The 57,671-nt window shown below is 66.6% G+C and carries 50 protein-coding genes and 5 pseudogenes (1 of these 55 cut by a window edge); 18 read left to right on the top strand and 37 right to left on the bottom strand.

Annotation, left to right across the window (positions count from 1 at the left end; translation table 11 throughout):
- A protein-coding gene (gene ricR, locus MPSD_RS02705; protein ID WP_086085137.1) for a copper-sensing transcriptional repressor RicR crosses the window boundary here: on the bottom strand, positions 1-90 show its 5' portion. The gene continues 201 nt to the left of window position 1, outside the view; the window shows 90 of its 291 coding nt (coding positions 1-90); the start codon lies at positions 88-90; the stop codon falls past the left edge of the window.
- Between the two features lie 139 nt (positions 91-229).
- Between ricR and ilvD the strand changes: the two genes are divergently transcribed.
- The 3 genes from ilvD to mymT all read left to right on the top strand — a co-directional run bounded on the left by ilvD (position 230) and on the right by mymT (position 5,767).
- Positions 230-1,924 (top strand): dihydroxy-acid dehydratase, encoded by a 1,695-nt coding sequence (gene ilvD / locus MPSD_RS02700; RefSeq protein ID WP_086085138.1) that lies wholly within the window; start codon positions 230-232, stop codon positions 1,922-1,924.
- A 225-nt stretch (positions 1,925-2,149) separates the two neighbouring features.
- On the top strand, positions 2,150-5,491 hold the full coding sequence (locus tag MPSD_RS30395) for a PE family protein (protein ID WP_119571696.1): 3,342 nt from the start codon (positions 2,150-2,152) through the stop codon (positions 5,489-5,491).
- 114 nt (positions 5,492-5,605) lie between these two features.
- Positions 5,606-5,767 carry a copper-binding metallothionein MymT gene (gene mymT / locus MPSD_RS02685; RefSeq protein WP_231389811.1) on the top strand — a complete coding sequence of 54 codons (162 nt, stop codon included), beginning with the start codon at positions 5,606-5,608 and terminating at the stop codon, positions 5,765-5,767.
- 45 nt (positions 5,768-5,812) lie between these two features.
- Here mymT and MPSD_RS02680 read toward each other — a convergent pair whose 3' ends face one another.
- From MPSD_RS02680 to MPSD_RS02665, 4 genes are read right to left on the bottom strand one after another with little or no spacing between them, the layout of a single operon-like run.
- Complete coding sequence (locus MPSD_RS02680) at positions 5,813-7,888, bottom strand: beta-glucosidase (RefSeq protein ID WP_020785074.1); 2,076 nt, start codon at positions 7,886-7,888, stop codon at positions 5,813-5,815.
- A 56-nt stretch (positions 7,889-7,944) separates the two neighbouring features.
- The gene (locus tag MPSD_RS02675) at positions 7,945-8,469 is read right to left on the bottom strand and encodes a TIGR04338 family metallohydrolase (protein WP_012392407.1); all 525 of its coding nucleotides are present in this window, start codon (positions 8,467-8,469) and stop codon (positions 7,945-7,947) included.
- Complete coding sequence (locus MPSD_RS02670) at positions 8,466-9,215, bottom strand: DUF2786 domain-containing protein (RefSeq protein WP_012392406.1); 750 nt, start codon at positions 9,213-9,215, stop codon at positions 8,466-8,468. The genes MPSD_RS02675 and MPSD_RS02670 overlap by 4 nt, the downstream gene beginning before the upstream one ends.
- Before the next feature lie 46 nt (positions 9,216-9,261).
- The gene (locus tag MPSD_RS02665; protein ID WP_012392405.1) at positions 9,262-10,101 is read right to left on the bottom strand and encodes an alpha/beta hydrolase; all 840 of its coding nucleotides are present in this window, start codon (positions 10,099-10,101) and stop codon (positions 9,262-9,264) included.
- 61 nt (positions 10,102-10,162) lie between these two features.
- Between MPSD_RS02665 and MPSD_RS02660 the strand changes: the two genes are divergently transcribed.
- The 5 genes from MPSD_RS02660 to MPSD_RS02640 all read left to right on the top strand — a co-directional run bounded on the left by MPSD_RS02660 (position 10,163) and on the right by MPSD_RS02640 (position 16,164).
- A complete protein-coding gene (locus MPSD_RS02660) occupies positions 10,163-11,077 on the top strand; it encodes a sigma-70 family RNA polymerase sigma factor (RefSeq protein ID WP_020785076.1) in 915 nt (304 codons plus the stop codon).
- Positions 11,078-11,197: 120 nt separating this feature from the next.
- Positions 11,198-12,625: an alpha/beta hydrolase domain-containing protein gene (locus tag MPSD_RS02655; protein WP_086085139.1), complete on the top strand. Its 1,428-nt coding sequence runs from the start codon at positions 11,198-11,200 to the stop codon at positions 12,623-12,625.
- Between the two features lie 199 nt (positions 12,626-12,824).
- The gene (locus MPSD_RS02650; RefSeq protein ID WP_036426983.1) at positions 12,825-13,550 is read left to right on the top strand and encodes a pirin family protein; all 726 of its coding nucleotides are present in this window, start codon (positions 12,825-12,827) and stop codon (positions 13,548-13,550) included.
- 49 nt (positions 13,551-13,599) lie between these two features.
- Positions 13,600-14,973 (top strand): YhgE/Pip domain-containing protein, encoded by a 1,374-nt coding sequence (locus MPSD_RS02645; protein ID WP_036425905.1) that lies wholly within the window; start codon positions 13,600-13,602, stop codon positions 14,971-14,973.
- A gap of 63 nt (positions 14,974-15,036) precedes the next feature.
- Positions 15,037-16,164: a phosphodiester glycosidase family protein gene (locus tag MPSD_RS02640; RefSeq protein ID WP_015354187.1), complete on the top strand. Its 1,128-nt coding sequence runs from the start codon at positions 15,037-15,039 to the stop codon at positions 16,162-16,164.
- 67 nt (positions 16,165-16,231) lie between these two features.
- Here MPSD_RS02640 and MPSD_RS02635 read toward each other — a convergent pair whose 3' ends face one another.
- The 15 genes and pseudogenes from MPSD_RS02635 to fadD5 all read right to left on the bottom strand — a co-directional run bounded on the left by MPSD_RS02635 (position 16,232) and on the right by fadD5 (position 32,503).
- Positions 16,232-17,026, bottom strand: coding sequence for a hypothetical protein (locus MPSD_RS02635; RefSeq protein ID WP_020785082.1), 795 nt, complete (start codon positions 17,024-17,026; stop codon positions 16,232-16,234).
- The gene (locus MPSD_RS02630) at positions 16,993-17,550 is read right to left on the bottom strand and encodes a hypothetical protein (RefSeq protein WP_020785083.1); all 558 of its coding nucleotides are present in this window, start codon (positions 17,548-17,550) and stop codon (positions 16,993-16,995) included. The genes MPSD_RS02635 and MPSD_RS02630 overlap by 34 nt, the downstream gene beginning before the upstream one ends.
- Positions 17,547-18,536, bottom strand: coding sequence for an RDD family protein (locus MPSD_RS02625; protein ID WP_012392398.1), 990 nt, complete (start codon positions 18,534-18,536; stop codon positions 17,547-17,549). Before MPSD_RS02625 ends, MPSD_RS02630 begins: the two co-directional genes overlap by 4 nt.
- Positions 18,533-19,336, bottom strand: coding sequence for an Mce protein (locus tag MPSD_RS02620; protein ID WP_086085140.1), 804 nt, complete (start codon positions 19,334-19,336; stop codon positions 18,533-18,535). Before MPSD_RS02620 ends, MPSD_RS02625 begins: the two co-directional genes overlap by 4 nt.
- A complete protein-coding gene (locus tag MPSD_RS02615) occupies positions 19,306-20,859 on the bottom strand; it encodes an MCE family protein (protein ID WP_086085141.1) in 1,554 nt (517 codons plus the stop codon). Before MPSD_RS02615 ends, MPSD_RS02620 begins: the two co-directional genes overlap by 31 nt.
- The gene (locus MPSD_RS02610; RefSeq protein ID WP_086085144.1) at positions 20,853-22,004 is read right to left on the bottom strand and encodes a virulence factor Mce family protein; all 1,152 of its coding nucleotides are present in this window, start codon (positions 22,002-22,004) and stop codon (positions 20,853-20,855) included. Before MPSD_RS02610 ends, MPSD_RS02615 begins: the two co-directional genes overlap by 7 nt.
- A gap of 71 nt (positions 22,005-22,075) precedes the next feature.
- The gene (locus tag MPSD_RS02605) at positions 22,076-23,683 is read right to left on the bottom strand and encodes a virulence factor Mce family protein (protein WP_020785087.1); all 1,608 of its coding nucleotides are present in this window, start codon (positions 23,681-23,683) and stop codon (positions 22,076-22,078) included.
- Positions 23,680-25,245: a virulence factor Mce family protein gene (locus MPSD_RS02600; RefSeq protein WP_036426986.1), complete on the bottom strand. Its 1,566-nt coding sequence runs from the start codon at positions 25,243-25,245 to the stop codon at positions 23,680-23,682. The genes MPSD_RS02605 and MPSD_RS02600 overlap by 4 nt, the downstream gene beginning before the upstream one ends.
- Positions 25,242-26,282 (bottom strand): virulence factor Mce family protein, encoded by a 1,041-nt coding sequence (locus MPSD_RS02595; RefSeq protein ID WP_015354180.1) that lies wholly within the window; start codon positions 26,280-26,282, stop codon positions 25,242-25,244. Before MPSD_RS02595 ends, MPSD_RS02600 begins: the two co-directional genes overlap by 4 nt.
- Positions 26,279-27,583, bottom strand: a complete 1,305-nt coding sequence (locus tag MPSD_RS02590; RefSeq protein WP_086085142.1) for an MCE family protein — start codon at positions 27,581-27,583, stop codon at positions 26,279-26,281. The genes MPSD_RS02595 and MPSD_RS02590 overlap by 4 nt, the downstream gene beginning before the upstream one ends.
- Positions 27,584-27,587: 4 nt before the next feature.
- Positions 27,588-28,457 (bottom strand): MlaE family ABC transporter permease, encoded by an 870-nt coding sequence (locus MPSD_RS02585; RefSeq protein WP_086085143.1) that lies wholly within the window; start codon positions 28,455-28,457, stop codon positions 27,588-27,590.
- Between the two features lies 1 nt (position 28,458).
- On the bottom strand, positions 28,459-29,235 hold the full coding sequence (locus MPSD_RS02580) for an MlaE family ABC transporter permease (protein ID WP_015354177.1): 777 nt from the start codon (positions 29,233-29,235) through the stop codon (positions 28,459-28,461).
- Between the two features lie 242 nt (positions 29,236-29,477).
- A pseudogene (locus tag MPSD_RS30635) lies at positions 29,478-29,594 on the bottom strand (hypothetical protein); the annotation flags it as partial.
- 19 nt (positions 29,595-29,613) lie between these two features.
- On the bottom strand, positions 29,614-30,807 hold the full coding sequence (locus tag MPSD_RS02575; protein WP_420811858.1) for an ISAs1-like element IS2404/ISMul1 family transposase: 1,194 nt from the start codon (positions 30,805-30,807) through the stop codon (positions 29,614-29,616).
- Between the two features lie 61 nt (positions 30,808-30,868).
- Positions 30,869-32,503, bottom strand: coding sequence for a fatty-acid--CoA ligase FadD5 (gene fadD5, locus MPSD_RS02565; protein WP_232022730.1), 1,635 nt, complete (start codon positions 32,501-32,503; stop codon positions 30,869-30,871).
- Between the two features lie 159 nt (positions 32,504-32,662).
- Here fadD5 and MPSD_RS02560 point away from each other — a divergent pair, with 159 nt between their 5' ends.
- Positions 32,663-33,355, top strand: coding sequence for a GntR family transcriptional regulator (locus MPSD_RS02560; RefSeq protein ID WP_020785090.1), 693 nt, complete (start codon positions 32,663-32,665; stop codon positions 33,353-33,355).
- A gap of 24 nt (positions 33,356-33,379) precedes the next feature.
- Here MPSD_RS02560 and MPSD_RS02555 read toward each other — a convergent pair whose 3' ends face one another.
- Both MPSD_RS02555 and MPSD_RS02550 read right to left on the bottom strand, forming a co-directional pair.
- Positions 33,380-33,820 carry an SRPBCC family protein gene (locus MPSD_RS02555; protein WP_015354174.1) on the bottom strand — a complete coding sequence of 147 codons (441 nt, stop codon included), beginning with the start codon at positions 33,818-33,820 and terminating at the stop codon, positions 33,380-33,382.
- Between the two features lie 72 nt (positions 33,821-33,892).
- Positions 33,893-34,366, bottom strand: a complete 474-nt coding sequence (locus MPSD_RS02550; protein WP_086085822.1) for an acyl-CoA thioesterase — start codon at positions 34,364-34,366, stop codon at positions 33,893-33,895.
- 38 nt (positions 34,367-34,404) lie between these two features.
- Between MPSD_RS02550 and MPSD_RS02545 the strand changes: the two genes are divergently transcribed.
- Positions 34,405-35,511: an alcohol dehydrogenase catalytic domain-containing protein gene (locus tag MPSD_RS02545; RefSeq protein WP_036426988.1), complete on the top strand. Its 1,107-nt coding sequence runs from the start codon at positions 34,405-34,407 to the stop codon at positions 35,509-35,511.
- A 4-nt stretch (positions 35,512-35,515) separates the two neighbouring features.
- On the opposite strand, the gene MPSD_RS02540 is transcribed toward MPSD_RS02545, so the two are convergent.
- The 9 genes and pseudogenes from MPSD_RS02540 to MPSD_RS02500 all read right to left on the bottom strand — a co-directional run.
- A complete protein-coding gene (locus MPSD_RS02540) occupies positions 35,516-36,445 on the bottom strand; it encodes an alpha/beta hydrolase (protein WP_086085821.1) in 930 nt (309 codons plus the stop codon).
- A complete protein-coding gene (locus tag MPSD_RS02535; protein ID WP_020785093.1) occupies positions 36,442-37,947 on the bottom strand; it encodes a flavin-containing monooxygenase in 1,506 nt (501 codons plus the stop codon). The genes MPSD_RS02540 and MPSD_RS02535 overlap by 4 nt, the downstream gene beginning before the upstream one ends.
- Positions 37,944-38,678 (bottom strand): SDR family NAD(P)-dependent oxidoreductase, encoded by a 735-nt coding sequence (locus MPSD_RS02530; RefSeq protein WP_020785094.1) that lies wholly within the window; start codon positions 38,676-38,678, stop codon positions 37,944-37,946. Before MPSD_RS02530 ends, MPSD_RS02535 begins: the two co-directional genes overlap by 4 nt.
- A 53-nt stretch (positions 38,679-38,731) precedes the next feature.
- Complete coding sequence (locus MPSD_RS02525; RefSeq protein WP_086085820.1) at positions 38,732-39,436, bottom strand: HpcH/HpaI aldolase family protein; 705 nt, start codon at positions 39,434-39,436, stop codon at positions 38,732-38,734.
- Positions 39,433-40,401, bottom strand: coding sequence for a zinc-binding dehydrogenase (locus MPSD_RS02520; protein WP_020785096.1), 969 nt, complete (start codon positions 40,399-40,401; stop codon positions 39,433-39,435). The genes MPSD_RS02525 and MPSD_RS02520 overlap by 4 nt, the downstream gene beginning before the upstream one ends.
- Position 40,402: 1 nt before the next feature.
- A complete protein-coding gene (locus MPSD_RS02515; protein WP_086085819.1) occupies positions 40,403-41,611 on the bottom strand; it encodes a cytochrome P450 in 1,209 nt (402 codons plus the stop codon).
- A complete protein-coding gene (locus tag MPSD_RS02510) occupies positions 41,608-42,312 on the bottom strand; it encodes a hypothetical protein (RefSeq protein ID WP_012392377.1) in 705 nt (234 codons plus the stop codon). Before MPSD_RS02510 ends, MPSD_RS02515 begins: the two co-directional genes overlap by 4 nt.
- Before the next feature lie 37 nt (positions 42,313-42,349).
- Positions 42,350-42,898 carry a hypothetical protein gene (locus MPSD_RS02505; RefSeq protein WP_015354165.1) on the bottom strand — a complete coding sequence of 183 codons (549 nt, stop codon included), beginning with the start codon at positions 42,896-42,898 and terminating at the stop codon, positions 42,350-42,352.
- Between the two features lie 142 nt (positions 42,899-43,040).
- Positions 43,041-43,601 (bottom strand): annotated as a pseudogene (locus MPSD_RS02500) (CoA transferase); the annotation flags it as partial.
- 133 nt (positions 43,602-43,734) lie between these two features.
- Between MPSD_RS02500 and MPSD_RS02490 the strand changes: the two are divergent.
- A complete protein-coding gene (locus MPSD_RS02490; RefSeq protein WP_420811857.1) occupies positions 43,735-44,937 on the top strand; it encodes an ISAs1-like element IS2404/ISMul1 family transposase in 1,203 nt (400 codons plus the stop codon).
- A gap of 19 nt (positions 44,938-44,956) precedes the next feature.
- Here MPSD_RS02490 and MPSD_RS02485 read toward each other — a convergent pair.
- Positions 44,957-45,586: pseudogene (locus MPSD_RS02485) on the bottom strand (CoA transferase); the annotation flags it as partial.
- A gap of 116 nt (positions 45,587-45,702) precedes the next feature.
- Here MPSD_RS02485 and MPSD_RS02480 point away from each other — a divergent pair.
- Both MPSD_RS02480 and MPSD_RS02475 read left to right on the top strand, forming a co-directional pair.
- On the top strand, positions 45,703-46,857 hold the full coding sequence (locus MPSD_RS02480) for a phosphotransferase (RefSeq protein ID WP_086085802.1): 1,155 nt from the start codon (positions 45,703-45,705) through the stop codon (positions 46,855-46,857).
- The gene (locus tag MPSD_RS02475) at positions 46,854-47,531 is read left to right on the top strand and encodes a DUF427 domain-containing protein (RefSeq protein ID WP_020785102.1); all 678 of its coding nucleotides are present in this window, start codon (positions 46,854-46,856) and stop codon (positions 47,529-47,531) included. The genes MPSD_RS02480 and MPSD_RS02475 overlap by 4 nt, the downstream gene beginning before the upstream one ends.
- A 22-nt stretch (positions 47,532-47,553) precedes the next feature.
- On the opposite strand, the pseudogene MPSD_RS02470 reads toward MPSD_RS02475, so the two are convergent.
- Positions 47,554-48,461 (bottom strand): annotated as a pseudogene (locus MPSD_RS02470) (LLM class F420-dependent oxidoreductase).
- Positions 48,462-48,475: 14 nt separating this feature from the next.
- Positions 48,476-49,357 carry an acyl-CoA thioesterase gene (locus MPSD_RS02465; protein WP_020785105.1) on the bottom strand — a complete coding sequence of 294 codons (882 nt, stop codon included), beginning with the start codon at positions 49,355-49,357 and terminating at the stop codon, positions 48,476-48,478.
- Between the two features lie 121 nt (positions 49,358-49,478).
- Here MPSD_RS02465 and MPSD_RS02460 point away from each other — a divergent pair, with 121 nt between their 5' ends.
- From MPSD_RS02460 to MPSD_RS02450, 3 genes are read left to right on the top strand one after another with little or no spacing between them, the layout of a single operon-like run.
- The gene (locus MPSD_RS02460) at positions 49,479-50,315 is read left to right on the top strand and encodes an SMP-30/gluconolactonase/LRE family protein (RefSeq protein ID WP_051153749.1); all 837 of its coding nucleotides are present in this window, start codon (positions 49,479-49,481) and stop codon (positions 50,313-50,315) included.
- Between the two features lie 39 nt (positions 50,316-50,354).
- A complete protein-coding gene (locus MPSD_RS02455) occupies positions 50,355-51,170 on the top strand; it encodes a thioesterase family protein (protein WP_012392369.1) in 816 nt (271 codons plus the stop codon).
- 58 nt (positions 51,171-51,228) lie between these two features.
- Complete coding sequence (locus MPSD_RS02450; protein WP_012392368.1) at positions 51,229-51,774, top strand: TetR/AcrR family transcriptional regulator; 546 nt, start codon at positions 51,229-51,231, stop codon at positions 51,772-51,774.
- A 6-nt stretch (positions 51,775-51,780) separates the two neighbouring features.
- On the opposite strand, the gene MPSD_RS02445 is transcribed toward MPSD_RS02450, so the two are convergent.
- Genes MPSD_RS02445 through MPSD_RS02435 form a run of 3 tightly spaced genes read right to left on the bottom strand, consistent with a single transcriptional unit; the run spans position 51,781 to position 54,984 of the window.
- Positions 51,781-53,121 (bottom strand): FAD-binding oxidoreductase, encoded by a 1,341-nt coding sequence (locus MPSD_RS02445; RefSeq protein ID WP_020785107.1) that lies wholly within the window; start codon positions 53,119-53,121, stop codon positions 51,781-51,783.
- A 20-nt stretch (positions 53,122-53,141) separates the two neighbouring features.
- Positions 53,142-53,882, bottom strand: coding sequence for a glucose 1-dehydrogenase (locus MPSD_RS02440; protein ID WP_020785108.1), 741 nt, complete (start codon positions 53,880-53,882; stop codon positions 53,142-53,144).
- A gap of 19 nt (positions 53,883-53,901) precedes the next feature.
- Positions 53,902-54,984 carry an NAD(P)H-dependent amine dehydrogenase family protein gene (locus MPSD_RS02435; RefSeq protein ID WP_015354158.1) on the bottom strand — a complete coding sequence of 361 codons (1,083 nt, stop codon included), beginning with the start codon at positions 54,982-54,984 and terminating at the stop codon, positions 53,902-53,904.
- A gap of 105 nt (positions 54,985-55,089) precedes the next feature.
- Between MPSD_RS02435 and MPSD_RS02430 the strand changes: the two genes are divergently transcribed.
- Together MPSD_RS02430 and MPSD_RS02425 are read left to right on the top strand one after the other, a co-directional pair.
- Positions 55,090-55,998, top strand: a complete 909-nt coding sequence (locus MPSD_RS02430) for an alpha/beta hydrolase (RefSeq protein ID WP_086085801.1) — start codon at positions 55,090-55,092, stop codon at positions 55,996-55,998.
- Between the two features lie 127 nt (positions 55,999-56,125).
- Positions 56,126-57,643: pseudogene (locus tag MPSD_RS02425) on the top strand (PE family protein).
- Positions 57,644-57,671: the final 28 nt, after the last annotated feature.

Raw genomic sequence — 57,671 nt, 5'->3', positions numbered from 1 at the left:
GCGGGCGATGCCGCGCACCTGACCCTCGATCCGGCGCAGCCGCTTGGCATAATTTTCCTTCTGCTGCGAATACCCGTGTGCGGTTGTCATAACTCTCCATACGCTCGGAACGCTCCCCCGACGGAAGTCTCTGATCACACTTGCCGGAGGGACTCAGTTGCATGATATACCCCGTTGGGGTATGAGGTCCCGATTTTGGCGACGATGACCCTGCGAGCATACTTGGGCAATGCCAGAAGCCGATATCAAGCCCCGTAGCCGCGACGTCACTGACGGACTGGAAAAAGCCGCTGCCCGTGGCATGTTGCGGGCGGTAGGCATGGTCGACGAAGACTTCGCCAAGGCGCAGATCGGGGTTGCCTCGTCCTGGAACGAGATTACGCCGTGCAACCTCTCGCTGGACCGGCTGGCCAAGTCGGTGAAAGAGGGGGTGTTCGCCGCGGGCGGCTACCCGCTTAAGTTCGGCACGATTTCGGTCTCCGACGGCATTTCGATGGGTCACGAGGGCATGCACTTCTCCCTGGTGTCGCGCGAAGTGATCGCCGACAGCGTGGAAACCGTGATGCAGGCCGAGCGCCTCGACGGCTCGGTGCTGCTGGCCGGATGCGACAAATCCCTGCCCGGAATGCTGATGGCCGCCGCCCGTTTGGATTTGGCGTCGGTGTTTCTCTACGCGGGCTCGATCCTTCCGGGGGTCGCCAAGCTCTCCGACGGCAGCGAACGCGAGGTCACCATCATCGACGCGTTCGAAGCGGTCGGCGCGTGCTCGCGAGGGTTGATGAGCCGAGCCGACGTCGACGCCATCGAGCGCGCGATCTGCCCCGGCGAGGGTGCCTGTGGCGGGATGTACACGGCCAACACGATGGCCAGTGCCGCTGAAGCACTTGGCATGTCGCTGCCGGGCAGCGCGGCGCCCCCGGCCACCGACCGCCGCCGCGACGGGTTCGCCCGGCAAAGCGGTCAAGCCGTCATCGAATTGCTGCGCCAGGGCATTACCGCTCGCGACATCATGACCCGGGAGGCGTTCGAGAACGCCATCGCGGTGGTGATGGCATTCGGCGGCTCGACCAATGCGGTGCTGCACCTGCTGGCGATCGCCCATGAGGCCAACGTCGAGCTCACGCTCGACGACTTCAGCCGGATCGGCTCGAAGGTGCCGCACCTAGCCGATGTCAAGCCGTTCGGCCGCCATGTGATGTCCCACGTCGACCACATCGGCGGCGTGCCGGTGGTCATGAAGACTTTGCTGGATGCCGGCCTGCTGCACGGGGATTGCCTGACCGTGACCGGCCGGACCGTGGCCGAGAACCTGGAGGCCATTGCTCCGCCGGACCCGGACGGCAAGGTGCTACGCGCGCTGAACAACCCGATCCATGCGACCGGGGGCATCACCATCCTGCGTGGATCCCTGGCCCCCGAAGGTGCCGTGGTCAAGACGGCCGGCTTGGACACCGATGTATTCGAAGGAACGGCACGGGTTTTCGACGGCGAGCGGGCCGCGCTGGATGCCCTCGAGGACGGCACCATCACCCACGGTGACGTGGTGGTGATCCGTTACGAGGGACCCAAGGGCGGCCCCGGGATGCGGGAGATGCTCGCCATCACCGGCGCGATCAAGGGCGCCGGGCTCGGCAAAGACGTGCTGCTGTTGACCGACGGTCGATTCTCCGGCGGCACAACGGGCTTCTGTGTGGGACACATCGCACCCGAGGCGGTGGATGCCGGACCGATCGCGTTCGTGCGCGACGGCGACCGGATCCGGCTCGACGTTGCCGGCCGGACGCTCGACGTTCTGACCGACCCGGCAGAGTTCGCGGCCCGTCAACAGAATTTCACTCCTCCGACGCCGCGTTACAAGACCGGCGTACTGGCCAAGTACGTCAAGCTGGTCGGCTCCGCCGCGATCGGCGCGGTCTGCGGCTAACCCGATAAGCCCGGATGGCTTGTGGTTGAGCGGTTCTGGAACCACCAGCCGCCCGGGCCGGTGCCCGCCACCCGGGCCGTACCCACGGCTGCGCCACCGGCGCCCTGGGATGCCGCGCGTTTCCACGACAACCGCGACAGGCGCCACACCTTGGCGATACCATCGTGGAATCCATCGCCCAGCACCTGCTGGGCGATGGATTCGTGAGGTACAGCGAGGTGCGCGATGACGTTTGTACTGGTCTCCCCGGAAGCCATGGCGTCGGCCGCGGCCGACATAGAGCGCATCGGGGCGCTACTGACCCAGGGAAACGCCGCTGCCGCCAGCCCGACCATCAACGTGGCCAGCGCCGCGGCCGATGAGGTGTCCACAGCGATCGCGGCACTGTTTTCCCAGCACGCCAAGACCTATCAGCTGCTGGCCGCCGAGCTGGCCGCCATTCATGACCGGTTCACAAAAACCGTTCTGGCTAGCGCGAATTCATATGCCTCTGCCGAGGCGACCAATGCTGCCGACGCCCTGCTCGGGGTGATCAATACGCCCACTCAGGCACTGCTGGGCCGGCCGCTGATCGGCAACGGCGCCAACGGCACCACGGTCAACGGGGTCGGGACGCCGGGCGGAGACGGCGGCATCTTGTACGGCAACGGCGGCAACGGCGGAACCAGCACCAACGCTGCAACGGCCGGCGGCGCCGGCGGATCCGCCGGCCTCATCGGCAATGGCGGCATCGGCGGCCAAGGCGGTGCCGGCGGGATCGACGGCGCCGGCGGGTCCGCGGCATTTTTCGGCAATGGCGGTGCGGGCGGGCACGGTGGCGCCGGCGGGGCCGGTGGAATCGGGGGCAACGGCGGGTTCTTCGGCAACGGCGGGGCCGGTGGCAACGGCAGCACCGGTGGGGTCGGTCTGGCCGGCGGGGACGGCGGTGCCGGCGGGGCCGGCGGGCGGGCCGGATTGCTTGGCTACGGCGGCGCCGGCGGGGCCGGCGGGCTCGGCGGTAGCGGCGGCGCGGCGCTGCCCAATCAACAGAGCGGGAACGGCGGCGGCGGTGGCCACGGCGGGGCCGGCGGAGCCGCCGGATGGTTCGGGCACGCGGGTGTCGGTGGCGACGGCGGCACCGGAGGTGCGGGAGGTAATGGACAGGCCGGCCAGCTCAGCAACGACGTCGGCGGCGATGGCGGCCGTGGCGGTGCCGGCGGAGCCGCCGGGGCGCGCGGCGACGCCGGTCTGTTGGGTCTCAATGGCGCCGGCGGCCACGGAGGCGGCGGCGGGATGGGCGGCACCGGCGGTACCGGGGCGGCCGCTGCCGCCGGGATCAACGCGGCCGCCGGCGGCACCGGAGGTGACGGCGGCGCCGCGGGCGCGGGCGGAGCCGCCGGGGTCGGCGGGTTCGGCGGATCGGCCGGTAGCTACGGCAACGGCGGCGGGGGCGGAAACGGCGGCACGGGTGGGGCCGGGGCCAACGCGGTGGCCGGAACCGGCGACAACGGCAGCGACGGCGCCGCTGGTGGCCAGGGTGGCTCCGGCGGCAACAGCGGCGCCGGTGGGACGAACGGCAGCGGCGGCAACGGCGGCCTCGGAGGCGCCGGTGGCGACGGGGGCAGCGGCACCACCGACACCGGCGGCGGTGCGGGCAACGGGGGCAGCAGCGGCAAGGGCGGTACCGGAGGGGTCAGCGGCGTCGCCGGTAGCGGAGGCGCGGGCGGCACCGGAGGCGCCGGAGGCACGGGAGGGGCGGGCGGCACCGGAGGCAACGGCGCAGCGGGCAAGAGCGATACCGGAGACATCGGCGGCAGCGGGGGCTACGGCGGCGACGGCGGAAACGGCGGCAACAGTCTTCCCGGGGGCACCAACGGCGCGGGCGGCACCGGAGGCACCGGAGGCGAGGGCGGAGGGGCGGCACCGGCACCCCCGATACCGGCAGCGGGGGCGGTGATGGCGGAGACGGCGGCTACGGCGGTAGTGGCGGCTTGCCCGGGCATGGTGATGGCGCCGACGGTGTGGCCGGCACCGGCGGCAAGGGCGAAGCGGGCGGAGCGGCCGGCACCGGCGCGAACGCCACCGCCGGAACCGACCGCTACGGCGGTTATGGCGGCGACGGCGGTGGCGGCGGGGGCGGCGGCTACGGGGGCAACAGCATCCGGGGGACCGGCGGGGTTGGCGGCGAGGGCGGCACCGGCGGCAACTCCGCTGCCGGCGGCACGTCCGGCGACGGCACCCAGGTGGCCTGGGGCCGGGGCGGCGATGGCGGCGACGGTGGACAGGGCGGCTACGGCGGCGCCGGCTCGTTCGAGCAACCCGGCGGCACTGGCGGCGCCGGCGGCACCGGTGGTACCGGCGGCAATAGTGGCACCGGCGGCACCAGCGGCAACGGCGGCTCCGGCGGCCCGGGCGACTACAACGAAAACGGCTATGCCGGGGGCAGCGGGGGGACCGGCGGCACCGGCGGTGACCCGGGGACCGGCGGGACGGCGGCCGTCGGCGGCGACGGCGGCACCGGTGGCATCGGCGGAGGCGGCGGCTACGGGGGCACCGGCTTTGATGCGGCGGGCGCCATGGGCGGGATCGGTGGAACCGGCGGCACCGGTGGCAACCCGGGCCCCGGCGGTATCGGCGGCAACGGTGGCGATGGCGGCACCGGCGGCCCCGGCGGGTACGGCGACACCGGCTTCGGAACGGCGGGATACGCCGGCGGCACCGGAGGCACCGGCGGGACAGGCGGTGCCCCCGGGCCCGGCGGTAGTGCCGCCGGCAATGGTGGCGCCGGCGGCATCGGCGGCACCGGCGGCAGCGGGGCCACCTCAGCGGGGTTTGCCGGCGGAGATGGCGGCAAGGGCGGTACCGGTGGCACTGGCGGTTCGGCCGGTGCCGGTGCCGCTAATGGCAGCGGCGGCACCGGCGGCCAAGGCGGATACGCCGGCAAGGGCGGTTACGGCGGCATCACCAACGGCACCTACGAGGGCATGCCCGGCGGCGTCGGCGGAACCGGCGGCGCCGGCGGCGAGGGTGGATTGCCCGGCACCGGCGCGGGCACCGCCGGCAGCATCGGAAGTGCCGGTAACGGGGGCGAAGGCGGGTTCGGTGGCACCGGCGGCAACAGCTACTACGCCGGAAACGCCGGCCCGGGTGACCAGGGCGGAGCCGGCGCCAACGGCGCTCCCGGCCTGGCCCGGCGGCACCGGCGGCGCCGGCGGGTTCGGCGGCACCGGGGGAATCGCGAACGGCACCGGAAACGGCGGAACCGGAGGTAAGGGCGGAACCGGCGGCTACGGCGGGACAGGCGGCACCGCAACCACGGCCGGCCAGACTGGCGGCGACGGGGGCGACGGCGGCAAGGGCGGGGGCGGCGGCACCGGCGGCAAAGCAAACGGCGGCGACGGCGACGACGGCGGAGGCGGGGGCGACGGCGGCGCAGGCGGGGCCGGCGGCAACGGCGACGGCGCTGTGGGCGGCATCGGCGGCGGCGGTGGCACCGGCGGCACCGGAGGCACCGGCACCCCGCCCGGCGGAGCCAACGGCGGACCGGGCAAGACCGGCGCGGACGGCCTCGGCGGCCACACCAGCTGAGCCCGACGACCCGATCGGCTACCCCAAAATCACCCATCATCCTTTACCAGATACCCGTATAGGGTATAAAATCTTGCGGAGGTAAACCGGAGGGACTTCAGTCCCATGACTTGGATGAGGGAGATACCGATGGCAACTCACGAGGCCGGGACCATGTTGACCTGCGGCCACGAAGGCTGCGGCTGTCGCGTTCGGATCGAGGTACCGTGCCACTGCTCGGGCTCCGGCGAGCCCTACCGCTGCACCTGCGGTGACGCCTTGGTTCCCGTCCAGTAGGCATGAGGGGCCGGCCGGATCCCGGGAACTCGTCGATTCCGGCGATCAGCGTCCGAATGTCCGGCCGGCCAGCTCCGCCTCGGCGGCCGCGCTCAACGCGGCCGCCGAGGCGCCCACCGCGACCGTGTAGGTGCCCGCTTCGATGCGCCAGCACCCGGCGGCGCCGTCGTAGCAGGCCAGCAGTCGTGGATCGGCAACGATCTCCACGGCACACGACTGGCCCGGTTCGAGTTCGACTCGCTCAAACCCCAATAGCCGCAACCGCGGCTCACCGGTGACCGCGGTCAGGTACACCTGCGGGACATCCGCCCCGCTTCGATCGCCGGTATTGGCGACCCCGAACGTGACCGTCACCGTGTCGCCGCCGCTGACCGCCAGGTCCCGGTAGCCGAAACTGGTGTAGGTCAGCCCATGCCCGAACGCGAAGTTCGGAACCTCTCCGGTGGTAGCGAACCAGCGGTAGCCGATATCGGCGCCCTCGCGGTAGTGGATGCGCATCGGCGCTCCCACCGGCGCCCCGTAGCCGGGGAGCTCCGGGCGCGGTGTCTGGCCGAGGCCGACCGGAAACGTGATCGGCAGCCGCCCGCACGGATTCACCCGGCCGGCCAGGACTTCCGCGATGACCCGGGCACCCGCCTGGCCCGGATACCAGGCCTGCACAATCGCGTTCACCGGGTCTTGCCACGGCATGGCCACCGGGTTGCCGGTCTCGAGCACGACCACCGTGTTCGGGTTTGCCGCCGCCACCGCACTGATCACCGCGTCCTGCCCCCACGGCAGCGTCAAGTCGGCGCTGTCGAAGCCTTCGCCCTCGGCCCGGATTGCGAATACCACCGCGACGTCGGCCCGCCGGGCCACCGCCACCGCCTCCGCTGGGTTGATCCCCGGATCGAATTCGAGCTCAGCGTTGCCAAACTGGGTACGCAACTCATCGAGCGGGCTTGACCCAAGCAGATAGAGGTTGCGCACGCCCGCCGTCAGTCCTGCCCCGCCGATCGGAATCACCTCGGCGTAGCCGCCGGGGGGAACCACAGCGCTGGAGCCGTAGCCGGCCACCACTCCAAGCTGCGCGTAGCCGCCGATGACGGCGATGCGGGTGCCCGGCGCCGGCGTCAGCGGTAGCACTCCCCTGTTCTGCAGCAGCACAATTCCCTGGCGTGCGATCTCAGCGGCGACCTCGTCGTGGGCATCCATGTCGGGCGCCGGTGCCGGCTCCCAGCGATCGACACCGACCGCGAACATCGACCGCAGGATGCGTCGGACCATCTCCGAGAGGCGAGCTTTGGGAAGCCGCCCCTCGTGGTACGCGGCCCGCAGCGGATCGCCGAATGCCTCTGATTGCCAAAGGATCGCATCGATCTGGGCGCCGCACTCCTGATCCAGGCCACCCAGCGCGCACTCCCATCCCGGCGTGCCGCCCCAGTCCGACATCACCCAACCGCGATATCCCCAGGCCCCTTTGAGCACCTCATTGATCAACTCCCCGTTGGCGGCGGCATACACACCGTTGACTTTGTTGTACGCCGCCATCACCGCGCCAGGCTGGGCGCGTTCGATGGCAATCTCAAAGGCCAGCAAGTCCGATTCGCGGTGGGCATCGGGATCGATGACGGCATCCAACCAGTGCCGGTTGGTCTCATTGCAGTTCAACGAAAAGTGCTTGACCGTTGAGATGACACCCTGTTGCTGGATGCCGATGATCGACTCTGCGACCATGGCCGCCGTCAAAAACGGGTCCTCGGAAAGATATTCGAAGTTGCGCCCGTTGCGCGGGTCCCGAGCCAGGTTCATCGCTCCCGCCAATTGGACGTTGAACCCGCGGCTGCGGGCCTCGCGACCGATCACTTCACCCGCGCTACGGGCGAGCGCAGGGTTGAAACTGGCCGCCAGCGCAAGTCCGGCCGGCAATGCGGTGGCGGTGTCACCGGGGCGATACCCGGGATTGGTGACGCCCAGGCCGGCATCGCTCATCAGCAACGCCGGCACCCCGAGCCGCGCAATCCCCGGCACGTACCCGGCAGACATCGGCACGTCCGCGGGTATGCGTTCATCACGCAGCGGCCACAGGTCGCCGGCCCCCATCACACCCAGCAACAGCGAGAAGCGCTCCTCGTCGGTCATTTCGGACTCAACTTGGCGGGCACGGACGTCAGCGGGGGCATCGTGACCCGACGAGCTCACCGCACACCCTCTTTCGCGTACACAACCCGCAGCACGTGACCGAGTTCGGGCCCCATCACCAACTCGGCCAGGGTGCACATCGTCGCCACGAACTCCGGGCCGTGCGGCGGCGGCACCTGACACAGATGATGCGCCACTTCATGCAGCACCACCAGCTCGCGCATCGCCCAATCGCCGGCGCCACGGCCGGGACCAGCGCCGGGAACGGCAATGGTTCCCACGCCACCGCGGTTTTCGTAGTGCGCCGCGGTGGCCGCCTGGCGCGCCCGCACCCGCAGCGGTGACACGGCGGGCCAGTGTTGCCGCACCGCGGGCAGCCCCAGCACGGAATCGACATAACTCTGCACCGACGACACCGACGCAAACCGGCCTTCCGGCGGCAGTGTCAACTGCGTTCCGAAGAACTCCACGCTGGGTGTGCCGTGTTCGGCGGCACGATCGAACAGGGTCCGGACGAACTCCTCGGCCGCGTACACCTTGGCACGCTGGAAGTCCCTTTTGGACGACTCCGCCGCTGTCACCGATCCAGGGCGGTCCTCGCCCCGGGCAGTTCGGGGCTTTTCCCAAGCCGCGCCTGGCGCCCGGCCCGGTCGCCCGCGCGCCGCGCCGCCGATGAATACCCGGCAGAGGCCCTGGTGGCCCGCCAGGTACCACGCGCCTGCGACGCACTGCGGTAATGGTCGCGCAATTCAAGTTCCTTGTCCCGCAGCGCGATCTCGGTGCCCGGCGCCCGGCTTCGGTCCATGGCAACTTCGGTTTTCGCCTGCTCGCGCGCCTCGGCCAGGCGCTGACCGACCCGCGCCCCGAACGCCAATTGAAAGTTGAGCCGGGCGGTGATCGTCGGGGTGGGCCGGTGCGCGCCCGTGGCCAGGTAGCCATCCGACGCCCGCACCATCTGGACCACCAGGCTGGCGTACAGCGCGTGGGTCGCATCGATGTCCTCGGTGAACCCATAGGCGTAGAGGAACGTCGAATTCGTTGCGATGTCACAACGCACGTCATTTGCCGCGCCGATGAGCACGAACAACTGGGCATAGGTCCGCAGACCGCGGGTGCCCGCCGTCCCGATGGTGATGGTGCGCTGGGTCGGCGCCGAAGCGGCGGACCGATGGGCCGAATGAGAGCGGGCCACGGCCAGGTCGATGGAGGCCGCGGTGGCCAGCCGTTGGGCAGCGCTCATGAAAGCATCGGCTTCGTGGGCGTTGTCGGTGCCTTCGGCCTGACGCAGCAGGGCCGCGATACGGGCCAGCATCTTGTCGTCGGTCATGGCGCCAAACTACGGAAGTGATCCGACATTTCCGGGTCCATGCGGTTTACAGCCGCGCAGTGATCCAGGAGACCACATCGTCGAGCACCTGATCACGCTCCGGCTCGTTGAAGGCCTCGTGGTACAGCCCGGGATACTCCTTGAGTTCGACGTCGGCGGATCCGACATGTCCGACCAGGCGACGACTGCCCTCGATCGGAATCAATCGGTCATCGGTGCCGTGTATCACCAGCAGTGGCGCCGTCAAGGCTGGAGCCCGCCGAGGCATGGTCTCCCCCACCTGCAGCAGCGCCCGACCGATTCCGGCCGGGACTCGACCGTGGTAGACCTGCGGATCGTTCTGGTAGGCCGCCACCACCTCCGGATCGCGGGATATGGCGGTGAAGTCCAGTTCCTGTACCGGCAGCCCCGGCACCACCACGCCAAGAACTTTGGCGGCCGCCGCGATCACCGGTGACACCAGATCCTGGGCCGCCACCGCCGGCGCCGAGAGCACCATCAGGTCGTAGTTGTCCGGGCGCTCGACGCCGTAGGCGAACACGATCCCGCCGCCCATGCTGTGTCCGAGCACGATGCACTTCAGGCCCGGGTTGTCCCGGGTGGCGATGCCCACCAGGGTGTCGAAGTCGGCGGTGTACTCGGAGATGTCTCGAACCAGCACCCGCTTGCCGCCGGAGCGGCCGTGGCCACGGTGGTCAAGGGCATAGGTGACCAACCCGGCCGCTCCCAACCGTTGGGCGACGTGATCGTAACGGCGGGCATGCTCACCCAGCCCGTGAGCCAGCACGACGACCGCCTTCGGCGCGGCATCCGGCGTCCAGACGTCGTAGACGATGTGCACGCCGCCGACACCGTCGAAGGTCCGTTCAGTGCGGGTCGTATTCATTACCGGCAGCGTAGTTGCTCGAGGACTGGGAATGTCAGCGACTCTGCGTAGGCTCATTGACGTGAGTGCGCTCGCCGGGAACTCCACGCAGAACTCCATAGCGAACTTCACCGCCCCCGCCGCCGAACGCGAACGGCCGGCCGGCGACGAATTCGCTGTCCACGCCGAGCCCTACCGGCGTGAGTTGCTGGCCCACTGCTACCGGATGACCGGGTCGGTACATGACGCCGAGGATCTGGTGCAGGAGACGCTGCTGCGGGCGTGGAAGTCCTACCACCGCTTCGAGGGCAAGTCCTCGCTGCGGACCTGGCTGCACCGGATCGCCACCAACACCTGCCTGAGCGCGTTAGAGGGTCGGCAACGCAGGCCCTTGCCGACGGGGCTGGCGGCCTCGGGTTCGGATCCGACGGCACCGCTGGTCGAGCGCGCCGAAGTGCCCTGGCTCGAGCCATTGCCCGATTTGATGGCCGATCCGGCGGATCCATCGGTCATCGTCGGCTCCCGGGAATCGGTCCGGTTGGCCTTCGTCGCCGCGTTGCAGCATCTGTCTCCCCGGCAACGAGCGGTGCTGCTGTTGCGAGACGTGCTGCAATGGAAGGCCGCCGAGGTGGCCGAAGCGATCGGCACGACCACCGTCGCCGTGAACAGCCTGCTGCAACGGGCCCGGGCACAGCTCGAGACCGCCCAGCCCAGTGCCGATGACGGACTGGTCGCACCCGATTCGCCGGAAGCCCAAGACCTGCTGACTCGCTACATCGCCGCATTCGAGGCCCACGACATCGACCGGCTGGTGGAGATATTCACCGCCGAGGCGATCTGGGAGATGCCCCCCCTATGCCGGCTGGTATCAGGGCGCGCGCGACATCATCACGCTCATTCACCAGCAGTGCCCGGCCGAATGTCCCGGCGATATGCGACTTATTCCGTTGGTCACCAACGGCCAGCCCGCCGCGGCCATGTACATGCGGGCGGGTGAGACCCATGTGCCCTTTCAGTTGCATGTGCTGGATATGGTTGACGGCCGAGTGTCACATGTGACAGCCTTCCTGGACGGCTCACTGTTCCCGAAATTCGGCCTGCCGGCTTCGATTTGACGATGGCCGGTTCCTTGCGCGTCGCGCCCGTGCCCGGCAAGCCGGCGCTGCTGTTGGGCGCCTTCGATTTGGGCGGGCTGGGCTACCTCGTCGAGGAGTTCTTCGTCTCCGGAACGGCGCATTCCTATGTCCCCGCGGCCGAGCTCGGCGCCGATGGCCGTTGGGACGTAATACCTTCGGACACCGCCGATTACACGACCCGGATGGTGGTGCTGACTCCGGCGGATCCGGCCAGGTTCAACGGCACGGTGCTGCTGGAATGGCTCAACGTCAGCGGCGGCATCGACGCTCCAGCGGTATGGATGATGGCGCATCGCGAAATTGTTCGCGCCGGATACGCCTACGTTGCGATCTCGGCCCAACGGGTCGGCGTCGAAGGTGGCCCAGGCCTGCTTGGCGCGGACCTGTCACTCAAGAACCAAGACCCAGCGCGCTACCGATCCCTGCACCACCCCGGCGACGCCTTCTGCTACGACATCTTCTCCCAGGCCGGCGGACTGCTCCGGGATGCCGATCCTCATGACCTGCTGCGCGGTCTGCGCCTACAACACCTGGTGGCCATGGGCGAGTCCCAATCGGCGATGTTCTTGACGACCTACATCAATGCCGTCGACCCGCTGGCCGAGATCTACGACGGATTCCTCGTGCATTCGCGATTCGCCTCCGCCGCACCGCTGGACGGCGGCTCCGTATTCGAGGAATCCGAAACACCACAAGCGGTCACCTTCCGTCCGGATCTTCGGGTCCCACTGATCACGATCATCACCGAAACCGACCTGTTCGGGGGTGTGCGCCGGGGTTACGTCTACACGCGTCAGCCCGACAATCAGTGGCTGCGGGTCTGGGAGATTCCCGGGGCCGCTCATGCCGACAACTACACGATCCAGGTCGCACCGATCGACACCGGCGACGCGCCGCTGGACGCGATCGTGGCCGCCTATGCGCCGACCGACACCCTGATGGGGCGCCAACTTGACTACTACATCAACTTTGCGCCGCAGCACCACTACGTGGTTCAGGCGGCGGTGAGCGCGCTGAGCTCCTGGGTCCGCACCGGCGAGCCGGCGCCACACGCGGCTCGCATCGCGATGCACGACAGCGATCTGGCCCGGCCCGTGCTGGATCGCAACGGCCTGGCCACCGACGGCATCCGAACCCCGTGGGTGGATGTGCCGATCGCACGGACATCCGGCCACGGCGCCCAGGACAGCATCATGGCCGCCATCTTCGGCTCCGGCGAACCCTTCGACGCCGCCACCTTGGACCGGCTCTATCCGGGCGGAGCGCAACAGTATCTCGACAACTTCAGCGCCGCGCTGGACCGGACAATCGAAAGCGGATTCATCTTGTCGGCCGACCGCGGCGAGATCCTCCAACTCGCGACCGCCACCTTCCCCGGCTCCGGATCGCAGCGCCTAACGCGCCGCTAGCGCTGGGCGCATCGCCGGCCAAACCGTCAGGCAGCAAACGATATTGATGCCATTCCCGCGGCGCTGCGGCAGCACGCGTTCACCGGAAGGCAGGGCGGTTCGACTGCGGTGAATCTGAATCAACCTCGGCAACAAAGTGATTCGACGCACGACGCGGGGCGCACGCGCGGGGCCCCTGTACCGGATTAATGTGGAGACCATGCCCGCCACCGTGCAGATTAGGCGCGCGGCCGACCGAGCCGTCACCACCACATCCTGGCTGACGTCCAGACATTCGTTCTCGTTCGGCGACCACTACGACCCCGACAACACCCACCACGGCTTGCTGCTGGTCAGCAACGATGACGTGGTGCAACCCCGAAGCGGCTTCGACACGCACCCGCATCGGGACATGGAGATCGTGACTTGGGTACTCGAAGGCGAACTGACACACCGGGACTCCACAGGCAACCACGGCGTGATCTATCCCGGCCTGGCCCAACGCATGTCGGCGGGCAGCGGCATCCTGCATTCGGAGACCAACGATTCGCAGTCACAGCCGGTGCATTTCGTGCAGATGTGGGTCGCGCCCGACGAGACGGGCATCACACCGAGCTACCAACAGCGTGGAATCGATCACCGGCTGTTCGACGGCGGCCTGGTCACCGTCGCCTCGGGTATCCCCGGCCAGGACGCGGCGATCACCCTGCACAACCGCCACGCCGCGCTGCATTGCGCGCGGTTGCGCCCGGGCGACACCATCGACCTGCCGTCGGCCTCCTACCTGCACTTATTCGTTGCCCGGGGACGGCTCGGACTGGAATCATTCGGTGATGTGAGCACCGGAGATGCGGTCCGCTTCACCGACGTCGAAGCCCCGCGCCTGAGCGCGCATGCGCCCGCGGAGGTACTGATCTGGGAGATGCGCTCGATCCTGGGCAGCTGAGGATATCCAGCAAGGCCACATAGAGTGGGCACGACAGACAGGAGCCCACATGTCTCAATCGCAGCCGCGCCATGCGGCGCCGAACCCCAAGCGAAGTATCAAGTCGCTTCGGACCGTGCGGTTCTGGACGGCGCCGGTCGTCATCACCCTGGCCTTGATGTCCGCGCTGGCGGCGCTGTACCTGGGCGGAATCCTGAATCCGACCACCAATCTGCGCCAGTTCCCCATCGCCTTGGTCAACGAGGACGCCGGGCCCGCCGGCAAGCAGATTGTCGACGGCATCGTCGCCGGATTGGACAAGAACAAATTCGATGTCCGGGTGGTCGACCACGAACAGGCCCAGCGGCTGCTGGACCGGGCCCAGGTCTACGGCTCGGCGGTAATACCGCCGACCTTCTCCTCCCAGCTGCGCGACTTCGCGGTAAGCGCGGTCCAGCCCGGTTCCACCGACCGGCCCGTGATCACCATCTCCACCAATCCGCGTGCCGGCACCCTGGGCGCCAGCATCGCCGGCCATACCCTGACGCAGGCGATGGCGGCCGCCAATAGCAAAGTCGGCGAACGTGTTACGGCCGAGGTGGCGGCGCAGACCGGCGGCGCGCCACTGTCCGGCGCATCGGCGCTCGGGCCGGCCAGCCCCATCGACGTCAAGACCACCGTGTACAATCCGCTGCCCAACGGGACCGGCAACGGCTTGTCGGCCTTCTACTACGCGCTGTTGCTGCTGCTGGCCGGCTTCACAGGCAGCATCATGGTGAGCACCTTGGTGGACTCACTGCTGGGATACGTGCCGGCCGAGTTCGGCCCCGTCTACCGCTTCGCCGAGCAGGTCAACATCTCGCGATTCCGCACCCTGTTGCTCAAGTGGGGATTGATGACGGTGCTGGCATTGCTCACCTCGGCGGTCTATATGGCCATCGCCCATGGGCTCGGCATGCCCATTCCGGCGGGCTGGAAGTTATGGCTATACGGGGTGTTCGCGATCACCGCGGTGGGCGTGACGTCCAGTTCGCTGATCGCGGTGCTGGGCTCCATGGGCCTGCTGGCCAGCATGCTGGTCTTTGTCATCCTCGGCCTGCCGTCGGCCGGCGCCACGGTCCCACTGGAGGCGGTGCCGCCGTTCTTCCGCTGGCTGGCCAAATTCGAGCCGATGCACCAGGTATTTCTGGGCGTGCGATCGCTGTTGTATCTCAACGGTCAACCGGAGTCCGGGTTGTCGCACGCGCTGTTGATGACGGCGATCGGCCTGGTCATCGGCCTGTTGCTAGGTGGCCTCACCACCCACCTCTATGACCGCAAGGGCTTCCACCGGATTCCCGGCGCGGTGGAGATGGCGATTGCGGCGGAGCACCAAGCGCAGCATCAGGCCAAGGAGCGCGCCCGCGACCGTGATTCAACTGAAAGCTCAAGCGAGGAAACGTAATTAGGGTGCGGCCGTGCCGTCACCCCGCTGTGATTTTTGTTGACAATGGGGCGGATGTGTCTGATGCTAGGGGGGTTGCTCCTCGACCTGGGCCGAAAGGGCTACCTCGTGCTGACGGCATTTGCCAGCCTGCGCCGACTCACGGCCTGCTTTGCCGTCCTGGCGGTGTGCGCGACGTTGGCCACCACCACAGGACGGCCGCTGGCCCGCGCCGCTGACGGACGCGAGATGCTCGAGCACGCCATTGCCACCACCCGGGGCTCCTATCTGGTCTACAACTTCGGCGGTGGCCATCCCATGCCGCTGCTCAACGGGGCCGGCCATTGGTATGAGATGAACAATGGCGGGCATCTGATGATCATCAAGAATGCGTCGCAGCGGTTGCAGCCGCATCTGTTGGTTGACACGCACACCGGCGACCAGGCCCGCTGCGAGCGCAACCCGGGGGCCCGCACCAGCGAAGGGCTATGGCAGGCGTCGGAGATCTACCCGCCGCTTCAGGCGTGGCAGCGGATGGGACAGCCGACTATTGCCATCAACGCCAATTTCTTCGACGTGCGGGGGCAGAAGGGCGGTTCGTGGCGGACCACCGGTTGCAGTTCGCCGCTGGGCGCCTTCGTGGACAACACCCACGGGATGGGACGCGCCAACCAGGCCGTGACCGGCACCGTCGCCTACGCGGGCAAGCAGGGACTGTCCGGCGGAAATGAGGTTTGGACGTCCCTGACGACCATGATCATTCCGGTCGGCGGCGCACCATATGTGTTGCGCCCCAAGGGTAGGCAGGACTACGACCTCGCCACCCCGGTGATCCAGGATCTGCTCAACAAGAATGCGAAATTCGTCGCGGTCGCGGGCATCGGCCTGCTGTCCCCCGGCGATATCGGACAGCTGCACGACGGCGGCCCTAGTGCGGCGCGGACGGCCCTTGCCTACTCCAAGCCGAAAGACGAGATGTACATCTTTGAGGGCGGCAGCTACACCCCGGACAACATCCAGGACCTGTTCCGAGGCCTGGGCAGCGACACTGCCATCCTGCTCGACGGCGGTGGGTCGTCCGCGATCGTGTTGCGCCGCGACACCGGGGGCATGTGGGCCGGGGCGGGAGCACCGAAAGGCTCGTGTGACACCCGCCAGGTCCTGTGCGATTCGCACGAGCGGGCGCTGCCCAGCTGGCTCGCGTTCAACTAGCCCGCCGCTCCAGCACCTGGCCGTCACGTTCACGTTCACCGTCGGCCGTCGGTCCGCCGCGGGTGGACTAGACGCGCGGTGTCAGGTCCAGTGAGGTGATGGTCGTCATCCGGGTCACGAACCACCGGGACCGGTCCCGCTTCATGATCAGCCGATAGGACAGGTACTTCATCGACGGGATGTTCTTGGTGAGCGGGCTGGTCGTCGTGGTGTTGGTGTAGACAATCGCGATGGCGTTCGGGCCATCCAGCGATTCCACCGCTACCCCGGTGACCTCGGTGTTGTTGGTGATCTTGGCCTGCTTGTTGGGCGCCACGATGGTGTCGACGAACTTGCGGTACTGGGCTCCGAAGTCGCCACTGAGATAGGTCGCGGCGCGATCGGGCAGGCCGTCCATGTTCTCGGGGTTGTAGGTCCACAACGTGGTGATCGCGTTCGCGGCGGTGCGGGCCACGTTGAGCTTGATCGCCACCACCGCCCGATCGGCCAGGTAGGGCTGCACGGCGGCACCCGCGAATGCCGCGGAACCCACAAAGAGCAGCGCAGTGATCGCCGCGCCCACCGCCGCTAGCCGGCGGCCGGTCAGTCTCTTGGGGCGGGCCGCGGCCTTGCCCTTCGCGCCATCCGCTTCCGCATCCGTATCCGGGTCGGTGGAGTCGGCGCTGGCTTCGCCCGTGTCCTCCACGGAATCGGTCGTGGCCTCGTCGTCAGCGGCCCTCTCGGCGGGCTCGGCCCCGGCGGCCGGCGTCTGGACGGCCTCGTCCGGTTGAGCTTCGTCGTCGGATGCCGCGGCAGCAGCCTCGGTCTCGCCGTCGGAGACGGCGTCGGTCAGATCACCTGCAGCAGGTTGCTGATCTTCCACTGATTCCCTTCCCACTTTGCCGTGGCAGCCCAGCGATTCGTGTTCTCAAAGACCTGTTTGCCATCCGGTGACTTGGAGGTCACCTCGGTAGCCACCAGCACGTTGGCGCTGCCATCGTCATTCCACCGCTCCACGCCGGCATCCAGCACGGTGCCGGTGGCCGGCTCGGCACGGGCGATCTGTATCAGGATCTCGTTCGCCTTTTCGCGGTACTGCTTGGCGAAATCGCCGGTCGCGTGCGCCAGTATGCCCTCGATGTACTCGTTGGCGTGATACGGATCGACGGAGGTGAACTCGCTCATGAACGACTTCACCGAGTTGACCACCTCATGGTCTTTCCTGGCGGCGTGGTAGCGCGTGACGTGCGAGGCGAACATCAGACTGCACACGGTGATCGCCGCCGCCATCAGCACGGCGGCGGCGGTGGCCGCCAGTGACAGCCCCCACTGTCGTTTCGGCACCTCCGGATAGGACGCGACCAGTAACGAGGCCTCGCCGGGAACAAACTTGCGCCGCGGACTCATTTCCCATTCCCAGGGGGTTTGGGCTTGGTCAGGACGGTGAGATCGTCCACCCGCCACTGGTTGGCCCCGTCTTTGGCGAAGCTCACCCGCACGGTTGCGCTGATGTAGCGGATCTCGGGTGGGCTGCCTCGACGGCCCTGCATGAACATCAACATGGTGGCGTGATCGGGCGTCGCCGCCTGTATCGAGCTGTCGGTCACCCAATACTCGTTGAGGACGGGGTGTCCCTTGGCCACGGTCTCCTGCTGAACGGCCAACTGCTCGCGGTACTTGTCGGTGGTCAGCGACCGGGCGCGGGCGAAGTCCTCTTGCAGCGTGCTCGGGTCGTAGGTCAGCATCTGTGCGACGATCTTCGGCCCCTGCGTCGCGATCTCCGCGCGGGTTTGATCGGTCGCCTGGTCTCTGGCGTAGACCAGACCGTAGCTCAGCGCGGAGCCGCCGACGCACAGCGCCGCGGCGGTGAGCAACGCCGCCACCGTCCACTGCCTGACGTGGGCCGGGCGCTGCTCGGGATCGCGGTAGCGAACCTCGGTGCGTAGCAGCAGGTCGGCGAACGTGCGCCGCCGAGAGTCCCACAACGGCCACAGCCACCCGATCAACAGCGGAAGGGTATCCAGCAGGTGAGCCAGGTCTCTGACCAGCAGCAGCCACGGTCCGAGGGCATCATCGCCGTCGTGGCTGTCGCGGCGCACCACCGTGATTCCGCACAGGGCCCGTCCCAAGCTCCAGCCGAGGATCGGCGGCAGCAGCAGCCGGTTGGCCGCCATGACCAAAACGACCAGCGCCAGAAGGGAGACGCACACCCACCACCAGACGCTGTCCGGCGGCACAGTCTCGGCGACCAGCCCCAACGTGGCCACCACGGCGGCACCGGACAGCACGTCGACGGCGAAGGCTCCCAGCCGCAGATGCCAGGGGGCAAGAACCTTCTGGGGTAACTCTGCGACGACGTCCGTGGTCTCGATCTTGTCGACCACCACCGTCACTTCGCCACCTGATCAAGCTTGGAGATCTTGTACTGCCCTTCGGTGGGCGTCATCCGCACCCGCAGCCGGTAGCCGGTCTCCTGATTCTGGTCCTGATCGTTGGACATCTTGACGCGCAGCGCGACCAGCACGTCCACCGAGCCGTCCGGGTTGTTGCGCTCAACGGCTGCACGCATGTCGGTCAGTTGCACGTGCACGTTGGCGGCCTGGTAGGCCTGCACCAGCATGCTGCTGTAGAGCACGGCCTGAGAGCGGTACTGATCGGTGCCGCAATCGATGATCTTCTGTTCACTGGCGGCCATGGCGCTGGTGTCGGGGGCCTGGGTAGCCGCGACACAATCCTTCGCCGCTTCCAGGGCCGCCGCATCGTTGCGCGCAATCACCTGGCTCTCCTGGTGCGAACGCAGCGCCAGGTAGTCGCCGGCGCCGATGCCACCGGCGGCCAACAGCAGGACCGCGCTGATGCCCACCAGCCAGCCCCGCCCCAGCCGCGAAGGTCTGCGCTCGACACCGGGCTCGACAGCCTGGCCATCGCCGGACTGCTCGGTGTCCTCGGCTTGCTCTTGGGCAGCGTCGTGCGAACCGGCCGAGGCCTCGGGTTCGGCCGCGGCCTCGGGTTCCGGTTGTTCAGTCGAATCCGGTGCGGCCTCGGATTCCGCTGAATCCTCGGTCGTCACGTCGTGACTGATCTGTACGGCTTCGGCCTCAGATTCCGACGAATCCTCAGCTGTCGCCTCGGTACGCAACGAATCATCCGCGTCGGTGGGGTTCAGCCGGCTGGCGCCAACATCTCCTTCCATCCGTCGTCTCCTGTTTTGGTCGAGTTTTCGACGGAGTATTTGACTCCGTCGGGCCCTACCAGTTCACCGCTCTGGGGACTGTAGACAGCCGTCGGGGGGCCCGGAGTGTAGACACACGGGTTGGGCTGCTGGCCGTTGCACTGCACCGTACCCGATCCCGGTCGCTGCAGCGGATCGCTGATCGGAGGTGGCGTTCCGCCCGGAGGCAGCTTGTCCGCCGGTGCCGGGTTCATCCCGTTGTTCACCGATGGCGCCTGCGCCACCAGGCCGGGCTTAACCGGCTGGTCGCAGCGCGCGCCGGGCGCCGGGCAGGTCAGCAGCTGGTTGGGGTCGCCGTACCACGGGTTGGTACCCGCCGGGACGTACGGCTTGGGGTCACGGCACTCACGCGGGGTCGCTGCCCGCTTGCCGGGGACGTCCACACACGGGATGTTGCGGGAGCCGCGCACACTGTTGGCCGGCGTGTCCATCGGAATCTTGCAGTAGGTGCCCTTAGGCAGCGGCTGCAGGCTGGTGTCGGCGAAGGAACGCCACTGCTCGGCCGGGATGAAGCCGGTCAGACAGGGTGGTGGCTGGTTGATCGCCAGCGCCATGTCCAGGGCGGCCATGTTCGGGAAGGGCGCGGCCACCGTCTGGGTGATCGAGGCACCCTGGGGCAGGAATACCAGCACCTGCTCCAGGCCCTTGTGGTAGCGCTTGAGCAGGTCAAACACCACTTCCAGGTTCGCCAACGTCTGCGGCAGCGAGTCGCGCACGTCGCTGAAGACCGAGTTGAGCTGGTCGGCGGTGGGCGCGGCTTGAGTAAGAATGCTCTTCACGTTCTGGTCCCGCTCGGCCGTCTGGGTGGCCAGGACGTTGAGGTTGTGTGCCCAGCGCGAGATCGCATCGCCCGAGTTGACCTGACTGTCCAGGATCGGGCCCGAGTTCTGGATGATGTCGTTGACGTCGTTGATCTGGGTGTGGAAGTCCCCGACGATCGCCTGCGTGGCGTCGACCAGCCGCTGCAGGGCGGGCCCCAAGCCGCCGACCGCTTGCGCGGTCTCATCGAGCAGCACCGGGATCTTGTCTGCCGGCAGCACCTCGAGCCCGCGGTTCGCGGTGTCCAGCGCAGGACCGATTTCGCTGGGTACCGTTCCCTTGGTGATGGTCTGCCCGGGCGAGAGGAACTTCGCGGGGGCGCCGGTGGACACCAGGTCCAGGTACTGTTCGCCGACCGCCGACACCGAATGCACGTTGGCGGAAGCGTCGACCGGGATCTTGTAGCGGCTGTCGATGCTCATCGTGGCTTCGACACCGGTTGCCGTGGGTTCGACGCCGGTCACCTTGCCGATCGTGATGCCGCGATAGGTGACGTTGGCCGTGGGATACAAACCACCCGAGGCCGGCAACTCGGCCTTGAGCGGGTAGCGCCCCACCCCCAGCAACGCCGGGATCTGCAAGTAGTAGACGCCCAGGACCAGCAGCGACAGGACGGTCAGCGTCCCGAACATGATCAGCTGGCGCTTGATGAATGGAGTCAGCACTGCCTGTCACCCCTTTCCACCAGCGGACCGCCGGGTGCGTCGTTCGGGTTCGGGGTGTACCGGACGTCGGGAATCATCGTCTCCGGGTCACGGCCGAACGACTGCTCCAGGGCGCGCAGCGCGCCGGAGAAGCCGGTACCGGTGAGCACCGCGTTGTCCATGGCGCTGAACGTGACGTCCAGGGTGGCCGAGACGTTCTGATAGTCACCGCGGAAGATCTTCGGCACGGCGTCGATGTCGAACGGCTGGGTGAGGATCAGCTTCAGGGCCCCGATCAGGTACTGCGAGCCGCGACCGAGTTCCTTGAGCGGACACTGCAACGACTGCAGATCGGTGTGCAGGTTGCCCCGTACCTCCGACAGGTAGCGGCCGGTGACGTCGCTGAGCTGTCCCACCGAGTTCACGGCGTTGATCAGCAGATCGCGGGTGTCAGCGAAATGCTTGATCAGCGGCGGCAGATCGGTCAGCGCGCGATCCACCACGTCGGCCCGGCCACCCACGTAGGCCATCAGTCGGTTGGTGGAGTCGATGGCGCGAGTGATGTCATCGCGTTGTTCGTTGAGCTGCCGCGTGAAGGTGTCAAGCCTGGTGAGGAAGCCCCGGATCTGATCGCCGCGCCCGTGGAAGATGTCGTAGACCTCGTTTTGCAGCACTTCCAGGTTGGGGATGCCGCCGCCGCGCAGGATCAGCGAGATGCTGGCCAGCGTTTGCTCGGTATTGGGGTACGCCGAGGAATTCTTCAGCGGGATGGTGTCGCCGTTCTTGAGTAGCTGCGACGACGGGTTGGGCGGTGCGGCCAGCTCAACGTGCTGGGAACCCAGCAAACTGGTCTGGCCGATCTTGGCGAGCGCGTTCTTGGGCAGCTTGACGCCCTGGTCGATGCCCAACGTCAGGGTCGCCACCCAATTCTTGAGCTGGATGTTGCGAATCGACCCGACGGGCACGTCGGCAACCATCACCTTGCTGTTGCCGTTGATCGCCAGGGTGTCGGGCACCTGCACATAAACGGTGTAAGACCCCTTGCCGGTCCCCGGCGCACCCGGGATCGCGACATTGGAGATGCCACGCCAGCCACAGGAGCTCAGGACCAGCGCCACCATCAGCAGTGCCAGGCCCTGCCAGGCCCGGCGCGATACCGCGCGCATCGCGCCTACACCGCGTCTGGCGGCCGATTGCTTCGACTTACCGATCGCACCCATCACGCTCACGCCGCACCTCACTGTCCTGCCCCTGCCTCAGCGGGCAAAGGTGCTCCAACTGGTGCCGGTGCCGGTCCGGGCGCCGGTGTCGGGGCGACGGGACCTGGGATCACTTCCGGACCCGGCGGCGGTGGCTGTATTGGTACCGGAGCCTGCAAGCCGATCGGCGGCAGCACCGGGTACTCGTCGTAGGCGTTGGGCGGTCCGGGCGGTGTCTGCAGGGTCGACTGAACGGGCTCGATGTCGGGCCCACCCATCAGCTCGGAAAGCGACTCGGGAGTCATCAGGCCCGCCGTGATCGGCCCGACCTGCTGGCCCTGCATTCCGGGAGCGACGATCCAGCCGGGTTGGGTGTTGCGGTGCGACAGCGGAGTGTCCGGCACCCAGATGCCCGGAACGGTCGTGTCCTTGTACCCGTTCGGCGGCTGCAGCCGGGGCTCGGAGTAGGCGACCTGCTTGGGCAGCACCTCGGCGGTGTTGAACGCGTTCAACCCGAACGGGAAGTAGTTGAACTTGATCGCATCCAGCACGGGCGCCAGATACTGCGCACACAGCTCGGCGGACTCCTGGTAGCCGAGCCGGCTGCCGGCCTGAATCGAGCTGCAGACGAACTGCATCGGGTTCGCGAAGGACGTGATTTCCGGTACGGCGACAACCGAACCGTGCGCCGGGTGGTAGATCTGGTTCACGTTCGACGCGGCCGTGGGAAGCACGTGCAACGCCGTCTCCAGACCGTTCAACGGGTCAGGTTGCAGGAGAGTGTTGGTCGCTTCGGCCAGGTTGTTGACGTCGTAGGTCAGCACTTCGCGGTTCTTGTCCAGGAACGGCCGCACCGTCGACAGCAGGCTGTCGAACTGCTGCAGCGCATTGGACAGGTCGCGGTCGTAGCCCACCAGCCGGCCGGTGACGTCGGCGAGGTTCTGGTTCAGCGCCACGAACTGTTTGTCGTCCTGGTGCAGCGCGTTGACGAACAGCGCCAGGCTGCGCACCACCGCGAAGAAGTCGCCACGGCCTTCGTTCAGCGCGGTCAATGCCCGCGACAGGCTGTCCAGCGCGGTGTTGATCTGCTTGCCTTTGCCCTCCAAGCCGTTCGCGAAGGATTCGAGAACCTCGCCAAACGGCCCGGTCGGCTGATCCTTGGTGGGGCCCAGCTTGTCGATGATGTTGGTGATGCTGTTGCGCAGCTCATCCCACTCAACGGGCACCTGGGTGCGTTCCAGCGGGATCACCGCGTTGTCGGCCAGCACCGGGCCACCCTTGTAGGGCGGCTCCAACTGGATGGTGCGCGATGCGACCAGGGTCGGGTTGAGGATCACCGCGGAGGCGTTGGCCGGCACCTTGTACTTGTTCTGGTAGTGGAAGGTGACCTTCATCTTGTCGCCGGCCGGCTCGATGTTGTCGATCTTGCCTACCTGCAGGCCCATGATCTGGACCTTGTCCCCCGGGTAGAGGGCATTCGCACTCGGGAAGTAGGCGACCACGGTGTTGTTGGTCAGCTTCTGATACAGCTTCAAGCCGACGAACGCGGCAACCAGGCCGAGCACCAACACCAGGGACCCGATGATGACGGTCGCCCGGGAAACCTTGGGTAGCCGGATGTTGCGGATGTCAAAGATGGTGCTCAATTCTGGCTACCTCCCGTCGCACCACTACCTCCCGTGCCACCTGGGGTGATGTACGGGTCGGGCAGCTGCGGCCCGGGCCCAGGCGGTGCGGGCGGACCCTGCGGCAGCCCGGGAGCGAACGTTGACGGGGGTGGCGTCGGCCCGGCCGGTCCGACCGGCTCGGTGCGGGCACCTGGCGGCGCATCCGGCGGCAACGGCACCGGGGTACCGGGAGCATCCGGCGCGGGTTCGCCCGGCCGCCCGGCGATCGGAATACCCGGCGTCGGCGGCAGGCCGTTCGGATTCGGCGGTGACGACTCGACACCGTCCAACGGAGCCGGGAAGCCGAACCCACCGAACGGACCTTCCAGCACGCCCGCGCAGGGCAGCGGGTTGTCCGGCCGGGGCAGCGCGTCGGCGGCCGGCGTGTACGAGCAGGGCGATCCGGGTGGCACCGCGGGAAGCGGGTGGTCCGGGGTACCTTCGAGCACCCGAGGTCCCGGGGGCGGAGCGCCGTTGGGGAACCGAGTGCCGTTGGGGTCGGGGAACCGGTACTCCGGCAGCCCAGCACTGCGCCAGAAGTCCTCTGGGGACAGGCCACGCTTCTTGAACGCTGCATCGATGAACGGCTGCAGGATCTGGCCCGGGACCAGGTTGTGAATGACGACCTTGAAGAACGGGCCCGACGCGATGGACTCGTTCAGCGATGGCAGGAATGCGCCGACCATCTCGAGGCCCTTGGCGAGATCTTCTTTGCGTTCGATCAGGACGTCGCTGACCGTGCGCAGTTGTTCAAGCACGTGATTGAGGTTGGGGTTGTCGTTGATCAGCCCCTGAACCTGCGCTGAAAACGATGCGATGTTCCCCAGCAGCGCGTCGATCGCGCGGCCACGTTCGTTGAAGGCGACCAGCAGAGTCTTCGCGTTCACCAGCAGCCGGTCGACCTGCGCGCTGCGGTCCCCGAGGACGCTAGCCACTTGGTTGGCCTGGGCGAGCAGGTGCTTGAGCTCGTCGTCGCGCTTACCCAGCGTGTCGGAGAACTTGGCGACACCGTCGAGCGCGGAACTCAGGTGCGGATAGGTCTGATCGATCGTCTCCGACAACACGTGCAGCGACTTCTTGACCGTGTCGATGTCCCAGCCGGTGGCGGCCCGGGTGACGTCGAAGAATGCGTCGTAGATCTGGTACGGCGTGGTGCTCTGGCCCAGCGGCAGCGTGCCACCCGGCCGCAGCGGCTGGTTGCCGCGCGCCTCGATCTCGACGACCTTCTTACCCAGAATCGTGTCGGTACGGATCGACAGCCGGCTATCGGTGCCGATGGTGTTGGTGCCGATCGAGAACTTCATGACGATGTGGTCACCGTCGATCCGCAGGCCCTCGACCTTGCCGACGTCCAGCCCGGCGATGCGTACCTTGTCGCCGTTGTTGATTCCGCCGGAGTCGGTGAACTGCCCGTAGTAGCTCGGCCTGGCGAAAATCATCGGCACGCTGGTGAAGCTCTGACCCACGCCGACGACCACGAGCATCACGACGATGCCCATGAGCCCGATGCGAAGCCGGTTGGGGGGTTCTAGTGTCCTCATTGCGGTGCGCACCTACCCGTCGGTTGCGAGAAAAGTCGAACCGTTCGGACGGGCCCACCAGGCTGCAGCCCGTTGATCTTGAGGCTGATGTCGCAGGAGTAGAAGTTCACGAAGTCTCCATAGGACCCGATCGCGCGCCCAATCATGTTCAATGCCGTCGGCACCTTGTGCAGGAAGTCGGCGAGCTCTTGGCGCTGGTCGATCAGCGGCTGCTGAACGGCGTCCAGGTAGTTGACCGTCTTGTGTAGCAGCGCACGGTCCTCACCCAATAGGTCGGCCACGGTTCCGGCCGCGTTGCTGACATGCGCGATGCCACCGGAAAGATCGTCGCGGTGCTCGTTGAGCCCGGTGATCAGCACCTCGAGGTTGTTGACCGTCTGATCGAAGTCCTTGCGATGCCGCACGGTCGCGGCCAGGACGGTGTTGAGGTTCTTGATCACCTCACCGATCGCCTGGTCGCGCTCGGCAAGCTGCGAAGTCAGCTGAGCGGTTTGGTCGAGAATGTCGTTGATGGTGCCGCCTTGCCCCTGAAATACGGTGACCAGGGCCGAGGCGATGGTGTTGACCTTGTCGGGGTCCAGCGCCCGGAACACCGGCTTGAAACCACCGATCAGGGCGTCAAGGTCCAGCGCCGGCGAGGTCCGCGACAACGGGATGAAGCCACCCGGCGGCATGATCCGATCCGAGCCGTCGCCCTCGCCGCGTTTGAGCTCGAGGTAGCGATTGCCGATCAGGTCGAGGTAGCGGATCTGCGCGCTCGTCGACTGGTACAGCGGCACCGATCGGTCGACGTCGAAATTCACCCGCACCCGTTTGCCGCCGTCGATCAGCGATACCGACTTCACCTTGCCGATCTCGACCCCGGAGGCGCGAACAAACTGGCCCGGCCGCAGACCACTGGCATTGCTGAACTCGGCCGAGTACGCATACGTACGGTCAAAGCGGATCTGACCGAACACGATGATGATCATCACGCTGAAGAGCATCAGCACCAACGAGAAGATGCCGAGTCTGATTGCAGTACCGGTGATTTTCATGGGTTGATCGTGTAATCCCCTACTTGACGACCCCAGACATATTCCAGTACGAAGGGCGAACCGGTCTCCAAGTGGTTGTAGGGCGCAAGACTGTTGCCGGTGTCCATGACCAGCTCCGGCGCGGGCCAGAAGTCATGGGTGATGCCCTGCCAGCAGCCCGGCGCACCCCCAGGCCCGCCGTGTGCATTCACCCGTGGCAGGTTCTCGGGATAGATGTAGGGGTTGGGCGCCCCGCCGACCAGACCGGCAGCCAGGCCACCGACCTGCGAGATCAGCAGGGGCACAAGTGAGGCGGGGTTGAGCATCATTCCCAACGCGGAGAGCGGCGTCGTGTGGCTGTTCAGCGAGTAGCCGTTGCCGCCCAGGAACTTGTAGGCCTGCGGCTCGACGTCGTGGTAGTTGCGCAGGGTGCAGAACAACTCCGGGCTGTAGGTATCCAGCAGCTGGGCGCTTGGCACCAGGTCGGCGGCGCCGCGCGCCAGATAGGGTCCACCCCGCTCGAAGACGTCCGCGCCGGTGTTGCCGAATCCGACCGCCGCCAACAACGCCGCGTCCAAGTCGTGCTGCTGAGCATTGATGGTGCGTGCGGTCGGCACGGAGTTGTTGAGAAAGTCGAACAAATCCGGTGCGGCGTCGGCGTACACGTCACCCAGGGCCGCCAACTGTTGGATGTCGCGCCGAGCCTGAGGCATCTGCGGATTGATGTCGTCGAGGATCTCGTTGCCGTTGGCGATCGCCTCGCCGAACCGGTTACCCAGTCCGGTGAGGGCTTCCGCGGCGGCGCTCAGCGTCAGGTTCAGCTTGACCGGGTCCACCTTTTCGGAGATCGAGGTCAGGGTCTCGAACAAGGTGTTGATTTCGGTGGTCACCGCCGAGGCGTTGATGACGCTGTGGGCCGAAAGCTTCTTGTTCGACGGATGTTCCGGCGTTGTCAGTGACACGTACTTGCCACCGAACACCGTGGTCGCCTTGATCTGCGCGTCCACGTTTTCCGGTATCAGCGGCAGGTATCGCGGATAGACGTTCAAGACGAATTTTGCTGCCGGCTTGCCGTCCCTGGTGATCTCCGAGATGGTGTCGACTCGCCCGATCTGGACCCCGTTGTAGGTGACCTTCGAGCCCGGATCCATCACCAGGCCCACGCGCTCGGAGAACATGGTCAGCTTGACCTTGCGATCGAAGTCGCCACGGAACTGGAGGTAGACCAAGGACAAGATAAGCAGGCCGACCAAGAACAGGGCGATGCCCGCGATCTTGTACGGCGGTTCGTTGACCTTGTTGAGCTTGCCCGGTTTTGTCATGGCGCTACACCGTCAGTGCGAAGTTGGGGTTGACGCCGTAGAGCGCCAACGCGGCACACAAAACAACAACATTGACCGAGACCAGTGAGAAACGCATCGAGCGCCCCACCGCCTCGCCCACACCCACCGGTCCACCGCCGGCGTTGTAGCCGTAGTAGCAGTGCGTGACCATGACGATCGCCGCGATGATGATGGCCTCCAAGAATGACCAGAAGACGTCGTCGGGACGCAGGAACGTCCGGAAGTAGTGCTCGTAGGTGCCCGACGACTGTCCGTAGAGCACCGTCGTGACCATCTGCGGGGAGAAGAACGACATGATCATCGCCAACGCATACAGCGGGATGATCACCACCAGGCCGGCCATGATGCGAGTGGACGCCAGGTAGGAAATGGACTTGATGCCCATCACCTCCAGGGCATCGATCTCCTCGCTGATCCGCATGGCTCCCAGCTCGGCCGTCGCGCCGGCGCCGACGGTGGCCGCCAGCGCGACCCCGGTCACCACGGGACCGGCGATACGCACGTTGACCAGTGCGGAGAAGAACCCTGTGAACGCCTCCGCACCAATGTTTCCCAGGGACGCAAAACCCTGGATGGCGATCAGCGAGCTACCGGAGAGCGTCACGAAGCCGACGATCGCGGCGGTACCGCCGACGACGGCCATCGCGCCGGTACCCATGCCGATCTGGGCGATCAGCCGCAGAATCTCTTTGCGGTAGTAACGCAGCGCGTGACCCGACTGTCCGAGGCTGGTCAGAATGAACCACGCCAGGCGCCCCGATTCATCGAGTCCCCGGGTGACCGAGCCGGCGTAGCGATTGAAGTTCGCAATCGCCCTCGGGAAGCGGGCCCGCAGTACTGCGGCTGTCGACATGTCAGTGCCCCGTCCCGAATCGCACGCCGATCGTGGTCAAGATGACGTTGACCGCGTAGAGCGCGACCACGCACAACACAACTGTCTCGTTGACGGCGGTACCCAGACCCTTGGAACCGCCGCGCACCGTCAGCCCGCGGTAGCACCCGACCAGCCCGGCGATCAGGCCGAACGTCGCCGCCTTGACCATCGCGATCGTCACCTCGGGCATGCCGGTGATGGTGGTCAGCGTGGCCAGGTAGGCGCCGCCGTTGATGTTCTGCAGGTAGACACCGAACAGGTAACCGCCGACCAGGCCGACGGTGATCACCAGGGCGTTGAGCAGGGTGGCGACGAAGGTCGCGGCGATGACGCGCGGCACCACCAGTCGGTGGATGGGGTCGATGCCCAGCACTTCCATCGCGTCGATCTCTTCACGGATGGTGCGAGCTCCCAGATCGGCGCAGATGGCCGTCGAGCCGGCACCGGCCACCACCAGCACGGTGGTCAGCGGGCCGAGCTGGGTGACCGCACCGATCGCGGCACCGGCGCCGGAGATGTCGGCCGCACCGAACTGGGCGAGCAAGACGTTCAACGTGAAGATGAGCAGCACCGTCAGCGGGATGGAGACCATGATGGTCGGCAGCAGCGCCACCCGCATGACGAACCAGCACTGCAGAATGAGTTCCCGCCACTGGAACGGCCTACGGAATAGCGCCTTTCCGGTCAGCACACACATCCGGAAGAACCCGCCGACCATCGTCAGCGGTGTCTCTAGCTGGTCGCGAAGGTAGCCCATCAGGTGCGGGCCAGAAGACGTCGTCACCGTTGCCCCTTCCCGATAGGAGCACGCGGATCGCGGCTACACGGCCGATCTCGTCGCACGCCTCCTCCTTGCCCCGTCCCTAGGTGTGTGACCGACGGCTCACTACCGGCAGGCAGTAACCGAGACCACAGGAATGTACCCGATGCCTGTCTACGTGTGAACCGCATCCACACAATTAACACATCGTCTGCAGCCAGCGAACATTTTCGACCTTCTTAGCTTCCCTCTCTGAATTCAAATGACCTTGACACAGAACGACTTTCGGAGTAGACGCCTACTCCGTAGCGCAAACGCAATTCAGTTTTTAGCACCTTCCCGGAAGCAGGGCTCCGGCGTTGTTGATTAGCAGGCTTATGAGCTGGGGAATTGTGGATTGAGGAGGTCTAGGCGGCGGTTGGCGGTCAAAGCGGTGATCCGGCAGGCTTCGGCGATGTTGTCGGCGCCGTTGAGGCGGTGCAGATTGATCGCGGTGTTGCGTAGCGTTGCTAGGACCTGTGCGCCGTTTCCGGTATGTGCCCTTTGACGGTCTTCGTCGAAGGTGACGTCGCGTATCCAGTGCAGGCTGTTCTCGATTCCCCAGTGTTGACGCATCCAGGTCATGATCGCGGTAGGGCGGGCGTGCTCGAACGGCAGGCTGCAGATGGCATAGACCACCTCCACGCTGCGCTGGTCGGTGGCGGTGATCAAGCGTTCACGAGTGATCCGGATGATTTGTTTTGCGTAGGGGAAGCCGATTCCTCGTGCAGCGGTGATGATTTGCAGGGTGCGGGTCTCGACACGGCCGTGGCCGCGGGAGTCGTCGGTAGCGGCTGTGGGCACCTCGGCCCAGGGCAGCGCGGTGATACGCGCAAATATTTTGGCTTGGTTGGACTTGACGATCATCAGGTAGTGCGACTTCAAGGTGGCGCAGATCAACTTCGCGGTGACGACCTGGGTATGCATCGCATCCACGGTGACCAGCCACCGCAAGCTACCCGGCAGCAGCGTGAGCAGGGCACGTACGCAGGGAATTTCATTGCTTTTCTCGGCGACAGCGAGTTGACCGAGCACCAATCGGGCACGGTGGGCGAACACCGACACGAGATGCGTGGCTGTCGCTTTGGCGCGTAAAGCACCACGCAGCATCTTGCCGTCCAACGCGATCGGCACCAATCCACTGGGGTCGCTGCTGGCCACGTGTGCAGTGAAGTAACTGCCCATCCTGGCGTTGAGGTCGGCGGGGTCTAGCCGAGACAAAACAGCGCGGAAGGTCTTCTCACTGGGCCGCCGGAACCGGACCCCTAATTGGGCCAACACATCATCGGGAGCGGTGGCCGCCCATGTGGCAAAACCAGCATAGCCGCGCATCCCCGCGGCAGTGGCCAGAACCGCGATCGCCAACAAAGCCACCAGCGAATACCTCCGACCGCGTGGGCCCCTCGGGTCTGGCACCGAGGCCAACACATCGAGAAACTCCGATCCGATGAACTCGCTGCGCTCACCAGGACTCCAGCGGTCGAACACCTCTGGAACCGACGACACACGCAATACTGAAACGGTAGGCACGGGCAACTCCAGACCAACGACGAACAGTAACCAACTCGATCGTTCTCCAGATAGCCCGTGCCTACACTCCGGCCCCAATAGCGCGGCACCAAAGATCATCAACCCAGCTCACAAGCCTGCTAATCAACAACGCCGGAGCCCTGCTCCCGGAAGGGTTTCGCGGTAGTGCGTCTATAATCTCGAGCGCCTTCGGGTGCTTGTAACGCGCAAGCCGCTCGGTCAGGTACTCACCTAAGTCTTCGATGCGAAGGTGGTCTTTCGTTACAGCCGCGACCGCTATCGGTACCTCGCCCCACTTTTCGTCGGCTCGGCCGATCACCGCGACCTCGACAATGCCGGGGTGGCTGGCAAGCACGTTCTCCACTTCGGCGCAGTAAACGTTCTCTCCGCCGGAGATGATCATGTCCTTCTTGCGGTCCACCACCCAGACGTAGCCGTCCTCGTCCATCCGGACCAGATCCCCGGAATGAAACCAACCGCCGGCGAACGCTTCTGCGGTCGCTTCCGGGTTGTTCCAGTATCCGCTCATCAGTGTTGGTGCCCGGTAAACGATTTCGCCGACCTGACCGATGGGCACGTCGTTCATCTCGTCGTCGACGACGCGAGCGGAGACGGTCGGGATCACTTTGCCGACCGAACCTCGCTTTCGGATCGCATCTTCGCCGAGCAGCATGCAGGTGACCGGAGACATCTCGGTCTGACCGAACGCCGCCATGATCTGCGTTCCCGGGAAAACCTCTGACATCTGACGCAGCAACGCAGCCGGTGCCGGTGCGGCCCCCCACGACATCACCCGCAAGCTCAGTTCACGTGGCCGGGCTTGTTGTTCCGCGCAGACGGCCTGCCACTGGGCGGGCACCAGAAAGATGCCGCTGACCCGTTCGGCCTCCAGCACGTCGAGCAGCTGGCCGGGGTTGAACGCGCCCAGTGGATAGATCACGGTGGGGACGCCGAGCAGCATTCCGCTGAGCATGTTGCCGATCCCGGCGATGTGGAAAAACGGGACGCCGATGAAACCCACGTCGCTGTTGATATTGGCGCCGCCGGTGTAGAGCGCCGTCATCACCTGGCCGGTGAGGTTCGTGTGTGTCAGCACCGCGCCCTTGGGCCGGCCGGTGGTGCCGGAGGTGTACATGATCAGCGCCGGCGAGTCATTGGGGATGTCGACCGGTTCGGGTGGGTCACCGGTCTCACTGATGAGCTCGTCGTAGCCCACCACGGTGGGATCGGATGCGCCGCCGGCTACCACGATCGTGCTCAGTGCGGGAGCGATCTCGCGGACGCCCACGGCGACCTGGGCCAGCACTTCTTCGGTGATGACCAGACGCGGTGCGCAGTCCTCCACCAGGAACGCAATTTCGGACGGCGTGAGCCGGAAATTCAGCGGAACCGCGATGGCACCCAGCATGTTGGCGGCCAGAACAGACTCGACGAACTCGGTGCGGTTGAGCATCAGGATCATCACCCGGTCCCCGAAGCCGACCCCTCGGCGGCTTAGGGAACCGGCCAGCGCGGCAACCCGATATCGCAGGTCAGCCCACGTCACGGTGTGACCGAGGTACCTGATCGCGGTGGCCCGCGGCTGCATCATGGCATGCCGCTCGAGTTGGTTGACCCAGTTCTGCCGGCGAGCCAAATAAGGCTGCTCCAGGGCGTGAGCGGCCTGCGGCAGGTGGCTGGCCAGTTCCGCGGTCAACTATGCAGTCCCTTCACTTGCGCACCGCTTGCGTCAGACTGATATTTGATAAAACATGGTGTTGCCTGGGTCACATTAATGTGCCCGGCGGCCCCAAACAAGACCCGAGACAAGACCACGTAAAGCCCCGCCACGCTCCGGAAAGACCTGGCAGGCCGTATGAACATACCGCTGTCCGCGCGTCGCAAAAGCCGGCGGCCACTATGCCGCGCGCAGTTGTCCGACGAAGTCGCCGGCCATCTGAGAGCGGCCATCATGTCCGGAACGTTGCGACCGGGAACGTTCATCCGCCTCGATGAGACCGCGGCCGAACTCGGGGTGAGCATCACCCCGGGTCGCGAAGCCCTACTGAAGCTGCGCGGTGAGGGCATGGTGCAGCTGGAGCCGCACCGTGGTCATGTGGTGTTGCCGCTGACCCGCCAGGACATCGACGACATCTTCTGGCTGCAGGCCACCATCGCCCGCGAACTTGCGGTCACCGCCACCGAACGAATCAGTGAAGTCGACATCGGGGAACTCGAGCACATCAACGATGCGCTCACCGCGGCGGTCGGGGCCGGCGATACCGAGGCGATCGCCGCGCTGGAATTCGCGTTCCACCGCGTCCTCAACCAATCCAGCGGGCGGATCAAGTTGGCCTGGTTTCTGCTCAATGCCGCGCGCTACATGCCCGCGCAGCTCTACGCCAGCGACCCGCAATGGGGTGCCGCAGCGGTGGACAATCATCGGCAATTGATCGCGGCATTGCGGCGCCGCGATACCGCGGCGGTGATCGAGCACAGTGTCTGGCAATTCACCGATGCCGCGCACCGGCTGACGCAAATGCTGGAGACCAACGGAATCTTCAACTGACCCCGTGGAATTCCGCTGAATTTTCTAGCCGGCGGTCAATTGTTCGGCACGCAATTTGAGATTTGCGGCGAGTTGCTCGAGCACATTGTTGAGTAGCAGCTTCACCATCGGCGGCGGCACCGGCATGCTGGGCTCGACGTCAATGTCCACCGTCAGCAAACTGGCGGCACCGGCTTCCACCACGCTGAACAACTGCTCCTGCTTGAGGAACAAATCGCCCTGCTGCATGACGGTTTGAATCTGATTCTCGCCCGGGTAGTACACGGCGTGGATGTAGACGCCCTCGAAGCCTTGAACCGAGGCGTCAAGCCGCACCTGGCTGGGACGGCCGTCGTCGTAGCGAGCCAGCACCCAAGCCCCTTTGACCCCTTCGTTCCATTCGGGGTACCGCTCGATATCTGCGACGATCCCCATGATCGATCCGGCGTCGGCGCTGACTTCGACGGTCTTGCTCAAAACTGGCATTGGCGAAGCATACCTGGGCACTCGGCAGGCGCCGGGCGTGCAGCCAGGCCGGTGATTAGGGTGTGCCGGTACCTAATTCACGCACGCGGTGGCCAGCAATGTGCGGATGGTCTCGGGGATCGGAACGGGTTTGCGGCTGACGCGGTCAACGTAGACGTGCACCCAGCGCCCCAGCGCGGCGATCGGCCCCGGCCCAGCCGGTCCCTCCCCGGCCCCGGGACTGGAGTTGAACACTGCAAGGCGGTAGGTGACGCTGCTGCGGCCCAGCCGCGTCACCGCCAGCCCCACCACGAGCTCTTGCGGGAAATGCAGTTCGGAGAAGTATCGACAGCCCGACTCCGCGACGATGCCCAGCGCGGCGGTGGTGAGCGGGTCAAGGCCGGTGCGGGTGTTGATCCAGGCGTTGATGGCCGTGTCGAACAGCTGGTAGTAGGCGGCGTTGTTGAGGTGGCCGAACATGTCGTTGTCGGCCCAGCGGGTGAGCACCGGCCAGAGCACCGGAAAATCACCGCTGGACAGCTCGTCCGGGGACGGCCCCGCGGGCACCGATGGAACTGGGACTTCAGCCATGGTTGTATTCCAACATGATTCACATCCGGGGTGCGGTCCTGGAGCGAATCGGTTCGCCCCGGCCGTACGCCCAATCTCGTCCCATCAGCGTCGTCGATCTCGATCTCGATCCTCCGGGCGACGACGAGGTGCTGGTCCGCATCGAGGCCGCGGGCGTGTGCCACTCCGACCTGTCGGTGGTCGACGGCAATCGGGTCCGGCCGGTGCCGATGCTGCTGGGCCATGAGGCGGCCGGAATCGTCGAGCGGGTCGGCGACCGGGTCGACGATCTGGCCGTCGGCCAGCGGGTGGTGCTGGTGTTCCTGCCGCGCTGCGGCCACTGCCCGCCCTGCGCCACCGAGGGCATCACCCCCTGCGCACCGGGCAGCGCGACCAACGCCGCCGGAACCTTGCTCGGTGGCGGCATCCGGATCAGCCGTTCTGGGCAACCCATCTACCACCACCTCGGCGTCTCGGGTTTCGCGACACATGCCGTGGTGAATCGGGCCAGCGCGGTTGCGGTGCCCGACGAGGTGCCCCCGCAGGTGGCCGCACTACTGGGATGCGCGGTGTTGACCGGCGGAGGCGCGGTGCTCAATGTCGGCAAGCCGGTAGCCGGGCAGTCGGTCGCCGTCGTCGGGCTCGGGGGGGTCGGGATGGCCGCGGTGCTCACCGCCTTGACTCAGGACGGCGTCGCGGTATTCGGCGTGGACCAATTGCCCCAAAAGCTCTCGGCCGCAGAAGCCCTCGGGGCCAGCGCCACCTATACCCCACAGCAGGCCGCTGCCGCAGGCGTGAAAGCCGACGTGGTGATCGAGGCGGCCGGGCACCCGGCGGCGCTGGAGACCGCGATCGGGCTGACCGCACCCGGCGGCCGCACCATCACCGTCGGCCTGCCCCCGCCGGATGCGCGCATCAGCGTCGCACCGTTGGGCTTCGTCGCCGAGGGGCGCTCACTCATCGGTAGCTACCTGGGCTCGGCGGTCCCCAGCCGCGACATCCCGCGGTTCGTGTCGTTGTGGCAATCCGGACGCCTGCCGGTGGAATCGCTGGTGTCCGCGACGATTCGGCTGGACGACCTCAATGAGGCGATGGACCACCTGGCCGACGGCACCGCCGTGCGTCAAATCATCGTGTTCTGACCCACTAATCCGGGTAGAACGCGTCCGCCAGGGCATGACCCTGCATCGCGAACAGCCGCTGCGAGGTCGTCCATTCCGGTAGTAGCGAATCGAACCCGTGGCAGGCGCGCGGGAAGATGTGCAGTTCGGTGGATACCCCGGCTCCCAGCAGCCGCTGCGCGTAATCGAGCACTTCGTCGCGAAACGGATCGATCTCGCCGCAGGTGATCAACGTCGCTGGCAGGCCTGCCAGTTGACCGCGCCGGCCCGGGACCGACTCCGGTGAAGGTGTCTGCCCGGCCAGGTAATGACGCCACATGAGACTCGCCGCCTCACCATCGAAGGCCGGGGTGGCGCGGAACTCCGACCGGGATGCGGTGGGGCGATCGTCGAGCACCGGCTGGTGCAGCAGCTGGAAGATGACCGGTGGCAGCGACCCGTCGGCGGCGCCGTGCGCCAGGGTGGCGCCGGCGCTGCTACCGGCCACCGCCAGCCGCCGCGCGTCGAATCCCAACCGTGTCGCGTTGCCAACCACCCACGTCAGCACCTCGATCGCGTCGCGCAATGCCGCCGGGTAGGGGTGTTCGGGCGCCAGCCGGTAGTCGACCGAAACCACCGCACAGCGGGCACGACGAGCCAGCTCCAGGCACTGCCGGTGGTCGGTGTCGAGATTTCCTAAGGCGAAGCCACCCGCGTGGCAGTAAACGACTACCGGCGCCGGCGTCGGGGCAGCCCGGTAGATGCGGACCGGCACCGGCCTGCCGGCCTCCCCGGTGGCAACATCGTCGGCCACCGCTACCCCGGCGGCGGCCGTCTCGGTCGCGGCCGCCTCCCGGCGGCGCTGGTTCATCGACTCGCGGATCGTCAGGATCGACTCCGCGGTGAAGTCGATTCGCGCCGTCGCGACGGCGCGCAGCAAGGGGTCCAGCCGATCGACGGCCTCGGGTTGGGTCACCGCTGCCCCGCGTTGCGGTCGCCACCGTCCGCGGCGAACACGGCAGCGGGCTGGAAGCTGAAGTCTGCGGGCTTGAAGCGGCGCGTCATCCCCCAAAAGCTACGCGCGCTGCGCGGCCATTGCGTGACCACACGCCCGTTGGGCGCACGAAAGTAGTTGCTGCACTCGGTGGTCCAGACCGTCCCTGTCATCCACCGGTCGACCTTGGCTATGAATTCGGCCAGCACCCCCGGACGCACCGCGATGTAGGTCTTGGATTTGCGCCGCAGATGGGCCAGCGCCGCCACAATGTAGCGGGCCTGGGCTTCGAGCATGAAGATCACGCTGTTGGAGCCGACATTCGTATTGAGTCCGTAGAGCATGAAGAAGTTGGGAAAGCCGGGTACGGCCATCCCCAGATAAGCGTGCGCCCCGTCCCGCCAGACTTCATGCAGCCCAGCACCGTCCTCTCCGAGGACTTCCAGCTGACCCAGATAGTCGGCCGCGGCATAGCCGGTGGCGCACACCACGACGTCGACGTCGTATTCGGCGCCGTCCGCGGTGACCAACGATCGTTGCCTCAGGTAGCGGGCCGGACTGGTCACCAGCTCAACATTCGGGCGGGTCAGGGCGGTCAGAAACTCCGATGAGAACACCAGGCGCTTGCAGCCCATCGGATGGTCCGGGGTGAGTTGGCGACGCAATTGCGGGTCGCTGACCGTGTTTTCGAGCATCCGCAACGCCAGCTCCGTGAACTCTTTGGTCTTCGGGCTGCCGTGCTCGATCACGGAGATATTCGACTCGCTGCGCAGCCACAGCCGGGTCCGGTATAGCCGCGCGGCAAACGGAACGTGGGCGAAGACCCAGCGTTCCCAGCGGGAGTAGGGCCGATCCGGCTTGGGCAATATCCAGGTCGGTGACCGTTGTATCGAGTACACCCGATCCGCGACCTTGGCCAACTCCGGCACCAGCTGCGCCGCGGTCGAACCGGTACCCAGCACCGCGATTCGGGCGCCCGCGAGCGGCACCGAGTGATCCCACCGCGACGAGTGCATCACGGTTCCGGTGAAGCGCTGCTGCTCAACGAGATCCGGATAGGCCGGCCGGCTGAAGATGCCGACGGCCGATACCACGACACTGAATTGGTGCTGTTCACCGTCCGCGGTGCTCAGGGTCCACTGCCGGGTCTGGCTTTCCCAACGTGCGGATCGTATTTCGGTGCCCAGCCGCAGATGGGGTCGCAGCCCGTACCGATCGGCGCAGCGCTGAAAGTATGCCAATATCTCGGGCTGTCCGGACCACAGCCGTGACCAGCCCGGATTGAGGTCGAACGAGTACGAGTACAGGTGCGACTTCACGTCGCAGGCCAGTCCCGGATAGGTGTTGATCCGCCAGGTGCCACCCATGTCGGATTCTCGGTCGAAGATGGTGAAGTTCTCAAAGCCACGGTTTTTCAGCAGAATTCCCAGCGCCAGCCCGCCGGGGCCCGCGCCGATGATGCCGACCGATAGCGGGCTGGTCATGGCACCTGCAGGCACTGTCCGCCGTCGACCACGAGTTCGGATCCCGTGATGAATGATGAGTTCTCGGAGACCAAGAACGCCACCGCATCGGCGACTTCGGCGGGCCGGCCCAGCCGGCCGAACATCGAAACCGCCGCCAGCCGAGCCTGAGTCGGCTCATCGAGCATGGACGTCGCGATCGGCCCCGGGAACACCGCGTTGACCCGGATACCGGCGGGCGCCAATTCGGCCGCAGCCGTTTGGGTCAGGCCCCTTAGTGCCCACTTGGCCGCACCATAGGCGCAGTGGTGTGGGAATGGCCGGATCGCCCCGGTGCTGCAGATGTTGACAATCACCGGGCCTTCGGCCGCGCTCAGCGCGCCGAGCGCCGCCCGCATGCCAAGGAAGGCACCCAGACAGTTGACCCGCCAAGCACTTTCGAAGCCGGCGGCCGTCTCATCGACCAGCGCCGCACGGTGCAGCACGCCGGCATTGTTGATCAGTGCGGTCAACGCCCCGAATCGGGTGACGGCGCGCTCGACGGCCTCCTGCCATTGCGCTTCATCGGTCACATCCAGGGCCAGGGAAATCACGGCATCGTCGCCCGACTCGGCGACCAGCGCATCGAGTCGGTCGGCGCGTAGATCGCATGCCGCCACCGAGTGGCCTTCGGCGCGCAGTCGTTGGATAATCGCCCACCCCTGCCCGCCGGCGGCTCCGGTTACCAGCGCGACGCGCCCGCCGCCGGTCATCGGGTGCCCGCCGTCGCCTCGTTCAAGTATTCCGCGGCTCCCCGGCGCAGCGCTTAGGACTCGGCCGCCAGGGTGATCATCTCGAATCCCAGCTGCGCCATCGCTTTACCCGCCTTTGCGGCGCCGGCGTGGATGCCGGTGTGTAGGCTCGCCGCCGAAGCCGCGCGGTGGATTCCGACGACGGCCTCCCGGACCGCTGCGTGATCGAGGGCGCCGACGACGCCGGTTCCCAGCGAAATCGCCAGATCCGCGGGTCCGACATAGATTCCGGCCAGACCGTCAACCGCGCAGATGTCATCGATGGTCGAGAGCGCCGCGGCGGTCTCGACCATCGCATAGACGCCCGCCCGGGATTGCAGCTCGGCGGGATCGGCGCCCAGGCTTGCCCGCAGCGGGCCGTAGCTGCGCACCCCGGCCGGCGGATAGCGGGTGGCGGCCACCGCCGCGGCGGCCTGTTCGGCCGACTCGATCATCGCGATGATGACGGCATCGGCGCCGGCGTCGAGCACCCGCCCTATCGGTGCCGGATCCGCATTCGGCAACCGCACCACGGTGGCGATGGGCACACCTTCGAGTCGCCGGAGCAGGCCGGCAACGTCGGCGTCGTCAAGGTAACCGTGCTGGGTGTCGAAACCGACGTAATCGTAGCCGGCCCTGGCAAATTCCTCCGACCCCAGCCACGTTGGACCGGTGATCCAGCCGCCCCAGAGCGGCGTGCCCCGGCCGAGCCGCTGTTGGAGGTTGCTGACGACCTTCATGCGGTGATCGCGATCTTCACCCGTTCGGGCACCGGCCGGCACGCCAGTTCGAACGCCGCCTGCACGTCTTCGACGTCGAAATTGTGCGTGAGATAGCCGCTGAGCAGTTCGGGGTGCTCGGCGGCGAACTTCCCGGCGAGTTCGAGCATGCGCCGGCGATCCTGGGTGACACCGGATTTCAGGGTCAGGTTGTTGCGCAGCATGGTGCGCATGCTGATCGGGTAGGCGTCGTCGTCGGCGACGCCGAAATAGAACACGGTGCCCCCCGGCGCCGCGGCGTCGATGGCGTGCCCCAGGGTAGCGACCTGATGTCCGACGGCTTCGATGACGATGTCGGCACGATCGCCGGCGCCCAGCTGGCTCACCCAGCGATCGCTGGTGGCCCGGACGGCGTCGTCGACTCCGAATGTTGCCGAAAGGTTCTCCCGGTCGATCGGATCGACCCCGGTTACCCGGCGGGCCCCCGCCACTTTCGCGGCATGGGAGAAGAGCAGCCCGATCGACCCCTGTCCGATGACGGCGACGTGCCGACCCGCCAGATCCGGTAGTTGCGCGCAGGCGTACAGCACACAGGCCGGCGGCTGCAGGCCGACCGCTTGAGTGGGAGTAAGCCCCGGGTCATAGGGCGCCAAGCCGTCCCCATCCGCGATCACCCGCTGCATCAGGCCGTCGAATCCCGATGCCCAGCCCACCACGCGGTCGCCCTGGTGGTGGGCGCGATGCCTGCTGGCGATGACTTCACCGGCCACTTCGTGAATCGGGAAGCCGTCCTTGGCCGCCGCGCTGTGGCCGTCATCTCCGGGCAGGTGTCCCCTGGCGCCGCGAAAGGCGGGCAGGTCGCTGCCACACACCCCGGCGGCCTGAAACCGCAGCAGCACTTGCCCTTCCGCCAAGCACTCGGGTGTCTTGTCGGCGATCGAGGTGCGCTCGAACAGGCAGGGGGCAATGATTCGATAGGACCACACGTCAAACCTCCACCGGGATCTTGTTCCATCCCCACTGGAAGCTGGATGGCAATCGGGTGGCCTGCGCTGCGCAGATCTGGAATTCGGGCACCCGCCGGAACCATTCCTGCAGTAGTACCGAGATTTCGAGCCTGGCCAGGTGATACCCGATGCAGAAGTGCTGACCACGGCCGAACGCCAGGGAGCGCCGGATCGGCCGATCCCAGATGAACTCGTCGGGATCCGGGTACTCACGCTCGTCGCGGTTGGCCGAAGCCAGCAGCGTGATGACGCGCTGGCCCGGCTCGATGGTTTGGTCGCCTATGGTGAACGGCTTGCGTGCGGTTCGGGCAAACCATTGTGCGGGGGCACAAGAGCGGATCATCTCCTCGCGCGCGACGTTCACGTTGGACTGCGGGTCGGTGCGCACCGCCGCCAACTGGTCGGGACGCCGGCTGAGCTCCCACAGCCCGTGCGCCACGATCTTGGGCACGGTCTCGGTTCCCCCGATGAAGATGCAGAGCATCTGGGTGGCAACCTCGGTGTCGTCGAGCGAACTGCCGTCGGGCAATCGGTAGCGCAGCAGGCCGTCAACAACCGGAAGCTCCCCGGTCGGATCCGCCCGGCGCTGCCGCACGACCGGGACCAGGAACTCCAGATAGTTGGGCCGAGTCTCGGCGGTGTCGACGCCGACGCCAGGTTCGGTGAGGCTGCCCGCATTGACGGCGGCAAGCACCTCTGGCGCCAAAGAGGCTGGCATTCCCAGTAGTTCGCATACGATGCTGGCCACCACCACACCGCCGTAGTCTTGGGTGAGGTCGAATGAGCCTTGCGGCAGCAGCCGGTTGAGTCGTTCGTTGGCTAGCTCGCGGATTCTGGCTTCGAGCCCGGCCACGGACTTGGGCCGAAGCGGTGGGGGGTGCGCGCGGCGGATCTCGCCGTACAACGGTGCGTCGAAGACCGCATGAAACGGCAGCGGATGCCACGGCGGGTCGTCCACCGGGCCGCTATTGTGCCGGGCCAGCACCGACGCGGCCGGCAACGTCCCCTCCGACGCGACGAACGTTCCGTCGTTGACTTCCAGTACCCGCCAGATGTCGTCGAAGCGCGAGATCGCGAAGGTATCCCATTGCGGCAGGTAGTACACCGGTTGTTGGTCGCGCAGGACGCGATAGTAGGGCAACGGGTCGGCCATCACCCGGGCGCCGAAAGGATCGTAGCTGAAGTTCACTGCAGCGGCGAAGGCGGTAGGGACTGCAGAATGGAGTCTTCCCAGCCGTCACGCAGCGCCGGGGCCACGCTCATCCATGTGACGATCTCGGCGGGCGGGCTCTCCTTCCAGGACGGGTAGTGGTTGGCAAAGCACTCCCAGCCGCCTTCCAGCGCCCAGTAGTGGATGACCTCGTTGTAGCGAAACGTCGTGGTGAAGGAGCCGAGCCAGTGTTTGCCCGTGCGCTCCGACCAGGGCACATAGAGTCGCTCCAGTTCTCGGATGTAGTCATCTTGGCGGCCCGGCTTGGTTTGCATGATCTCTTGAATCACCAGCGGGGCAGTGAAATTGGATGCGCGTAGCTGTGCCAGGGTCTTGTTGGCCGGACCCGGGTACATGATCCGCCCCTCGCCACGCGCTCCGATGTCCGCCAGGAATGCGGCCCACTTCCCGGCCGCGGCCTCCTGGCTGCCGCCTTTGGCCTGTGCGGCACCAATCCTGGAATAGTCGGCGAAGCCATCTATCTCCCAGATGATCGTCACCTCTGGCCAGCGGCCGTTGTAGGGGGTGGACTCCCAGATCGCGAACAGCCGGGCGCCAAGCTCCTCCATCATCGGCTGACAGACTTGGACAAACAGTTCGGTGAAGCGGTCGCTTCGCCCGGATCCCAGCTTGATCGTCTCGTGCAGATACAGCAGCGTATGCCCGTAATATTTTTTCATCGACCCTCAGGTTCCTCGGGTTCACCGGGTTCCCCGGCTAGCCCGACCACGCCGTGTCGGCGAGTAGCTGCTCGACGGAAACAACACAGCCGTAAGGAATTCCGGCCGCCGTTAGCGCCTGCCTTTTGAACGCCAGTGCCGCGGCACTGAGCACGTGTTGCACCGGGGCGATCGCGCGATCGACCCCCAGCGGCCACCCCTGACCCCACAGCGCAACTTCGGTCCACCGGCACTGCAGGGCTTCGGTTAGCTTCGCGCGCACTCGCTCATCGGCGGCAAAGGCGGCGGCGCCGACGGCCAGGCTGTGGCCCATCGGAGCGCGGCCGGTCAGACCCGCTTCCAGGTCCATCGCGGTTGCCCCGAGGATCTGCAGCGGCCGGATATCGTCGCCGCCGGGCACCAGCACTCGCACCTGCCAGCCGGCCATCACCCGGTCGCACAGCCAGCCTCCAGCCGCCTGAACTACGTCGATGACGCTGGCGGCCACGACCTCGACCCGATAGTGCAGGCCGTCGTCGTCGGCACCGGTTCGTCGTAGCGTGCCCCTGTCCGCCGTGGCGCCGAGGTCCAAAGTTGGAGTGAGCATCGATCCATCCCTCTTGCACGGGACCACAGCCGGACCCGCGCGGACTGCCGCGTTTGCCATGGGCCGCCCGCCACACCGAGCCGCCCGCCCCTCATCGGACAGCGTGACACTTTCGGGAAATTTTGTAAAGGCTCGCGCGCGGTCAGGACTTGCGGCGCGCCGCCAGTTCACCCAGCACTTGGTCGGTGTGCTGACCGAGCTGCGGCGCCACCGAACGTGGCGTGCATGGTGTGCCGTGAAAGTCGGCGGGGGTTGCCACCATCGGCACACTCGAGGCCCCGTCCGGCACGTCAACGATGCCGCCAGCGGCATGGAACTGCTCGTCGGCGACGATGTCTTCGAGGCTGTTGATCGGCGACCAGAAGAAATCCGGTTCAGCGTCGAAGATCTCGGTCCACTCGGCGAGAGACCTGGTCGCGAAGATCTGGTCCAGTTGCGCGATGAGCTCTACCGCGTTGGTCGCACGCCCGCGCGCATCGCCGTAGCGCGGATCGGCCAGCCAGTCGGGGCGTTCAACGACGCGACACAGGGCGGGCCAGTGCCGGTCGATCTCCAGTCCGACGATCCAGAATCGTCGCCCGTCGCCGGCGGTGTAGTTGTTCATGCACGGGTTGCCCATTGATTCACGTTGTCCGATTGCGATCTGCTGACCGGTGAGCAGGTAGGTGTTGAGGTCAAAGCTCACGGTGTAGGCAGGGCTCCGGCGTTGTTGATTAGCAGGCTTGTGAGCTGGGTTGATGATCTTTGGTGCCGCGCTATTGGGGCCGGAGTGTAGGCACGGGCTATCTGGAGAACGATCGAGTTGGTTACTGTTCGTCGTTGGTCTGGAGTTGCCCGTGCCTACCGTTTCAGTATTGCCTGTGTCGTCGGTTCCAGAGGTGTTCGACCGCTGGAGTCCTGGTGAGCGCAGCGAGCTCATCGGATCGGAGTTTCTCGATGTGTTGGCCTCGGTGCCAGACCCGAGGGACCCACGCGGTCGGAGGTATTCGCTGATGGCTTTGTTGGCGATCGCGGTTCTGGCCACTGCCGCGGGGATGCGCGGCTATGCTGGTTTTGCCACATGGGCGGCCACCGCTCCCGATGATGTGTTGGCCCAATTAGGGGTCCGGTTCCGGCGGCCCAGTGAGAAGACCTTCCGCGCTGTTTTGTCTCGGCTAGACCCCGCCGACCTCAACGCCAGGATGGGCAGTTACTTCACTGCACACGTGGCCAGCAGCGACCCCAGTGGATTGGTGCCGATCGCGTTGGACGGCAAGATGCTGCGTGGTGCTTTACGCGCCAAAGCGACAGCCACGCATCTCGTGTCGGTGTTCGCCCACCGTGCCCGATTGGTGCTCGGTCAACTCGCTGTCGCCGAGAAAAGCAATGAAATTCCCTGCGTACGTGCCCTGCTCACGCTGCTGCCGGGTAGCTTGCGGTGGCTGGTCACCGTGGATGCGATGCATACCCAGGTCGTCACCGCGAAGTTGATCTGCGCCACCTTGAAGTCGCACTACCTGATGATCGTCAAGTCCAACCAAGCCAAAATACTTGCGCGTATCACCGCGCTGCCCTGGGCCGAGGTGCCCACAGCCGCTACCGACGACTCCCGCGGCCACGGCCGTGTCGAGACCCGCACCCTGCAAATCATCACCGCTGCACGAGGAATCGGCTTCCCCTACGCAAAACAAATCATCCGGATCACTCGTGAACGCTTGATCACCGCCACCGACCAGCGCAGCGTGGAGGTGGTCTATGCCATCTGCAGCCTGCCGTTCGAGCACGCCCGCCCTACCGCGATCATGACCTGGATGCGTCAACACTGGGGAATCGAGAACAGCCTGCACTGGATACGCGACGTCACCTTCGACGAAGACCGTCAAAGGGCACATACCGGAAACGGCGCACAGGTCCTAGCAACGCTACGCAACACCGCGATCAATCTGCACCGCCTCAACGGCGCCGACAACATCGCCGAAGCCTGCCGGATCACCGCTTTGACCGCCAACCGCCGCCTAGACCTCCTCAATCCACAATTCCCCAGCTCACAAGCCTGCTAATCAACAACGCCGGAGCCCTGACGGTGTAGGCCCCCTGGCGATACAGCGATGTGCTCACCAACTGGCCCGTCCCGGTCCGCTCCCGCGCCAGCAGCGCGGCACAGACGGCGGCGGCCAAGGTCAAGCCGGTCGTGTGGTCCCCCATGCCGCCGCGCTGAAACGGCGGCGTGTCCCCGGGCCGGGTGAGCAGATGCGCGAGGCCACCGCGCGACCAGAAGGCCGCCACATCATAGGCGGCGCGATCGGCGTCGGGCCCGGTCTCTCCGTACCCGGTGATGAGCCCGTAGACGAGGCGTGGGTTGCGATCGGACACCGCAGCGAAGTCGAGCCCCAGCCGTCGCAACGCCGCCGGGCGCACGTTGGTGATGAAAACATCAGCGTCGGAGAGCAATTCGTACGCAAGCTCGCGGCCGGTGTCGGTGGACAGGTCCAGCACGACGCTGCGCTTGCAGCGGTTGTCCATCTCGAACGGCGGGTTCATCCCGAGATCGCAGCCCAGCATCCGGCCGAACAGCCGGCCCGGATCGCCGGCCGGCGGTTCTATCTTGATCACGTCGGCACCCCAGTCGGCCAGAATGGCGGCCGCGGCCGGCGCCGCGACCCAGACCCCGAGCTCGACAACCTTGATGCCTTCCACCGGTCCCGCCATGGCTCCTTCCTACTCCGGTAGGTACGCGGCATCGCGCCCGCATCGGCACCCAGGCCCTGCATTTACACTGTTTACAACATTTGTAATGTAGGGGTGGTGCCTTGCCGGAGAACAGGGTGATCGCGCTGGCTCGCCTAGCCACTCATCTCGGCCGTGGCCTCGGCCGGGTGGCAACCGGCGCCGTGCTGCGCAACGCCAGAGCATTCCCCCGCCGCATCCACGACCTGGATCCGCCGGCGTTGTCGGAAATCATGGGGCGCAGGGTGTCCTCGGTGTCGGTGCTCGATGACAGCAGTGGGACGACGTCGCGGGCCCGACTAGCGCTGAGCGGCAACGACGTTCCCGAGTCGGTGTTCGTCAAGATGGCGGCGGCTACGGCCGCGACCAGATTTATCGGCGAGCTGGGCCGGCTGGCCGAGACCGAGGTGGGTTTCTACCGCGACCTGTCCCCCGAGTTAGCGCCCGACGCCCCAACGGCATACGGCTGCGCGTTCGATCCGCTGACCGGCCGATTCGTGCTTGTCCTGGAAGACTTGGCAGCTCCCGCCGAAGGGACATGCGATTTCTCGGACACGCTGCATCCGTTCGACAACGATCAGGCCGCCCTGGTGGTCGAACTGCTTGCCCGCCTGCACGCGACGTACTGGGTACGGCTCAATCACGGCGGTGTCCGACCATTTGGATGGCTGTATGCGGCCTCGCGTGATCCGAGCGTGCCGCTGGTTCCCACCATGCTGCGGGCCTCGTGGCGCAGGTTGGGCGGGCACGCCGCGGCGCTCCTGCCAGGTCGCGACTTTGTCTTCGAGCACTACCGGGCGATCACCGGACTCATCGACGCACCGCCACACACCGTGCTGCACGGCGACGCGCACCCGGGTAATTGGTATTTCCGCTCATCGGGCGGCCCGCTCGCGGCGGGTCTGCTCGACTGGCAGGCGGTCCGGCTCGGCCACCCCGCCCGCGATCTCGCTTACACGCTGATCACCGGCATGACCACCACCGACCGTCGGGTCACCGAGCGCGAACTGCTCGGCGTCTACCGCCGTGCATTGGCCGCCGCCGGCGGACCGGAGCTGGACCGCGAAGAGCTATGGCTGCGCTATCGACAAGCCGCCGCCTACGCCTATGTCGCAACCACGATCGTGGCCGGCCTGGGCGGCATGCAGGCCGCAGACATCGCGCTCACCGGCCTGGACCTGACAGTCGCGACCTTGCACGACCTGCAGACCGTGGCCGCGTTACGGGCCGCCGATCTAGGAGGAACGTCATGAGCCTGGCGGCCGGGCATGGCCCGCTCAGCACGCATCCGGCCGGGCGCTTCTGCCCGCCGGTGCCCGATGGTTTGGTATACGTCGAGCCACATCCTCGGCTTATCCAGGCATTTCGCAATGGGCGCCTGGTAATCGACACCGAGCGCGCGCTGATGGTGCACCGACGGGGCCACCCGCTGCGCTACGTGTTTCCCACCGACGAGATCACTGACCTACCGACTCAGCCCGAGACCGCCGCACCCGGCTTCGTCCATGTTCGGTGGGATGCCGTCGACATGTGGCTCGAAGAGGGCCGCCGACTCGTGCACTACCCGCCGAATCCCTACCACCGCGTCGACTGCCGCCCGACCACGCGGCAGCTGCACGTCGAGCTGGCCGGCACCACGCTGGTGAACACCCAGGACACGGTGATCGTGTTCGAAACTTCGCTGCAACCACGTCTGTATGTGACGCCCGCGCAGGTACGCACCGACCTGCTGGTGAGGTCACAGACCTCCAGCTACTGCAACTACAAGGGCGTGGCGACCTACTGGTCGGCCGTCGTCGGCGACATGGTCGCCCCTGACATCGCCTGGAGTTACGAAGATCCGCCGCCGGAAAGCGTTCCGATCAAAGGGTTCTTGAGCTTCGACGAAGGGGCCGTGCAGGTCACCGCGGAGTTGCCAGCAAGGTAGCCGGCACATCGGGGCGCCAGGCTCAGGCCGCTTCGATCACCTGGACGCGAAATCGGTCGATACATTCCAGCGCGTGCGCAAGGCCGTCACCGGGCAGACCGACGTGCACCCACGTCACCCCGAGCGTCGCCAGCTTTTCCAAACCGCCCAGGTAGGCGTCGGCATTGAAGTCCGCGCTTGCCGGACCGCCGCCGTCGAAGTTGGTGAAGGTGACATCGATCGCGGAGAAGTCCCGGCCCGCCGCGTCACATTTGCGCCGCAAATCGTCGATACCGGCGGCGAGTCGATGGCCGCAGTGCCCGCCGTCTGCACCAGCGGTGCCGGCGCAGGGAAAGGACACCAGCCGTCCCCGTGGACGGCGACGCGTCGGCGCGCTGCCGCCGTGTTACCGCCCACCCAGATGGGCGGGTAGGGATTGCTGGCCGGGCGGGGGTGGGCGGTGATTCCCCGCGCGCTGAAATGGCGTCCCTCAAAGGATATGTCGTCGCTGGTCCAGACCGCCCGGATCACCTGCAGTGCCTCGTCGAACAGCTCGGCGCGTTCGGCATGGTCCACACCCAGCGCCGCGAACTCCCGCTTGAGATAACCCACGCCGACCGCGAGGATGAACCGACCACCCGACAGTAGGTCCAGCGTGGCAGCGGACTTCGCCACCACAAACGGGTTGCGATACGGCAAGACGACGATGTTGGGAATCAAGCGCAGTGACGTCGTTTGTGCCGCCGCAAAGCCCAGTGCGACAAAGGGATCCAGCGAGTCGTGGCCTCCCGCCTCGAGCCAGCGCTGCGACGGTGCCGGGTGGTCGGTGAAGCCGAAGCCGTGAAAGCCGGCCCGCTCGGCCGCCGCCGCGACGGCCGCGACGCCGGCGCCGGAGGCGAGTTCGGGGTGGTACGGATGACTGTGCATCGGGTGGGTGATGATGAAGCGCAACGATATTCCCGCCGCTAGAACCGCGACCGGGCATCGATCGAGGTGTCACTGGTACGAAGCGGCCGGATCAGCGCCTCCTGGGCGAACGAGGCGATGAGGGCGCCCTGTTCGGTGTGCACCGTGCCGCGCACATAGGACATTCCCGCGCCGACCTGAGTGCTCTCGTGGCTGTAGAGCAACCAACCGTCCCAGCGCACGGGTTCATGGAAAGCGACCGAGATCGTCATCGGCGCGGTCGACACGCTCAGATGGGCTTGGCTGGTGCCGATGCCCGGATGCGCCCGCATGGTGGTTGAAATCCCAAGGTGGCCGGTGAAATACGCGATCAGCGCCTTGGCCAGGTCGTCGCGGTCCGGAATTGGTTCGTAGTGCAGCCACGCATACAGTTCCGGCGGCCCCACCTCGTCGGGACTGTTGACGTCGACGACATCGACGAGCCGCAACTGCCGGCCGGCCATCGGCATTTCCGAAACGTTGGCGTCGGCGGGCGCAACCACCGGTGGGCGCGGCAGGTGATGCTTGATCACATCCCCGGTGGGGATGTCGGCCAGCACCGTCACGGTCAAGCAGCGCTTGCCGTTCTGATTGGCCGCGACGATCGCGGTGGCCGTCGATCGGCCTTCATAGACTACGTCGAGGACCAGTTCGAGCGGCGGGCCGACGATGACGGCGCGGCAGAAAACGGCGTGCGCCGAGCGCACCGACTTGCCCTCGAACCGGCTCGCCACGGCCATGATGGCCTGCGCGACCACTTGGGTGCCTTCCACCACCTGCCGCCCGTCGTGGCCGGCGATTCCAGTGTCGGCGGTGAACCGATCGACCCCCTCGGCGCGCACCTGGAAAAGTTCGAGCAGGCCATCGACTGACCACTGGGCCTGTTCAGAATCTGTGGTCATGCGCTCACCTCGCTGTCAGCTCCCGGCTCAGCGTGACATTTTGGACATTGTTTGTGAAGCACGGACGCCGGGTCGCCCCGCGTTGACAGCGGCACCCGAAGCGCATGACACTTTTGCCGTGATTTGTAACGGCACGCGTCGAGAGGTAAGCCCGCTGGCTCGCGGCTTCTGTTTCGGCGAGGGGCCGCGCTGGTTCGAGGGGCTGCTCTGGTTCTCCGACATGCTGGGCGAGGCCGTACACACCTCGGACATGCACGGCTCGCTGACCACCCTGCCGCTGCCCGGCCACTCCCCTTGCGGGCTGGGGTTCCGGCCCGACGGGACACTGTTGATTGCGTCGGCGCACGACCGGCTGGTCCTGCGCTACGACGGCGACACCGTGGTCACGGTCGCCGATCTGCGCGACTTGGCACCCGCCGACCTCGGCGACATGGTGATCGACCGTGCGGGGCGCGCCTATATCGGGTGCCAGTCCTTCTCGGGCGGCGTGATCATCCGGCTCGATACCGACAACAGCGCACAGGTCGTCGCCGAGGACCTCGACTTCCCCAACGGGATGGTCATTACCCCCGACCACGACACGCTCATCGTCGCCGAGTCGGTCGGCCGCCGGCTCAGCGCATTCACCGTCAGCGCCGACGGCGCGCTCAACGACCGCCGGGTCTTCGCCGCGGGCCTGGACGGGCCCCCCGACGGCATCGCCCTCGACGCCGAGGGCGCGGTCTGGGCGGCCATGACGCTGGCTCACCAATTCGAGCGGATCGTCGCGGGCGGGGTGGTGACCGACCGCATCGACATGGGTGATCGGGTTGCCATCGCATGCGCATTGGGCGGGCCCGGACGCCGCACGTTGTTCCTGCTGTCCAGCACCGACGCGTATCCCAAGCGGCTGATCGGCACCCGGCTTTCCCAGCTGGATGCCGTCACCGTGGCCACCCCCGGCGCCGGCCTGCCTTGACCGGCCCCGGCCCCGGCCCCAACACGGAAGAGTGGTGATATGACCGACTCCTATTACGAGCTGATCGATGACGCCGATGCGCTGGGCGAGAAGTTTGCCGCGACCGACCTGGTGCGCGGCACCTGGTCGGCCTCGATCCAACACGGCGCTCCGGTGTCGGCGCTGCTGGTCCGAGCGCTGCAGCGATGCGCCTGGCGTGAAGACACCCGGCTGAGCCGGGTGGTCGTCGACTTGATCGGAGCGGTGCCGGCCGACGGCGACCTTTGGGTGAGTTCGCGGATCGAACGCGGCGGCAAGCAGATCGAGTTGGTCAGCGCCGAGCTGGCCGCGCCAGGCCCCGATGGCCGGCCCCGGGCGGTGGCCCGCGCCAGCGGATGGCGACTAGCCCAGTTGGACACCCAAGAACTCCGCCACGCGGCCGAACAGCCGCCCCGCCCGCTCGCCGAGGCCCGCAACCGCAAGCTGGCGCCGATGAGTTGGGACCGCAACTACGTGCACAGCCTGGACTGGCGCTGGCTCACCGAGCCGATGACCCCGGGCCCGGGTGAATGCTGGATCAAGCCGACCGTGGATCTGGTCAACGGCGAGACCATGACGCCGCTAGAACGGCTGTTCGCGGTGGCGGACTGCGCCAACGGCATCGGCAGCAAGCTGGATATCACCAAGTGGACCTTCCTCAACACCGACCTGGCCGTGCACGTGTTCCGGATCCCGGCCGGGGATTGGATCGGCATTCGTGCCGAAACCAGCTACGGACCCGACGGAATCGGCACGGCGGCGGGCACCCTGTTCGACCAGCAAGGTGCGGTCGGCACCATCGCGCAATCGGTCCTGGTGCGCCGGCGGGCCCGATGATGTTGGAAAGCAGCGCCAAAATCGGTGACACCCGCGGATCTTTCGTAAGGTTTCAGACATGAGCCAGGCGTTTGGGGCAATCGACACCACTGACGGCGACACGTCGACGCGTCAGCGCATCCTCGCGGCCACCGCCGAAGTGCTGGCGCGCAGCGGCAAGACCAAGCTCAGCCTCTCCGAAGTCGCCGCCCAGGCGGGCGTATCGCGCCCCACGCTCTACCGCTGGTTCGCCTCCAAAGAAGAGTTGCTCGCCACGTTTTCACGCTATGAGCGCCAGGTCTTCGAAAGCGGCTTGAGCAAGGCCACCGCCGGATTGAAGGGCGTCGACAAGCTCGACGCCGCTTTACGATTCATCGTCGACTACCAATATTCCTACTCGGGCGTGCGGATGGTCGACATCGAACCGGAGCTCGTCATCTCCCAGATGTCGGGTGTGATCCCGGAAATGCGCGAAGGGCTGCAGCGGTTGTTGCCCGGCCCCAACGCCGCCGTCAAGGCGGCAACAGCGATCCGAATTGCCATCTCGCACTACATTGTTCGAAGCGATGACGCCGACCAGTTCCTCGCCCAGCTGCGCCATGCCGTCGGCCTCAAGGGCGGCTGAACGGAATCAATCGAACAGCACCGCGGGGTTGAGGTAGCCGGTCGGGTCCAGCGCCGCCTTGACGGCCCGCATCACCGCGATGTCGGTGTCCTCGCGGGACATCTGCAGATACGGTCGCTTGCGGCTGCCGATTCCGTGCTCCGAGCTGACATTGCCGCCGCACTGCGCGATGAGCGACATCATCTCCTGGTACAGCGCCGGCTCGCGCGGCACCGGGCAGCGCAGCAGATTCAAATGCAGGTTGCCCCCGCCGATGTGGCCGAACAGCAGCGGAATCGCCTCGGGCACGTGCGCCGCGACCAACGTCGCCGCTGCGGCGGCAAATTCGCTGATCGCCGCCAGGGGCAGCGAAACGTCGAACTTCAGCGGCGGACCACATACACCCAACACCTCGGCCAAGGATTCCCGGATGCGCCACAACCGTTGCTGCGCAGCAACATCCACGCCCACCGCCGGATCACCGCACAACCGTACGCCGTCGAGCAGATAGGCCAGCCGCTCGGTTTGGTCGTGGTCGGCGGCCAGTTCCACCAATAGCAGCCAGTCCCCCGGCACCGGAGCCGGCACCCCGAGATGCTCGCGGGTCAGCGCCGCGGCCCGGCCGTCGATCAGTTCCAGTGCCGCAATCCCGCCGACATCACGAAACACCCGGCCGGCATCGACGAGTGCCTCGAGGTCGGCGAAGCCGCAGACCGCGGTCAGCCGGTGCGACGGGGTGGGGTGCAGCCGCAGGTCCAGCGCGGTGATGACACCGAGAGTTCCCTCGGCTCCCACGAATAGCGCCGGCAGGTCATAGCCGGTGTTGTCGCTGCGCACCAGGCTGTGCCGGCGTAACACCGAACCGTCGGGCAACGCCACGTCCAGGCCGACGACCTGCTCGCCCATGTTGCCGTAGCGGACCGTCCGCAGCCCGCCGGCGTTGGTGGATGCCATCCCGCCGACGGTCGCGGACTCCCGCGCCGACAGATCCACACCGAACACCAGTCCGGCCGCGGTCGCGGCGCGCTGCACCGCCGCCAGAGTCGCCCCCGCGCCCACCGCGACTCGGCGCTCGAGGGTGTCGACATCGGCGACGTCGCAAATCCGTTCGGTGGACAACAGCACGTCGTCGTGTTCGGGCACGGTCCCGGCGACCAGCGAGGTGCGGCCGCCCTGCACGGTGACGTGCGCCCCGGCATCCCGGCACACCCGCAGCACCTCGGCCACCTGATCGGCCGAAGCCGGGCGCACCAGCGCGCTGGCCCGGCCCCGATAGCGGCCGGTGTGGTCGACGCTGCGGCCGGCCAATACGTCCGGATCGGTGAGGACATGACTGGAACCAACCACATTCGCGAGACTGCGCAGCATGCTCGTGGTTATAGCAAGTGCTAAAACTGCTTGTGCGGCACGTCGGTGACCAGGCCCCCATCCATCACAAATTCGCTACCGGTCGCGTAGGACGCATCGTCACTGGCCAGGAACACGACGAAGGGCGACACCTCACGGGACTCCGCCGGTCGCCCCAGCGGAATGGTGACCATGTCGTCGGGCAGGTTGGCCGTCATCGGCGTCCGAATGAAGCCGGGGTGAATCGAGTTCACCCGGATGTTCAGCGGCGCCAACTCCAGGGCCGCCGACTTGGTCAAGCCGCGCACCGCCCACTTGGACGCGACATAGGGGTGTACCGCCGGAGCGCCGCGCAGGCCCTCGATCGACGACACATTGATGATCGAGCCTGAACCGGCAGCGGTCATGGGCTCGACCGCCGCCCGCATGCCTAGGAACGTCCCGGTCAAGTTGACGTCAATCACCTTCTGCCACTTGCCGAGATCGAACTTCTTGAGTTGCCCGAGCGCGACGATCCCGGCGTTGTTGACCAGCACGTCGAGCTTGCCGAACTCGTCGACGGCCGTCGCGACCGCGGCCTCCCACTGGTCGGGTTGGGTGACATCAAGGTGCACATAGCGCGCCGCGTCCCCGATCTCCTCGGCCAGCGCCTTACCCTCCTCGTCGAGGATGTCGCCGATCACCACCTTGGCGCCTTCTTGCACCAGCAGTCGCGCATGTGAAGCGCCCATGCCCCGGGCGCCGCCGCTGATGAGTGCAACCTTTCCGTCTACCCGTCCCATGCCGTCGTGATCCTTTCGGTTAGTTGGAGACCATGGGCGTGTACAGCCCTTTACCCGTGATTAGGGGCAAGTCCAGTGTCGTCCTGATGCCCGGTGTCGCCGTGAGGACCGCCGGGATCGCGTTGACGATGCGGCCCGCGGCGCCGACGATGGCGGCGTGGTTGTGATCGCCGTTGCGGCTGCTCGGAACGATGTCCACGGCATAGGACGGCTCGCCGGTGATTTCGATGCGATAGGACCCTCCACCGGAGGCGGGTTGGGGCCAATCGGGTCGTAGGTCGGGCCGCAACCGGGTGATGTGCTCGATGACGATGGCGGCCTGCCCGTCGACCATGCCCCGGATCTCGAATTGCAGCACGGCTTGGGCGCCCTTGGCCACCGGCCCCACCGCGATCTCAAAATCTTCCGGCGCCGGTTCACGCTGATATGACTCGGTGATTTCGTCAACCTCGATACCCAGGCCGGCCGCCAACTGGCGGATCGCCGTCCCCCAGGCAATGCCGAGCACGCCCGGCTGCAGCAGCATGGGCACCTCGTCCAGGGATCTGCCGAACCCCATGTAGTGCATGACCTCTGCGCCGTCATAGGAGGCATAGTCGTGGATCTCCATGCAGCGCACCTGCTCGATGCGCTGACAGGTTCCGGCCAAGGCAAACGGCAGGAGGTCGTTGATGAACCCCGGGTCGACACCGGTGATGAAGATGCTCGAGTTCCCCTGCTCGGCAGCGCGTTGCACCCGGGCAATGTATTTGTCGGGGATAACGCCCCAGGGGTATTGCAGCAAGCCGGGCGAAGAGCCCACGACATTGCTGCCGGCCGCCAGGATGCGCATCACGTCCGCCATTGCGTCGGGCAGCCGGGTGTCTCCCATCGCGCAGTAGACGACGCACTCGGGCGCGGTGGCCAGCACCGCATCCAGATCGTTGATCGCCGCGATCCCGGTCTCGATACCCACCCCGGCGAGGTCGCCGGCGTCACGGCCCACCTTCTCGGGCGTGGATACACACACCGCGGTCAGCTCGAACGCCGGGTTGGTCACCAGCTCGCTCAGGGCCAGCCGCCCGACGTTTCCGGTTCCGACGTGAGCAACCCGGATCGCCATGGGGTGTCCTCCATCCCGCCGCAACGCTGCAACTTTTCTAGACAGTAGTCCATAATTCTTGGAGGTGACGAACGCCGTCGGCCCCTGCCGCAAAGGAGAGCCCCGATGACACAACGCCAGGACGTGCGGTTCCCCTGCGGCGAGGCATTGATCAGCGCGTGGCTCTACCGGCCCGCCGGCGCCGACCCCGCGCGCCCGGTGCCTATGCTGGTCATGGCGCATGGTCTGGGCGCGGTTCGCACCATGCGCCTGGACGCCTACGCACAACGGTTCAGCGCGGCCGGCTACGCCTGCCTGGTGTTCGACTACCGCAACTTCGGCGACAGCGAGGGCCAGCCCCGCCAGCTACTCGACATCAGAATGCAGCTGCAGGACTGGGCGGCGGCGGTGGCCTACGCGCGCACCTGCGACGGGGTCGACCAGGCCCGGATCGGCCTGCGGGGCACCTCTTTCGGCGGCGGGCATGTGATCGCGACGGCGGCCCGGCTACCGGGCATCGCCGCGGTGGTGGCGCAGTGCCCGTTCACCGATGGCATCGCCTCGGTGCTCGCGATCGCGCCGACCACGGCCATCCGTGTCACGGCGCGGTCGATGCGCGACCTCATCGGATCCCGGTTGGGCAGGCCGCCGGTGATGATTCCCACCGCGGGCAAACCGGGCGAGGTTGCCCTGATGACCGCTCCGGACGCCTACCCGGGCTACCTGGGCCTGATGCGGCAGGGCACCCAGGTGCCCAATGAGGTCGCGGCCCGGATCGGGATCAAGGTGCTTGGCTACCGTCCGGGACGCAGCGCGCGCAAGATCGCCTGCCCAATCCTGTTCTGCGTGTGCGAAACCGATTCCGTCGCGCCCGCCGGTCCCACCCTGCGCTACGCCGCCCGGGCTCCTCGCGGTGAGGTCATCCGTTATCCAGAGGGGCACTTCGCCATCTATCTCGGCGACGCCTTCGAACACGTAGTGGCCGATCAACTCGGCTTCCTCGACAAGCACCTGAAGCCGGCCGGCCAGCCCTAAGAGGTTGCCCAAACGCCGGAATTAACGGCGACACCGTTTTACCCTCTGATTGATACCTAATACCCGCGGTTCCGGGTTGGTCCTGATCGACCGGGCCTGGGCCCGGATTGCGGGGAAGGACGGGGAGATGTCGTACGTTCTCACAGCGCCCGGCCTATTAGCGTCGGCGGCCACCGATGTAGACGGAATCGCCGCGACGCTCCAGGTGGCCAATTCGGCGGCCGCGGCCCCAACCTCGAGCCTGCTGGCGGCGGCACAGGACGAGGTATCGGCAGCGATCGCGAAGGTCTTCAGCGCCTACGGCCAGGAGTACCAGGCGGCCATCGCCCAGGCGTCGGCTTTCCATACCGAATTCACTCGCGCGCTGGCGGCCGCGGGAGCCGCCTATGCGCAAGCCGAAGCCGCGAACGCGAGCCTGATAACCGCCGGGGTGTCTGACGCGCTCACCGCCATCACCACACCGATCCAGTCGCTGTTGGGGCCGGCGGCGATCGGCACCGGAGGCGCGGGCAGCGCCGGTGCCCTCACCGCGGTCAGCTCGACCCTGATGGCCGATCCGGTAGTCGCGCTGATCATGGGCGGCACCAGCGTCCCACTGCCCGGGCCCGGCTACGTTTCGGACATCAACAACAACTACATCCAGCCGCTGTTCTCCGGAGCCATCCCACAAGCGTTGTTTACTCCCGAACAGTTCTGGCCGGTGACTCCCGGGCTGGGCAACTTGACGTTCAACCAGTCCGTCGCGCAAGGCGTGACGCTGCTGAACGACGCCATCAACACGCAGCTGGCTCTGGGCAACAAGGTCGTCGCGTTCGGCTACTCGCAGAGCGCCACCATCGTCAACAACGAAATCCTGGCGCTGATGGCGATGGGGACCGGTGCCCCCGACCCTGGCGACCTGTCGTTCATCATGGTCGGCGCCCCCAACCATCCCGACGGCGGCCTGCTGGCCCGCTTCCCGGGCTTCTACATCCCGTTCCTGGACGTGCCGTTCAACGGTGCGACCCCCGCGGCCAACCCCTACCCGACCTCGATCTTCACGGCGCAATACGACGGGATCGCGCACGCTCCGCAGTACCCGCTGAACATCCTGTCGGACATCAACGCCATCATGGGGTACTTCTAAGTGCACGGGAATTACCCGGATCTGATGTCGGGACAAGCGATCCAGTTGCCGACGTCTCCGGGTTACACCGGCAACACCGACTACTACATGTACTTGACCCAGGACCTGCCGCTGGTCCAACCGATTCGCGACATCCCCTATGCCGGACCACCGCTCGCCGACCTGATCCAGCCCCAACTTCGGGTGCTCGTCGACTTGGGCTACTCCGATTACGGACCGGGCCTGAGCTACGCGGACGTGCCCACCCCGGCCGGACTGTTGTCGGTGCCCAACCCGTTCGCCGTCAGCTACTACCTGCTCAAGGGGAGCCTGCAAGCGCCCTACGGTGCCGCGGTGGAAATCGGGGTCGAAGCCGGATTGTTGGGACCGGAGTCCTTCCCCGACACCTATCCATGGGTGCCCTCGCTCAACCCGGGCCTGAATTTCTACCTCGGCCAGCCGAGCGTGACGCTGCTATCGCTGCTCAGCGGTGGCCTCGGAGACATATTTCATCTGATTCCGCCACCTGTCTTTCCATGAGTGGCTTCCATGAGTGGCACTAGCAATA

The organism is Mycobacterium pseudoshottsii JCM 15466 (genome assembly GCF_003584745.1).
Lineage (GTDB): Bacteria > Actinomycetota > Actinomycetes > Mycobacteriales > Mycobacteriaceae > Mycobacterium > Mycobacterium marinum.
The sequence above is the reverse complement of the archived record's forward strand: the minus strand, read 5'-3'. Positions and strand labels throughout refer to the sequence as shown.

Bases quoted from the DNA above. Each gene is read 5' to 3' on its own strand.
- ilvD (WP_086085138.1), top strand. From the start codon at position 230: ATGCCAGAAGCCGATATCAAGCCCCGTAGCCGCGACGTCACTGACGGA.
- MPSD_RS30395 (WP_119571696.1), top strand. From the start codon at position 2,150: ATGACGTTTGTACTGGTCTCCCCGGAAGCCATGGCGTCGGCCGCGGCC.
- mymT (WP_231389811.1), top strand. From the start codon at position 5,606: ATGAGGGAGATACCGATGGCAACTCACGAGGCCGGGACCATGTTGACC.
- MPSD_RS02680 (WP_020785074.1), bottom strand. From the start codon at position 7,888: ATGACCGACGAGGAGCGCTTCTCGCTGTTGCTGGGTGTGATGGGGGCC.
- MPSD_RS02670 (WP_012392406.1), bottom strand. From the start codon at position 9,215: ATGACCGACGACAAGATGCTGGCCCGTATCGCGGCCCTGCTGCGTCAG.
- MPSD_RS02665 (WP_012392405.1), bottom strand. From the start codon at position 10,101: ATGAATACGACCCGCACTGAACGGACCTTCGACGGTGTCGGCGGCGTG.
- MPSD_RS02655 (WP_086085139.1), top strand. From the start codon at position 11,198: ATGGCCGGTTCCTTGCGCGTCGCGCCCGTGCCCGGCAAGCCGGCGCTG.
- MPSD_RS02650 (WP_036426983.1), top strand. From the start codon at position 12,825: ATGCCCGCCACCGTGCAGATTAGGCGCGCGGCCGACCGAGCCGTCACC.
- MPSD_RS02645 (WP_036425905.1), top strand. From the start codon at position 13,600: ATGTCTCAATCGCAGCCGCGCCATGCGGCGCCGAACCCCAAGCGAAGT.
- MPSD_RS02640 (WP_015354187.1), top strand. From the start codon at position 15,037: ATGCTAGGGGGGTTGCTCCTCGACCTGGGCCGAAAGGGCTACCTCGTG.
- MPSD_RS02630 (WP_020785083.1), bottom strand. From the start codon at position 17,550: ATGAGTCCGCGGCGCAAGTTTGTTCCCGGCGAGGCCTCGTTACTGGTC.
- MPSD_RS02620 (WP_086085140.1), bottom strand. From the start codon at position 19,336: ATGGAAGGAGATGTTGGCGCCAGCCGGCTGAACCCCACCGACGCGGAT.
- MPSD_RS02610 (WP_086085144.1), bottom strand. From the start codon at position 22,004: ATGCGCGCGGTATCGCGCCGGGCCTGGCAGGGCCTGGCACTGCTGATG.
- MPSD_RS02600 (WP_036426986.1), bottom strand. From the start codon at position 25,245: ATGAGGACACTAGAACCCCCCAACCGGCTTCGCATCGGGCTCATGGGC.
- MPSD_RS02595 (WP_015354180.1), bottom strand. From the start codon at position 26,282: ATGAAAATCACCGGTACTGCAATCAGACTCGGCATCTTCTCGTTGGTG.
- MPSD_RS02590 (WP_086085142.1), bottom strand. From the start codon at position 27,583: ATGACAAAACCGGGCAAGCTCAACAAGGTCAACGAACCGCCGTACAAG.
- MPSD_RS02585 (WP_086085143.1), bottom strand. From the start codon at position 28,457: ATGTCGACAGCCGCAGTACTGCGGGCCCGCTTCCCGAGGGCGATTGCG.
- MPSD_RS02580 (WP_015354177.1), bottom strand. From the start codon at position 29,235: ATGGGCTACCTTCGCGACCAGCTAGAGACACCGCTGACGATGGTCGGC.
- MPSD_RS02560 (WP_020785090.1), top strand. From the start codon at position 32,663: ATGAACATACCGCTGTCCGCGCGTCGCAAAAGCCGGCGGCCACTATGC.
- MPSD_RS02555 (WP_015354174.1), bottom strand. From the start codon at position 33,820: ATGCCAGTTTTGAGCAAGACCGTCGAAGTCAGCGCCGACGCCGGATCG.
- MPSD_RS02545 (WP_036426988.1), top strand. From the start codon at position 34,405: ATGATTCACATCCGGGGTGCGGTCCTGGAGCGAATCGGTTCGCCCCGG.
- MPSD_RS02535 (WP_020785093.1), bottom strand. From the start codon at position 37,947: ATGACCAGCCCGCTATCGGTCGGCATCATCGGCGCGGGCCCCGGCGGG.
- MPSD_RS02530 (WP_020785094.1), bottom strand. From the start codon at position 38,678: ATGACCGGCGGCGGGCGCGTCGCGCTGGTAACCGGAGCCGCCGGCGGG.
- MPSD_RS02525 (WP_086085820.1), bottom strand. From the start codon at position 39,436: ATGAAGGTCGTCAGCAACCTCCAACAGCGGCTCGGCCGGGGCACGCCG.
- MPSD_RS02510 (WP_012392377.1), bottom strand. From the start codon at position 42,312: ATGAAAAAATATTACGGGCATACGCTGCTGTATCTGCACGAGACGATC.
- MPSD_RS02505 (WP_015354165.1), bottom strand. From the start codon at position 42,898: ATGCTCACTCCAACTTTGGACCTCGGCGCCACGGCGGACAGGGGCACG.
- MPSD_RS02475 (WP_020785102.1), top strand. From the start codon at position 46,854: ATGAGCCTGGCGGCCGGGCATGGCCCGCTCAGCACGCATCCGGCCGGG.
- MPSD_RS02465 (WP_020785105.1), bottom strand. From the start codon at position 49,357: ATGACCACAGATTCTGAACAGGCCCAGTGGTCAGTCGATGGCCTGCTC.
- MPSD_RS02455 (WP_012392369.1), top strand. From the start codon at position 50,355: ATGACCGACTCCTATTACGAGCTGATCGATGACGCCGATGCGCTGGGC.
- MPSD_RS02450 (WP_012392368.1), top strand. From the start codon at position 51,229: ATGAGCCAGGCGTTTGGGGCAATCGACACCACTGACGGCGACACGTCG.
- MPSD_RS02445 (WP_020785107.1), bottom strand. From the start codon at position 53,121: ATGCTGCGCAGTCTCGCGAATGTGGTTGGTTCCAGTCATGTCCTCACC.
- MPSD_RS02440 (WP_020785108.1), bottom strand. From the start codon at position 53,882: ATGGGACGGGTAGACGGAAAGGTTGCACTCATCAGCGGCGGCGCCCGG.
- MPSD_RS02435 (WP_015354158.1), bottom strand. From the start codon at position 54,984: ATGGCGATCCGGGTTGCTCACGTCGGAACCGGAAACGTCGGGCGGCTG.
- MPSD_RS02430 (WP_086085801.1), top strand. From the start codon at position 55,090: ATGACACAACGCCAGGACGTGCGGTTCCCCTGCGGCGAGGCATTGATC.